The organism is Streptomyces sp. NPDC059443 (assembly GCF_042750105.1).
Classification (GTDB): Bacteria; Actinomycetota; Actinomycetes; order Streptomycetales; family Streptomycetaceae; genus Streptomyces.
Genome location: NZ_JBHYVM010000032.1, coordinates 19432 through 73760, shown reverse-complemented (window position 1 = coordinate 73760; position 54329 = coordinate 19432). Strand labels below are relative to the sequence as shown.

Here is a 54329-nt window from a genome sequence, read left to right as displayed (position 1 = left end):
CAAGCAGGCCCAGGTGGTCGACGATCTGGAGATCCGGGACCCCGGGCCGGGGGAGGTACTGGTCGCGATCGCGGCGGCCGGCCTGTGCCACAGCGACCTTTCGGTGATCGACGGGACGATCCCCTTCCCGCCGCCGGTGGTCCTCGGGCACGAGGGCGCGGGAGTGGTGGAGGCGGTCGGGTCCGGGGTCACGCACGTGGCGGCGGGGGACCACGTATCGCTGTCGACGCTCGCCAACTGCGGTGCGTGCGCGGACTGCGACCGGGGCCGCCCGACGATGTGCCGCAAGGCGATCGGGATGCCGGGGCAGCCGTTCTCGCGGGGCGGGAAGCCGCTCTACCAGTTCGCCTCGAACTCGGCCTTCGCCGAGCGGACCATCGTCAAGGCCGTGCAGGCGGTGAAGATACCCAAGGACATCCCGCTGACCTCGGCGGCGCTGATCGGCTGCGGGGTGCTCACGGGCGTGGGCGCCGTGCTGAACCGGGCCAAGGTGGACCGGGGCGAGACGGTGGTCGTCATCGGCACGGGCGGCATCGGGCTGAACGTCCTCCAGGGCGCGCGGATCGCGGGCGCGACCACCATCGTGGCCGTGGACGCGAACCCGGCGAAGGAGGCGGTGGCCCGGCAGTTCGGCGCCACGCACTTCATCGACGCCTCCTCGGTCCCCGACTCCTCGGCGGCGGTGAAGGAGATCCTGCCGACCGGTGCGGACCACGCCTTCGAGTGCGTGGGCAGCGTCAAGCTGATCCGCCAGGCCATCGACCTGCTGGACCGGCACGGACAGGCGATCCTGCTCGGCGTGCCCGGCTTCAAGGAGGAGGCCTCGTTCCAGGTCTCGTCCATGTACCTGGACAAGACGATCATGGGCTGCCGGTACGGGTCCTCGCGCCCGCAGCGGGACATCGCCCTCTACGCGGAGCTCTACCGGCAGGGCCGGCTGCTGCTGGACGAGCTGGTGACGGAGACCTACCCGGTCGAGGACTTCGCCAAGGCCGTGGACGACGCGCACCACGGACGGGTGGCGCGGGGGGTCCTCACCTTCTGACCCCGGAGCGGCCCGGCCGTCGGGCGCGGCGGGCCCGGCCGTCGGCCGCGGCGGCCCGGCTGCCGGCCGCGTCAGCTCTTCCGGGCCACCCAGGCCAGCGCCACCACCGGCGTCAGGCTCGCGAGGAGGGCGGGCAGGCGGCTGTAGCCGTGGACCTGGAATCCGAGGGCGACCGGCAGCAGCAGGACGAGGCCGACCAGCAGGACGGCGAGGGCCGGCAGGTGGACGCCGGGCCGGAAGCGGCGCAGGTCCCTCAGGTCGGACTCGTCCATGAACAACATCTTGGCGATGGAGCCCGCGATCACGAGGAAGGGCGCGACGAAGAACAGTACGAAGAGGTCGACCATCAGCCGGAGATGGCCCGTGGCGGCGTCTTCGGCCACGCCCTCCTCGGGGTGGGCCGGGGTGTTGAAGCCGGCGAACAGCACCATGAGGGCGGCGGCCACCGCGAACGGCACGCCGAAGGCGAAGATCCAGGGCAGGACGCGGTCACCGCGACGGCGGCGGGGTGTCCACGGCTCGTCCAGCGGTCCGGTCCGGGCCCGGTACGAGGCCACGACCCAGCAGCAGGCGAAGAAGGCGGATGCGCCCGCGAGGGACAGCGCGGCCGTCAGCGGGGGGTACCTGGACAGCGGGGTGAGCGCGCAGACGATCGCGCCGAGCGCGCTCGCCACCATCAGCCAGCCCGTGGCACCGGTCCACCGGCTGCGCCCCGGTACGTACGTTCTCGCCATGATCCCCCGCCCGTTCGAAGCCGCAGGATAGCGGCGGGCGGGGCGGGTTGTCGGGGTCGGTCGGGGTCAGTCGGTGAAGCGGCCGAAGCGGCCCTTGTGGAAGAGGAGCGGGTCGCCCTCGCCGGCCGCGCCCATGGCTTCGACCCGGCCCACGACGATGAGGTGGTCCCCGCCCGTGTGCACGGCGTGGATCCGGCAGTCGATCCACGCGGGCACGGCGTCGAGCTGGGGCGATCCGGTGGCGGGGGCGGGCGTGTGGGCCACCCCGGCGAACTTGTCGGCGCCGCTGACGGCGAACGACCGGCACAGCTCGCCCTGTTCGGCGCCGAGGATGTTGACGCAGAACACCCCGGCGCGCGCGATGCGGGGCCAGGTGGTCGACGTACGGGCCACCATGAAGGTGACCATCGGCGGGTCGAGCGAGAGCGAGGCGAAGGACTGGCAGGCGAAGCCTGCCGGACCGTCCTCGCCCTCGCCGGGCGGTGCGGTGATGATCGTGACCCCGCTGGCGAAGTTCCCCAGTACGGCCCGGAATTCGGCGGGGCTGACGGGCGCGCGTTCGTCCTCGCGCACGGCCCGGAGGTCGGGGCGCGGCAGCACCTCGACGGACTCGACGGACTCGGCCCCGGGCTCCGCGGCGGACGCGGAGGTGGGGGAGCCGACTGACCTGAGGTATCGGACGACGGTGGCCGCCATCCCTGCGTGTCCCATCACATGACCGATTGAAGCTGACGGTGCGTCAGATGGGAAGAGCGGTGTATGGTTCGCGTCAATTGAACGTGTTCAGTAAATCTCGGGGGGCTCGCCGTGTGGAACCGCATGCGCAGAACGGGGCAGGTGAGCCCCGGGGGGTCGCGATGGGCGAGCCCATCGGGCGGCTGGATCTCCCTCGCGCCCGGCGCCGAAGTGGCCTTCGCGGCGCAGTTCCTGTTCGGCGGGCTCTTTTGGACGCTCACCCTCGGCACGCACGACGACTACGACACGGGCAACGGCGGCGTGGGCGGCATGCTGGGGCTGCTCTGCGTGGGCGTGTTCGCTCCGCCCGTCCTGTACCTGTACGGATGGCTGCAAGCGTGGCTGTTCACGGTGCCGGTGATGATGCTGTCGAACGCCATCGGGGTACGCACCCGGGTCCCGGCGCCCTGGTGGGCCCTGCCGGCGCTGTTGGTGGTCTCCGCCGCGTACGCGGTGCCGCTGACCTTGGCGCTCGGAGGCCCGTACGTCATCACGTGCTGCGCGATCGCCATCGTCGGGGTGATCCCGGCCGGGCTGGCGGTGTGCGCGCGCATGCGGCAGTGGCCGAAGGCGAAGGTGCGCAAGTGGCTGCTGATCGTGACGGGGGCCGCGGTGCCGCTCACCATCGTCGGGGGCATCGTGGGCTACACGACGGGGCTGATACCCGCATACCGGCCGCCGGCCCTGGTGCGGGCCGACTTCGTCGGCGAATGGTCCGGCGAGGACGGGACCCGGCTGGTGCTCGGCGCGGGCGGAGAGGTGACGGCGCAGGGGCTGCCCGTGGAGCAGCCGACCGGCGACGCGGGTTCCTGCACCGGCAGCGGTACGTGGAAGGACACGGCCGCGATCGGCGACCACCGGGCCGGGGTCTCCCTCACCGTCCCCGACTGCAAGCGCGCGGAGCTGAGGTGGGCCGTGGCGGGGACGGCGGAGAGGCCGGAGCTGTTCGTCATGATCGGCGATGACGACGACGGCGTGCTGCGGATCCTGCGGAAGCGGTGACCGGTGAGCCGGATGGAAGGCGGGCTGGGCAGGGCCGAGGCCCCGGCCGAACCCCCCGGGAAGCTGCGCGAGTGGACCGCCGTCGCACCCGGCGCCGAAATGGTCGCCGCGGCGCAGTTCCTGCTCGCCGGGATGGCGTGGATCACCCACCTCGTCGCGCGCGACTACGACGGGGAGGTCTTCGGCGCCCTCGCGGGCCTGCTCTGCGCGTGCGTCTTCGCGCCGCCGGTCGTGTACGTGGTGGGCTGGCTGCACACGGTCCTGTTCACCATGCCGGTGATGGCGCTGTCGAACGCGGCGGGCGTACGGGGCCGGGTGCGCGGGCCCCTGTTCCTGTTCCTGTTCCTGCTCCTGTTCCTGCTCTGCGCCGTGTACGCCGTACCGCTGACCTGGCTGTTCGGAGCCCCGTACGCGGCCACGTACGCCGTCGCGTGGGGCTGGCTCGTGGCCGCCGGGGTGCTCCCGGTCATGCTGGCGGCGTGTGCGCGCAAGTGGGCGTGGCCGAGGGCCGCGATCCGGAAGTCGACGGCCGCCGTGGCCGGGCTCGCGCTGCCGCTCGTCCTCTCCGCCGGTGTCGGGGGTTACCTGGAGTGGGTGTTTCCCGATGACAGGCCGCCGGTCCTGGAACGGGCCGACCTCGTCGGGGAGTGGAGCGGCGCAGGCACCAGGCTGGTGCTCGGCGACGACGGCTCGGTCAAGGCGGTGGGGCTGCCCGTGCAGCACGACTCCCCGCGCGACACCGGCGCCTGCGAGGGGACCGGGACGTGGGAGGCGGCCGACGTGTCCAAGGCGGCCGGCCGCCACCGGGCGGGCGTGGCCCTCGTCGTCCCCGGCTGCGGGGAGGCGGAGCGGGGGTGGGAGATCAGGGGGACCGCGGCGGAACCCGAACTGTTCGTCTACATCGGGGACATGGACGAGGGGTATGCGGTGGTGCTGAAACGGAAGTAGGGCCCCGCTATCGGCCCAGGTACTTGGGGGTGCGGCGCTCGACGAAGCTCGCGACGCCCTCGTTCGCGTCGGCCGTGGTCATGTTGATCTCCTGGGCGGTGGCCTCGGCGGCGAACGCGGTCGCCCGGCCGCCGTCCAGGGAGGCGTTGACCAGCTGCTTCGTCATCGCGATGGCCCGGGTCGGGCCCTGCGCGAGCCGCTCGGCCCACTCCCGGGCGGTGTCCTCCAGCGCCTCCGCCGGAACCACCTTGTTGACCAGCCCGAGGCGTTCGGCCTCCGCCGCGGGGACGGCGTCGCCGAAGAACATCAGCTCCTTCGCCTTCTGCGGGCCGACCAGGCGGGGCAGCAGGTACGCGCCGCCGCCGTCCGGGACCAGGCCGCGGCGGACGAACACCTCGATGAAACGGGCCGGTTCGGCGGCGATGACGAGGTCGCAGGCGAGGGCGAGGTGGGCGCCGATGCCGGCGGCCGTGCCGTTGACGGCGGCGATGACCGGCTTCTCGCAGTCGAGCACGGCGGTGATCAGGCGCTGCGCGCCGAGCCGGATCATGCGGGCCACGTCGCCGGCGACCCGCTCCGTGGTGGCCGGCGCCCCGCGCAGATCCGCGCCGGCGCAGAACCCCTTGCCGGTGGCGGTGACGACCACCGCCCGCACGGCGGGGTCGGCGGAGGCCTCGGCGAGCAGGGCGATGACGCGCTCGCGCTGGTCCCAGGTGACGGCGTTCATCGCCTCGGGGCGGTTGAGGGTGATCCAGGAGACACCGTTGTCGAAGCGGTGGAGGACTTCGTCCTCGGGGGTGCGGGTCATGAGTTGAACTCCCGTTCGGGGATGGGGTGGTTGGGTACGGGTACGTGGCCGTGCGCGGCGCCGTCGCCGGGGACCAGCCCCCGGACCCCCGCGCCTCAAACGCCGGCGAGGCTGAAGGGTCGCCTCAAACGCCGGCGAGGCTGAAAGATCGCCTCAAGCGCCGGCGGGGCTGGAATTCGGCCGGCCTCAGCCTGCATGTGCGCCCTGCGGGCAACCAGCCCGCGAGGTCGAAAGATGCGCTGCGCGCGTGCAGGTTGGCGCCGGCCAAATCCAGCCCCGCCCGGGGGCCCGTCCCAGCGGTAGCTGGGGGAGCTTGAGGCGCGGGTTCCGGGGCGGAGCCCCAGGGGTCCGGGCGGAGCCCGGGACCCCTCCCAGTCCGTCCCGGGGGTACCTCCCAGCGGTAGCTGGGGGAGTTTGAAGCGCGGGGTCTGGGGGCGGAGCCCCAGGGGTTCGGGCGGAGCCCGGAGCCGACGGGTCTGGGCGGAGCCCAGGGAACGGTGGAAGGGTGGGGCGGGGACGGCTCCGCGCAGCGGGCACCCCGGGCCCCGGCAGCGGCCCTGGCACCGCCAGCGGCTCCGGCACCGGTACCGCCAGCGGCTCCGGCACCGGTACCGGTACCGGTACCGGTACCGCCAGCGGCTCCGGCTCCGGCTCCGGCTCCGGCACCGGTACCGGCACCGGCCCTGGCCACGGCAGCGGCCCCGGCCCTGGCACCGGGCCCCGGCCCCGGCAGCGGCCCCGGCCCCGGCAGCGGCACCGGCCCCGGCAGCGGCACCGGCACCGGCACCGGCACCGGCAGGGCACCGGTACCGGCAGGGGCGACCCGCCCGGTCAGTGACAAATGGCCAGCGCGTCCAGCGCGACCGCGCCCTGGCCCCTCGGGAGGACCATCAAGGGGTTGATGTCGAGCTCGGAGAGCTCGTCGCCCAGTTCCATCGCCATCCGCTGGACCCGGAGGATGACCTCCACCAGCGCGTCGACGTCGGCCGGGGGTGCCCCCCGTACGCCCTCCAGCAGCGGATGCCCGCGCAGCTCCCTCAGCATGGCCCGCGCCTGGTCCTCGCCGAACGGCGGCACCCGGACCGCCGCGTCGTGGAGGACCTCCACCAGGACACCGCCCAGCCCCACCGTCACCGTCGGGCCGAAGAGGTCGTCCTGGGTGACCCCGACGACCATCTCGACGCCGCGCTCCACCATCTGGCAGACGAGGATCCCGTCCAGCGGGACGTTCTCGTAGCGCGCGATGTCGGTCAGCTCCCGGTAGGCGTCGCGGATCTGGCTCGCCGAGGTGAGGCCGATCTTGACCAGGCCCAGCTCCGTCTTGTGCGCGAGCTGCGGGCCCGAGGCCTTCATGACCACCGGGTACCCGACCAGGCCCGCCGCCCGGACCGCGGCCGCCGCGCTCGTCACCAGCTGCTCCCGGGGCACCCGGATCCCGTAGGCCCGCAGGAGCTGCTTCGCCGAGTGCTCGCTGAGCTGCTGGCCGGGGCGCATGAGCGCCTGGGCCTTGCGGAAGGACGGGGACAGGGTGCGCGGGGCGTCCTCGAAGGGGGAGCGGTAGGCGGCGGTGAAGCGGTGGTGGCCGAGGTAGGCGCGGACGGCGGTGATGCAGTTGCCGAAGGTGCGGAAGGTCGCGACGCGGGAGGACCCGAGGAGGGTGGTCCGGTAGGCCTCTTCGGTGCCGACCGGGGAGCCCCAGATCACGCAGATCAGCTTGTCGGTCTGCTCGGCCGCGTCCACCAGGTCCTGCGCGAGCTTGTCGCTCATGGGCGGGAAGGGGCCGGTGATCGGGCAGATCAGGACGCCTACGGAGGGGTCGGCGAGGATCGCGTCGATGATCTTGCGGCCGCGCCAGTCGCCGACGGGGTGGCCGCCGTTGTCGATGGGGTTGGAGACGCCCAGGTACTCCGGGATCCACTGGTGCAGCTCGTCCTGCTTGGCCCGGGAGAGGGTGGGGAGGGTGAGGCCCGCCTCCGTCGCCAGGTCGGAGAAGTGGGCGCCGGTGCCGCCGGAGATGGAGTAGACGACGACCCCGTCGGCGAGCGGCTTGCGGGCCCGCGCGAGGAGGGCGGCGGTGTCCTGGAGCTCGTCGAGCCCGTCCACCCGTATGACGCCGAACTGGCGCATGGCGGCGTCGACGACGGTGTCCGCGCCGGTCAGCTTCCCGGTGTGGGAGGCGGCCATCCGGGCGCCGGTCTCGGTGCGGCCGACCTTGACGGCGACGACGGGTACGCCGTTGCGCGCCGCCCGGTCGGCGGCCAGGAGGAACTGGCGGCCGTCCCTGAGGCCCTCCACGTAGCAGGCGATGGCGCCGACCTCGGGCTGCTCGGCGAAGTAGGAGATGAAGTCGGAGGTTTCGAGGTCGGCCTCGTTGCCGGTCGGAGCCCAGTGGGAGAGGCGGATGCCCAGCTCCTGGAGGGTGTAGACGGGCCGGCCCTGGTGCCCGGACTGGGTGATCAGGGCGATGGCCGGGCCGTCGAGGTCATCGCGGAACTTCTCGAAGGCGTTGAGGTTCGTGTTCGGGCCGAGCAGACGCAGCCCCGAGCGCCGGACGGCCGCGCCGAGGCGGGCCTGTGCGGCGGCGCCCTCGTCACCGGTCTCGGCGAAGCCGGAGGCGAAGGCCACGGCGAACTTCACCTTGGCCTCGGCCAGTTGCTCGATCACGGGGAGCGGGTCGGCGATGAGGAGGACGGCGAGGTCCACCTGCTCGGGCAGGTCGGCCACGGAGGCGACGCACGGCAGCCCGAAGACGGTGGCGCGGGTGGGGTGGACGGGGTGGAGCCGGGCTCCGACGCGCTCCGCCCAGGCGATGAGCTGCCGGGTGATCCCGGTGTTCGGCCGCCCTTCGGCGTCCGAGGCCCCGATGACGGCCACGGACTCGGGCCGGAAGAACCGGTCCAGGTCGGGAGCGTCGGCGTGCAGGGGCCGACCGCTGACGTCCAGCGCGACCGTGTCCTCGGCGGAGGGGGCCGTCGTGGAGTGGACGGCCGTCCTGGGGCTCTCCCCGCAGGCCTCGACACGTGCGCGGAAGTCGGTGGTGAGGGTGCCGTGAGTAGATCCAAGCATCGTTCCGCCCGCCTCCTGCTCGATGAACCTCGATGAATCTCGACGAATCTCGAAGGGTCTCAATAACTGACGTGTAGTCAGATTACTGAACTGACGTGCCGTCAGGAACAGGGATGCGCAGGAAAGGTGGTGGAGGTGGTGTGTGGAACGGTCTCAGATCCCCCGGGGCCCGGTCCAGACCAGAATCCGGCCGAGGTCGGGCGGCCGTCCGCGTCGCGGATGTGCGGAGCGGCTTCACCGGGCACCGCGCCCTGCCGGGCCGGGGCGGGCCGCCGGGGCGTGACGGTGGCAGGGCCCGGCTCCGGCCCCGGCCCCGGGCCCCGCCGGGCCTACGCGCGGAGGTCGCGGGCCACGGCCTTCGCGATCTTCTCGGCGTCCAGGGCCAGTTCGCGGAACATGCCGCTGATGGGGTTGGTGAAACCGGTGAAGTAGAGCCCCGGGGCGTGCGGGGCCGTCCGGGAGCCGTGGGTGCGGGGGCGGCCGCGGTCGTCCAGTACGTCGAGGCCGCCGACCAGGCCCTCCAGGGCGCGGCGGTAGCCGGTGGCGGCGATCACCGCGTCCGGGGTGATGCGGGAGCCGTCCGCGAGGACCACCCCGTCGCCGTCGAAGGACTCGACGGCGGCCACGGGTTCCACCCGCCCGGCGCGGACCGCATCGACCAGGCCGACGTCCTGGACCGGGATCGAGCCCTGCTTGACCCTGCTGTACAGGCCGGTGGTGGGGCGCGGGAGCCCGTACGCGGACAGGTCCGGGACCGAGGCCTTGCCGACGATCGCACCGAGCCGGTCGACGAGCCCGACGGGGAGCCTCCGTACCAGGATCCCGGTGCGCTGGGCGGGCCAGCCGGCGGTGGAGCGGCGCAGGATGTGCGGGGCCGTGCGCACGGCGAGCCGGACCCGGGCGGCGCCGCCGTCGGCGAGGTCGACGGCTATCTCGGCGCCGGTGTTGCCGACGCCGACGACGAGGACGTCCCGGCCCGCGTAGGGAGCGGGGTTGCGGTAGTCGGCGGCGTGCGCGAGCACGCCCCCGTACGCCTCCCGGCCGGGCCAGTCCGGAATCACCGGCGTGTGGTTGAACCCGGTGGCGACCACGACGGCCCCGGCGGCCATGACCCGGCCGCCACTGGCGTGCAGGGTCCAGCCGGTCCCTTCGGGCCCGTCGGCGGCGGCGGGCTCTATGCGGGTCACCTCGACCCCGGTGACGAGCTCCAGGTCGTGGAACTCGGCGTACTTCTCCAGGTACCGCACGACGTTCTCGCGCGCGACCCAGCGTCCGAACCGGCGCGGCATGGCCAGGCCGGGCAGGGCGGAGAGGCGGCGCGTGGTGTGCAGGTGCAGCCGGTCGTAGTGCCGCCGCCAGGAGGCGCCGACCGACTCGGACTTCTCCACGATCACCACGCGGACCCCTCGGGCGCGCAGCGCGGCGGCGACGGCGAGGCCGCCGGGGCCGGCGCCGATCACGTAGACCGGGCGGGGCTGGGTGGACATGTCGGGTGCTGTGGGGACTCCGGGCATGAGGTGTGAGCGTATCGCCGTGCGGGGGCGGTGGGTCTCGGACGAGGAGGGAATCGATTGCGGATCGATCACGGGGGCCTTGTGGGATGGGGCGCGATCCGCTGAACTGACGGAGTGTCAGGTGTGGGGCGGGCGGCGCGTGCGCGCCCGGGGCCCCGTCGGGTGCGGTGCAGAGGAGCTGTTGTTGTGGGTACGGGTACGGGTACGGGTACTGCGGGTACCGCGGGTGGCGGCGCGCGCTACGACTTGCCGGAGATCGACGACTTCACCCGGCCCTACTGGGACGCGGCGGCGGAGGGCCGGCTCCTGCTGCGGCGCTGCGGGGAGTGCGGGAAGGCGCACCACTACCCGCGGGAGTTCTGCCCGGCCTGCTGGGCGGGCGAGGACCGGGTGACGTGGGAGACGGCGAGCGGCCGGGCCACCCTCTACACCTGGTCGGTGATCCACCGCAACGACCTGCCGCCCTTCGGGGAGCGGACGCCGTACGTGGCGGCGGTGGTGGATCTGGCGGAGGGCCCCCGGATGATGACCGAGGTCGTGGGCGCGGACGGGGCGGACCTGCGGGTGGGCATGGACCTGGAGGTGACCTTCCGCGAAGCGGCGGAGGGGGTCTGGGTGGCGGTGTTCGGGGTGGCCCTTTCCTGACGGGCCCTAACGGCCGGGGCCCGGGCCCCGGCCCCGGGCTAAGGCCAGAGCAGGTGGCGGGTCCAAGGGGAGCCGGACCCCGGGGTGCGGACGTAGCGCAGGCGGGTGTGGCGGCGGGCCGCGTCGCCCTGGAAGAACTCGACCTCGGTGGGGGACAGGACGTACCGGGTCCAGGTCGGGGCCGGGGCGTCCGGCTCCGCGCCCGCGCGGTCCCAGGCCGCCGCCGAGGCCACGGCCAGTTCCTCCGGGGAGGACAGCACCTCGCTCTGCCGGCCCGTCAGCGCCGCCGCCAGCGCCCCGCGCGAGCGGACCGCGAGGTCCGCGCGGCTCTCCGCCGCGTCGCACGCGGTGACCCGGCCCCGGATGCGGATCTGGCGGGCCACGGCGGGCCAGTAGAAGCCCAGTGCGGCCTCCGGCTGCCCGGCCAGCTGGCGTCCCTTGGCGCTGGTGGAGTGCGAGGCGAAGTGCCAGCCGCGCTCGTCGGCTTCGTGCAGCATCAGGGTGCGCACGTCCGGCCACCCGTCCGCGTCCACCGTCGCCAGGCTCATGGTGTGCGGCTCGGGCTGCCCCGCCCTCGCGGCGTGCGTGAACCACTCCCGGAAGAGCGCCACCGGCTCCTCCGGCGCGGCGGCCGCGTCGAAGACGGGCAGCGGGCCGTCCCAGACGCGCAGCGAGTGCAGCGTCGCGTGGAACTCGTCGGAAGGGCCGGAGCCTTCGGGATCGCCCGGTGGTGTGGTGGTCATGCCCCAATCGAACACCAAACGCGCGATCCGTTCCTATGCTGTGCGGTCCCTGTGCGTTTTCTGTGGGGACTTCGTGGGTGGGGAGTGACGGAATGAAGAGCAACGACATCAACATCGGCGTCATACGAAGAGCCGTGGTGGCCCTGGCGGTGGCCGGTCTCACGGTGGCCTGCGGACCCGTGGCGGGAAGCGGTGCTTCCCCGGCAACTCCGGCCGCCCCGTCCGTCCTGGCGAGTTCACCGGCGACCACCACCGCGCCGCCGAGTCCGTCGCCCACCCCGAGCCCGTCGGCCACCGCGACCCCGACTCCGACCCCGACGCTGACCCCGGCTCCGACTCCCACTCCGACTCCGAAGCCCGCCGATCCCAAGCCGGCCCCCGCCCCGAGCCGGAGCACCGCGAAGCCGCCGACGCCGGTCGCCACCGAGGTCCCGGAAGAGCCCGCGAGCGGCACCTGCGAGATCGTCTCCAACGCCGGGAACTGCTACAACGCCGGCCAGTTCTGCCGGAAGGCCGACCTCGGGAAGTCCACCCACGCCACCAACCGCCGGATGATCTACTGCCGTCTGGACGGCACGCAGCCCCGCTGGCAGTACTAGGCCCGCCGGGCCCGTCGGTTCCGGCGGCGGGTCCCTCAGTCGCGGCCCAGGATGACCGTGCCCGAGGAGCAGAACCAGCCGCCGGTGCCCGAGGCGAGGGCCACGCGGGGGAGGGCGCCGCCGGGTTTGCGGACCTGGCCCGCGCCCGCCTCGCCGCGGAGCTGGCGTACGGCCTCGACCAGCAGGAACAGGCCGCGCATGCCCGGGTGGCAGGCGGACAGGCCGCCGCCGTCGGTGTTGACCGGGAGTTCGCCGTCCCGGAGGAGGCGGCCCTTCTCGACGAAGGCGCCGCCTTCGCCCTTGGCGCAGAAGCCCAGGTCTTCCAGGGTCACCAGGGTCATGTAGGTGAAGGCGTCGTAGATCTCGGCCAGGTCGACGTCCGCCGGGGTGAGGCCGGCGCGGGCGAAGGCCCGGCGGCCGGAGACCGCCGCCGGGGAGACCGTGAAGTCCTCCCACTCCGACATCGTGGTGTGGGAGACGGAGGTTCCCGAGCCCAGGATCCAGACCGGCTCCTTCGCCGTGTCCGGTACGTAGTCCTCCGCGGCGAGCAGCACCGCGCAGCCCCCGTCCGAGCGGATGCAGCAGTTCAGCTTCGTGAAGGGGTCCGCGATCATTCCGGAGGACAGGACGTCCTCGACCGTGATGGGGTCGCGGAACATCGCGTCCGGGTTGGTGGCGGCGTTCGCCCGTGCCTGGACCGCCACTTCGGCGAGCTGCTCCAGCGTCGTGCCGTACTCGTGCATGTGGCGGCGCGCGGCCATCGCGTACTTGGAGACCAGCGTGTGCCCGTACGGCACCTCGAACTGCAGCGGTCCCCGCGCCCCGAAGGAGAGGTTCGAGGTGCGGCGGCGGGCCTTGATGTCGGCGCGCGCGGTGGATCCGTAGACGAGGAGGACCGCGTTGGCGTGGCCGGCCGCGATGGCGTCGGCGGCGTGCGCGGCCATGACCTCCCAGGTGGAGCCGCCGACCGAGGTGGAGTCGACCCAGGTGGGGCGCAGGCCGAGGTACTCGGCGACCTCGACCGGGGCGAGGATCCCGAGGCCCGCCGAGGCGACCCCGTCGATGACCGAGCGGTCGAGGCCGGAGTCGGCCAGGGCGCGGCGGGCGGCCTGCGCGTGCAGCGCGTACGGGGTCGGGCCGTCGACCCGCCCGCAGTCGGAGAGGGCGACGCCGACGACGGCGACCCGGCGGCGGGGAGCGGCGGTGGCGGATGCGGCGGCGGAGAGAGGTCCAGGCATGGCTCGACGGTACAACTGACGTACCGTCAGATGCTAGAGGGGCTTCGACCGTCCCGCCCCCTGTCCATCTGTCCCGGCGGCACCTAACATGACGGCCCGTCAGATACGGGGAGGAGCCCGACGATGGATGCCGCCTTCACCGCGGAGCAGGACGAGATGCGCCGTACCCTGCGCGAGATCCTGGGCAAACGCTGTGGCCCGGACGAGGTCAAGGCCGCCGTGCGCACCGCCGACGGATACGACCGCGAGCTGTGGCAGCAGCTCGCCCGGCAGCTCGGGCTGCCGGGGATCGCCGTGGCCGAGGAGTACGGGGGAGTCGGCTGCGGCCCCGCCGACCTGGCCCTGGCCTGCGAGGAGACCGGGCGGGTGCTGCTGCCCTCGCCGCTACTGGCCACCGCCGTGCTCGCCGCGCCGCTGGTCACCGCCCTGGGCGACGCCGCCCAGCGCTCCGCCCTGCTGCCGCCGCTCGCGGCCGGCGGGCTGACCGCCACCCTCGCCGTACCCGGCCCGGCCCTGGCCACCGCCCTCGCGCTCACGGGCGACAACGCCCGGGGCGAGTGGGCCGGCGGCGGCCGGGCCGGCGGGGTGCAGGCCCGTGCGGTGGAGGGCGGCTGGAGGCTGTACGGGGAGGTGGCCCAGGTGCTCGACGGGCACAGCGCCTCGCTGCTGCTGGTCGCCGCCCACGCGGGAGGGTTCGCCCGCAGCCGCACCCTGCTGTTCCTCGTACGGGAGGACGCGCCCGGGCTGGTGCGCTCGCGCCAGACCACCCTCGACGAGACCCGCCCGCAGGGGCGGATCCAACTGAGGGACGTCGAAGCCGAGTTGCTGGGAGAGGGAAACGCCGGGGCGGGGGACGGCGACGTGCTCGCCGCGCTCGCCGCCGCCGGGCGCGGCGCCGCCACCGTGCTGGCCGCCGAGGCGGTCGGCGCGGCCGGGCAGGCGCTGGCCCGCACCGTGGAGTACGTACAGCAGCGCGAGCAGTTCGGCCGGGCCATCGGCTCGTTCCAGGCGGTCAAACACCGCCTCGCCGACCTCTACGTACAGGTCCAGGCGGCCAGGTCCGCCGCCTACTACGCCGCCTGGGACCCGGCACAGGGCGGACTCGCCCTCGCGCAGGCCCTGGAGGCCCTGCGGACCACCGCGGGCGAGGCGATCCAGCTGCACGGCGGCATCGGCTTCACCTGGGAGCACGACGCCCACCTCTACTTCAAGCGGGCGGCCGCCGACGAGCTGCTCTTCGGCCCCGTCCACCGGCTGCGCGCCCACGCCGCGGACGCCGCCGGACTGTTCGCCCCCGCCCTCCGGAACGAAGAGAAGAAGGTGGCCGTCTGATGGCTGCGACTCCCGCGACTCCGACTCCCGGTGTCGGCGTCAAGCTGATGCAGAAGGTCTCCTCGACCATGCTGTTCGCCAAGATCGCACCGCACTTCATCCCCGCCATGGACAAGGCGGTGCACAAGCTGACCCGCGGCAAGGTCATCCTCAGCGCCCAGATGCTCCCCGGCGTGATCCTCACCGCCAAGGGAGCCAAGACGGGCGAGCCGCGCGTCACCCCGCTCGCGTGCATGCCCGAGCAGGACGGCGTGAGCTGGCTGCTGATCGGCTCGAACTTCGGGCGCCCCGGACACCCGGCATGGACCGGGAACCTGCTCAAGAATCCGGACGCGGACGTGAGCTGGAAGGGGCAGGACATTGCCGTACGCGCCCGCCTGCTGGCGGGTGAGGAGCGCGAGGCGGCATGGCGGGCGGCGCTCAAGTTCTGGCCGCCGTACGCGACTTATCAGGCGCGCATCGAGCGTGAGATCCGGTTGTTCCGCCTGGAGCGTCGCTGATCGCGGCGGAGGTCCGGTGAAGCGGTGGAACGGCGGGCCCTGTGGTTCAGGGTCCGCCGTTCACTTCGTCGGCTTCTTGCCCGTGATGCCGAGGTGGACCAGGAGGGCCAGGTTCGGCTTCAGTTCGGCCTGCTTGACGCCCCAGGTCTGGAAACCCTTCTGGTGCGAGGCGACCGCGGCCAGCATGGCCACCAGTGAACCGGCCATCGCGGCCGGGCTGACGTCCTTGTCGACCTTGCCCTTGGCCTGGAGCTCCTTCATCGACTCCGTGAGGGAGTTGGTGACGGAGTTGAGGATCTTCATGCGGATCTTGTAGAACCGCTTGTCGCCCTCGGCCGCGCCCAGGTCGACGACCCGCAGGATCGCGTCGTTGCGCCGCCAGAAGTCCAGGAACCCCTCGACGAGTTCCTCGGCCGCCGCCCAGCCCGCCTTGCCGACCCACGCCCGGCCCTCGACCAACGAGGTGAGCTGCGCACCCTCGTTGGCCATGCGCTCGGCGATCTCCAGGACGGCGCCCTCGACGTCCGGGAAGTACTGGTAGAAGGTCGCGGGGGAGGTACCGGCCTTGCGGGCGACGTCGATCACCTTGACGTCGCGGTACGGCGAGGAGCTGAGCATCTCGCTGAGGCAGTCGAGCAGCTTCTGCCTCGTCGCCTGACCGCGCCGGCCGGCAACGCGGCCGTCGACGGTACGTACTTGTCCTGTCATGCCGTCAGCTTACCGAGGGGTGATCGGCGCGCGATTCGGCCGCCTGCAAATGGGGTTACGGGGCACCTGGCCTGGGCGTACGCCCGTCATGCCCCGGCCCCGCGGTGGATTTCGGCCGGTCGGGCCCACCGGGCGCGGCGTCCGGCTTCGGGTCGTATCCCCCGAATAGTCTTATCAACAGGCTGTGGACAAGTTTTCGGGCACATCATGATCCGGAGGACATGGCTGGGCGAGTACGGCGGAGGGTACACACCCTCGCACAACGGAAGGAACCGGTCTCATGGCCGCATTCGCGGAAGGCGCACCGTGCTGGGTCGATGCCTCCCTGCCGGACGTCGAAGCCGGCAAACGCTTCTACGGTGAGCTCTTCGGGTGGACCTTCGCCGACAGCGCGGGAGCCGAGTACGGCCACTACACCCAGGCCTACAGCCGCGGCCGCAACGTCGCCGCCCTCGCGCCCAAGCCCGACGGCCGGATGCCGACCGTCTGGGGGGTCTACCTCTACACGACCGACGCGTACGCCTGCGCGCAGCGCATCCGCGCCGCCGGCGGCCAGATGGTGATGGACCCGATGCCGGTCGGGCCCTACGGGACCGCCGCGATGGCCGCCGACCCCGGCGGGGCCGTCTTCGGGCTGTGGCAGCCCGGCACCCACCACGGTTTCGAGGCCCAGCGGGAGCCGTACACGTACTGCTGGACCGAGGTCTACACCCGCGCCCGCGACGCCGTGGACGCCTTCTACGCCAAGGTCTTCGGCTACGTCCCGCAGGACGAGGACGGGGACGGGGGAGGCGGGTCCGGCGGCTCCGACTACCGCGTCTGGTCCCCGCCCGGCAGCCCGGCCGGCCCGGCCGGTGCGGTGCTGGGCCGCAGCCTCATCAGCGACGCCTTCCCCGCCGCCATGCCCGCGCACTTCCTCGCGTACTTCGCCGTCCCCGACTGCGACCAGTCCGTCGCCATGGTCCAGCGGCTGGGCGGCCGGGTCACCGCGGATCCCTTCGACACCCCGTACGGGCGGATCGCGGTCGTCGCGGACAACCAGGGGGCGGTCTTCGGCCTGCTGTCGGAGCCGCGGACCCGGCCGGGGGCGTAGGCGCTCTCCCCGATGCGGCTCGGCGGCGCGGGCGGCGCGCGCAGCCCCGTACGCGCCCCGTACCGCGCCCCGTAGGGGAACCCGCGCCCGTACCCGGGGCCGGACCAGGCTCGGGCCTGACAGAATCGGGGCGTGTGTTTGTTGTAGGAGCGGGGGCCCGGGAGGGAACCCGTACGGGGATGGGTGTGGAGGCGAGTGGTGGAGCAGCTGACGCAGCACGACCCGAGACGGATCGGCCCCTTCGAGGTGCTGGGACGGCTCGGCGCCGGCGGCATGGGGCTGGTCTATCTCGCCCGGTCGGCGTCCGGACGGCGGGTCGCGATCAAGACGGTGCGCACCGAGCTCGCCGAGGACCAGCTGTTCCGCGTGCGCTTCACCCGCGAGGTGGAGGCCGCCCGCGCCGTATCCGGCTTCTACACCGCGGCCGTGGTCGACGCAGACCCGCGCGCGGCGGTGCCGTGGCTGGCGACCGCGTACGTACCGGCGCCCTCGCTGGAGGAGATCATCCACGAGTGCGGGCCCATGCCCGCCCAGGCCGTACGGTGGCTCGCGGCCGGCATCGCCGAGGCGCTCCAGTCCATCCACGGGGCGGGGCTGGTCCACCGCGACCTGAAGCCGTCCAACGTGCTGGTGGTCGAGGACGGGCCGCGCGTGATCGACTTCGGCATCGCCAGCGGGGTCTCCAACACCCGCCTGACCATGACGAACGTCGCCGTCGGCACCCCCGCCTACATGTCGCCCGAGCAGGCCAAGGACTCGCGCAGCGTCAAGGGCGCCAGCGACGTCTTCTCGCTCGGCTCGACGCTGGTCTTCGCCGCCACCGGGCACCCGCCGTACCACGGGGCGAACCCGGTGGAGACGGTGTTCATGCTGCTGCGCGAGGGCCCCAACCTGGAGGGGCTGCCCGAAGAGCTGCGCCCGCTCATCGAGTCCTGCATGCAGATGGACGCGACCCTGCGGCCCACCCCGGCCGACCTCCAGGCGCAGCTGGCCCCGCACCTCTTCGAGGGCGGCGACGAGAGCGGCACCGCCTCGGCGTGGCTGCCCCCGCGGGCCGTCGCGATGATCGAGGCCCGCCGGGCGGGCCACCGCAACGCCGCGGCCGCCGCGGCGGCGGCAGCGGCAGCCGCTTCGGCGGCGTCCGCGGCATCCTCCGCGGTCTCCTCCGCACCGGTGGTGCCGGGCCCCGCCCAGGCCCCCGCCTTCGCGCCCGCCGCCGGCCCCGCCGCCGGGCCCGTCACGCACCGCCGCCAGCGCGGCGGCCTGGACGCCTGGACGGACCCGCGGACCGGCCAGGCCCTCCCGCAGCGGCCCGAGCACCCCCCGATGGCGGCCCCCGGCGAGTCCGTCCGCCTCGGAGGTTCCCCGGTGCCGATCGGCCCCGGCCCCCACGCCTCCGTCTCCGCGCCCGCCGCCCACGCCGCCGCCGCGGACTCGGCGACCGGCTGGATCCGCCCGCCGGGCGGCGGCTCGGTGGCCGGCCCGGCGCCGGTGCCGGCCCTGCCGTCGTCGGCGGGGTCCGCGGGATCCGCTTCGGCTTCGGTACCCGGTCCCGGACCGGCCCCGGACAGCGGCCGCTGGCGGCCCTGGCGGTTCCGCATGTCGAACGAGGTCTGGGGCACCCCGACCGTCGCGGGCGAGCTGCTCTACGTCACCTCCTTCGAGGTCCACGCCCTGGACGTGGCCAGCGGCCGCCGCCAGTTCAAGACCCGTGACGTCGCCTGGTCCATGGCCGTCGCCGACGGCCGCATCCACGCCTCCGACGGCCCCTCCCTCTACGCGCTCGACGCCGTCGACGGCTCCGAGCGGTGGCGGCTGTCCACCGACGCCTGGGTGTACGCGCTGCGCGCCGACCGGGGCACCGTCGTCACCGCCACGCGCGGGGGCGGCGTACAGGCCTGGGAGGCGTCCAGCGGGCAGAAGCTGTGGGAACTCACGGGCGCGCAGAGCGACTTCGAGACCACCGAGGCGGCCCCCGTCCTCCACGACGGCACGGTCTACGTGTGGCAGGACGCCCGGCTGCGCGCCCTGGACGCCCGCTCCGGCCGCGAATCCTGGTCCTACCCGATCGGGGACGCGGGCTCCTGCGGGAACGTGCCCGTACGGGTCACCCCGGCGCCCGACGGCAACGTCTACGTGGCCGCCGGCACCCGCGTCCTGTCCATCGACCGGGCCTCGGGCCGGGTCCGCTGGCACTTCGAGGCCCCCGCCGTCTTCCTGGCGCCCCCGGCCTTCGCCCCCGGCGCGGCGGTCACGGGCGGCGGCGTCTACCTCGCCGACTACCTGGGCACCGTCTACGCCCTCGACGCGGCCACCGGCACCGACCGCTGGCGCATCGCCACCGAGCCCCGCCAGTCGGCCGACCCGGTCCTGGTCGCCGCGGGCAACGTCCACCTGGGTGCGGGCAGCGCCCTGTACACGCTCGACGCGGTCACCGGCACCCCGAAGTGGCGGTTCGCGGCGGGCGGCGAGATCACCGGCGCCCCGGCGGTCGCGGACGGCCGGGTCCACTTCGGCTCCGCCGACCACTGCCTGTACACCCTGGACGCGGCGGGCGGCCAGCTCCGCTGGAAGCTGGCCACCGGCGGGGAGATCACCGGAGCCCCGGTGGCGGAGGCGGGAGTGGTCTACGCGTGCAGCAAGGACCGCTGCGTCTACGCCCTGGACGCCGCCAAGGGCACGGGCACCCGTACGGCCGGTTGAGCTGCGGAGGGGTCGTGTCAGGGCCCCTCCGGGTCGCGCACCGTACCGGGAGTGACAGGATGGACCCCATGAGCAACGTATTCTTCGACATCACCATCGACGGCGAGCCCGCCGGCCGCATCGTCTTCAACCTCTTCGACGAGGTCGTCCCGAAGACCGCCGACAACTTCCGCCAGCTGGCCACCGGCCAGAACGGCTTCGGCTACGCCGGCTCCGGCTTCCACCGCGTCATCCCGCAGTTCATGCTGCAGGGCGGTGACTTCACCAACCACAACGGCACGGGTGGCAAGAGCATCTACGGCGAGAAGTTCGCCGACGAGAACTTCCAGCTGAAGCACGACCGCCCGTTCCTGCTGTCGATGGCGAACGCCGGCCGCAACACCAACGGCTCGCAGTTCTTCATCACCACCGTCCTGACCCCGTGGCTCGACGGCAAGCACGTCGTCTTCGGCGAGGTCGTCGAGGGCACGGACCTGGTCCAGAAGATCGAGTCCCTGGGCAGCCAGTCCGGCGCCACCCGCGCCAAGATCGAGATCGCCGCTTCCGGCGTCGTCGAGGCCTGATCCACACCTCCACCTTCACCGGTCGGCCGGCCCCGCCCCCTTCCCGGGGGCCGGGGCCGCCGTCACGTCCGTGGCGTCATCGCCGGGACGTCACGCCTGGGCCGGGATCGCCGGGCCGGGGGCGCCGAGGGCCGCCGCGACCCGCCTGGCCATGTCCGACTGGACGCGGCCCCAGCTGAAGCGCCAGGGTGTGGGCGCCGTCATCCGGACTTCCATCGACACCGTGAGGAAGTGCTTGCGGAGCGGCCCGGCGCTGATGTGCGTCCTGGGGACGGCCGACACGACGTGCTTGCCCGGCCGGCCGTTGTTGTTGTCGATGAGGAACAGCCGCTGATCGGTCAGCACCAGGAAGTAGGCCTTCGGCTTCAGCGCGACCAGTACCGTGCCGCCCGAGGCGATGCCGACGGCCACCGTGGCGGCCAGCTGCCGCTTGGCCGAAACCTTGCCTATCTGCACCACCTCGATCAGCTCGGCGACCTCGCCCGGGGCGAAGAGCGGGCCGGCGACTTCCATGCAGCGCTGGGCAGACTTCTGGTTCACGGCCGGTCCTCGCAGGGCAGGGGCGGAGCTGACGGCGCTCATCGTAGGGGCGCTGCTGACCTGCGGCAATGGCGGATTTCGGGGAGGTCGGAATCATCCGTTCCGTCCCGTCCGGCCGGGTGATCCGGTCCTGCGGGTGGTGTTCCGGGTGGTGGTGTTACGAGTGGTCCTGCGGCGGGGCCGGGGGCCAGGCGGCGGTGGCCGGATCCTGTGGGCCGGCGACGAGGTCGCGGTCCCGGTCCCGGTCGCGGTCCCGGCGGCGGGGGCGGCCGCTCATGACGACCGCCGCCAGCAGGATGAGCGCACCCGCGCCGAAGGCGCTCGCGAGGCCGTCTCCGAGGCCGAGGCCGTCGCCGCCGACCGAGAGGCTGCCCGCGGCCTGGCCCTGGCGGACCATCCAGAGCACGGCGAAGCCGAGGACGACGATCCCGGCGAGGGCCATGAGCAGCCGCGAGCGCAGCAGGACCGCGCCGATGGTGAGCAGGGCGGCGAAGGCGAACGGCAGCAGGAGCGAGCCCAGCAGATCGGCCTTGGCGTCGGTGATCCCGGCGGCGGTGAAGAGCTCCTGGACGCGGTAGTCGCGTCCGTGGCGGCCGTCGTACCAAGCGCGGAAGGGGCTCCAGACGGCGACCGTCGCCCCGACCAGACCCATCAGCGAACCGAGTGCGTTGCGGATCATGCCCGGCCCTCCGGGGGAGTGGGTCTTGATCGGGATCTCGATCTGAATCTGGATCCCGACGCTACGCCCAGCCCCCGGAGCCCGCACGTCAGGCGCGGAACACCCGCTCCACCGGCGGCCCGGCCAGGAGCGACGCCGTGTGGGACAGCGCGTGGGCGAGGTGCGGGGAGGCCAGGTGGGCCCGCCAGGACGGCTCGTCCGCCCACTCCTCCAGGATCACCCAGGCACCCGGGGTGGCCGGGTCCTCGTACGCGCCGTAGGAGATGTTGCCCGGCTCCGCCCGGGTCGGGGCGACCATGGCGAGGGCCAGGGCCCGGACCGCCGCCTCCTGGCCCGGGAGGGCCCGGAGGGTGACGGCCGCCGTCAGGGCCGCCGCCGGTACCCCCGTAACCGGCGGCGTGGCCGTCGCGACGGTTCCGGTCGTCGGGCCGGTCAGCGGGCCGGTCATCGTGCCGCCACCTCGGCCTTCGCCTTGAGCGCGCCGAGCAGGTCCCGCACCAGGCCGATGGTGGTCTCGTCGGTCAGGTTTCCGTTCTCGTCGAAGCGCTCGTAGGAGCGGAACACCTGCACCTCGGGCTTGACGACCACGTCGCTGTCCGTCCACACGAACACCTGGCGCAGCGCCAGCTGCGCACGGACCGTGCCGAAGTTGGTCGGGGCGGCGCCCAGGATCGCGACGGGCTTGCGGTGCAGCGGCAGGCCCTCCTGCTTGGTCCAGTCGGTGCTGACCCAGTCGATGGCGTTCTTGAGGGTGCCGGGGATGGAGTAGTTGAACTCCGGGGTGGCGATCAGCAGGCCGTCGGCCTCGGTGATGAGCCGGCGCAGTTCGGTGACGGCGGCCGGGCGGTCCTGCGGGTTGTCGAGGTCCTGGTCGTAGGGCGGGATCTCGCGCAGGCCCTCGTAGATCTCGATGTCGAGCCCGCCGGGCTGGTGCTTGCGGGCGGCGTGCAGCAGGGCGGTGTTGTGCGAGTCGGCGCGGAGGCTGCCGGAGATGGCCAGGATCTTGAAGTTAGCGGTTTCCGCAGACATGGGGTCCCCCCTCGGGACGTGGTGCCGGCCGCCGCCCGGTGCGGCTTCCGACAGGCATCACACTAAACCGTGTAGTTCAGTCTCCGCAACTACACCGTTTGGTTTAGTTGCGGGATAGGGTGGTCCGCATGTCCACCCCGGCCCCCACCCCGGCCCCCACTCCGGCCCCTCCCAAGCGGCGCGCCATCGCCGACGCCGCCTACGCCGAGTTCCTCGTCGGCGGCTACTGCGCCGCCTCCGTGGACGCCATCGCCGCCCGCGCGTGCGTCTCCAAGCCCACCGTGTACAAGCACTTCGGCAGCAAGGAGCGGCTCTTCCTGGAGGTCGTCGGCGGGGTGCTCGGGGCTGCCTACGCCGAGCTGGAACCCTGCCCCGCGACCCTCGTCGCCGCCCCCGACCTGCGCGCAGCCCTGGTGGAGGTGCAGTACCGCTGGGCGCGCCGGCTGGTCTCCGCCGAGCTGATGTCGCTGCGCCGCCTCGTCATCGGCGAGGCCGAGCGCTTTCCGCAGCTCGGCCGGCTCTGGTACGAGCGCAGCCGCGCGGCCATCGACACCCCGCTCGCGGCGGCCGTCGAGGCGCTCGGGGCGCGCGGAGCGCTCCTCGTGCCGGACGTGGAACTCGCCGTACGGCAGCTCGTCGCGCTGACCGTGTCGGTGCCGCAGCTCACCCAGACCTTCGACCCCGGCCACGTGCCCACGGAGGCGGGATTGCGGGCCGTCGTGGCCGGGGGAGTCGAGGTGTTCCTCGCCCGCTACGGCGTCCTGATGCAGCCCTGATAACGTGCCGCAGTTGTTCCAGGGGAGGGAGTGGCCATGCGCGTCACGGCGCGGCGGGTCCGGTTCACGGCGGTACTGGCGGGCGCGGTGCTCGCGCTGACCGGGTTCTCGTCTTCGGGTGGTGGCCACGGTAAGAGCAACAGCGGTGGCGGGGGCGGTTGTTCCAGCTCGAAGTCGGACGGCAACCGCACCACGCGGACGAACTACGGCAGCACCGGCGGTACTACCGGCGGCGGCAGCGGCGGCAGCACCGCGACGCCGACCGCCACCCCATCCCCGACCCCGACGGCCGTGCCCACCCGCGGCTAGGGCCGCTGCGAGCCCGGGCCGCTCGCCAGGGCGCGGGCGGGCGGCCCGTCCACCCGCCCCTACGGGAACTCACCGCACCCGCGGCTCCGCCGCCGTCCCCCGGCGCCCCGCGAACAGCTCCGCCTGCCGCTCCGGGCTCAGGTTCCCCAGCGTGATCAGCCCCGGGGCCTGGGACAGGGCCTGGTGCAGGGCCGCCTGCTTCGCCGACCACAGGGCGCGGACCGTGCCCTGCACGGCCTCCGTCGGGAAGCCGGCCAGGGTCTCGGCCGCGCGCAGGGCCGTCGGGAGGAGGGCGTCCGGCTCGGCGAGCTCCGAGACCAGCCCGATCTCGTACGCCCGCCGCGCGGAGAGCCGTTCCGCCGTGCCCATCAGGGACATCCGGGCGGCCTCGCCGAAGGGCATGCGCTGGGCCATGTAGACGGCCTCGTAGGCGCTGACCATGCCGTAGCTGGTGTGCGGGTCGAAGTACGTCGCGGAGTCCGAGGAGATGATGAACTCCGACTCGCCCAGCAGGTAGAACGCCCCGCCGCACGCCATGCCGTTGACGGCGGCGACCACCGGTTTCCACAGGTCGTTCGCCTTCGGGCCGATGGCGACGAGCGGGTCGTCCACCGAGTACGGGGAGGACGGCTGCGGCACCGAGACGCTCCGGTCGATGCCCGTGCAGAAGGCCGCCCGCCCGGCGCCCGTGAGCACGATCGCCCGTACCTCGTCCTCGTAGCGGAACTCCCGCCACACCGCCGCCAGTTCTGCGGCGGTCTCCAGATCGATCGCGTTGTGCTTGCGCTCCCGGTCGAGGGTGACGACCGCGACCCCGGTGGCGCCGTCGATGGACCGCTCCACCCGCAGGGTCATGACTTCTCCAGCACCCAGCGCGGCACGGACACCCCGCCCGTCTCGGTGAACACCACCTGGACCCGCGCCCCGATGCGCAGCCGCGCCGGGTCCACGGAGTCCAGCGGGGCGTCGGCCGAGGTCACGAGGTTCCCGACGAGCCGGATGTGGGGGGCGTCGACGAGCTCCACGAGGATCACGTTGTACGGGGCCTGCGCGGCGTACGCGGGAAGCAGCGGCGGGTGCGGCCGCACGTACGACCAGATCCGGCCCCGGCCGCTCACCGGGAGCCACTCGGAGTCGAAGGACCGGCAGTGCGGGCAGCAGGGGCGGGGCGGGAAGCGGAGCTTGCCGCAGGCGGGCTCGGCGCAGGCCTGGATGCGGAGTTCGCCCTGGGCGGCGTACTCCCAGAAGGGGGCTCCGTCCTCGTCGGGGACGGGGAGGAGCAGTTCGTCGGCGGTGGCCGGGGCGGCCGGGGCCGTGGGGGTGGCCGTGGTGGCCGGGGTCGTCGTCATGGTGGCTCGCTCCTCAGGCTCGCAGCAGGATCGCGGACGTCGGGACGCCCTCGCCCGCCGTCACCAGGCAGGTCGAGGCGTCGGGCACCTGGGCGGTGGAGATGCCGCGCAGCTGCTTGACCCCCTCGTTGATCAGGTTGAAGCCGTGGACGTAGGCCTCGCTGAGGCCGCCGCCGCCCGTGTTGATGGGCAGCCGGCCGCCCATCTCCAGGGCTCCGCCCTCGGTGAAGGCGGCGCCCTCGCCGCGCCCGCAGAAGCCGTAGCCCTCCAGGGAGAGCGGGATCAGGGGGGTGAAGGCGTCGTAGATCTGGGCGACGTCCACGTCCTGCGGCCCGAAGTCGGCCTGCTTCCAGAGGTGCCGGGCGGCGGTCCACGCGGGCCCCGACAGCGGGTCGTCGTTCCAGTAGTTGACCATGCCGTGGTGCTGGGAGGGCAGGCCCTGGGCGACGGAGTGGACGTACACGGGCTTCTGGCGGCAGTCGCGGGCGCGCTCGGCGCTGACGATGACGCAGGCCAGCGCCCCGTCCGTCTCCAGGCAGTTGTCGAAGAGGCAGAGCGGGTCGCTGATCATGCGCGAGGTCATGTACATCTCGCGGGTCAGCGGCCGGTCGTACATCATCGCGGCCGGGTTCTCGTTGGCCCGGTTGCGGCAGGCCATCGCGACGTTGAAGAGGTGGTCGCGGGTGGCCCCGTACTCGTGCATGTAGCGGCGGGCCAGCATCCCGATCTCGTCGGCGGGGCGCAGCAGCCCGAAGGGGCGCGTCCACTGGCCGGGGGTGGGGAGCTGGACGGCCGTGTTCTTCCACGGGCGGGGGCCGGAGCCGCGCTTGCGGGAGCGCCAGGCGACGCCGACGCTCGCCTGCCCGGTGGCGACGGCCGCGGCCAGGTGGCCGACGGTGGCGCAGGAGCCGCCGCCGCCGTAGCCGATCTTGGAGAAGAAGGTGACGTCGCCCGCGCCGATGGCTTTGGCGACCTCGACCTCGTCGGTCTCCTCCATCGTGTACGAGGAGAAGGCGTCGACCTCGGACGGGTCTATGCCCGCGTCGGCAAGCGCCGCGAGTATGGCCCGGCAGGCCAATTCCTTTTCGGACTGCGGCAGTTGTTTGGCAAAGGCGGTCTGCCCGATGCCGACTATCGCCGTAGCGTCCTTGAGCGTTGCCGCCATCGCCACCTCCGGGGTGCACCAGTACTGACAGCCGCGAAGGCTACAGCTAATCTGACGGATAGTCAGCTACTGGTGTTGCAGGGAGGGGCGGGCGATGGGTGAGGTCGAGGTCGAGGGCGTGAGCGGCATGGACGCGGAGTCGGGCGGAGGCGGCCGGGGCGCGCCTTCGTGGACCAGCATCGGCGGTCTCGTACGCGATGCCGCCGTCCGCTACGCCACCCGCGAAGCCGTGGTCGACGGCCGCGTCCGGATCGACTACGCGCAGCTCGGCGAGCGCGTCGAGCGGGCCGCCGCCGCCTGCATGGCCGCCGGGATCGAACCGGGGGACCGGGTCGCCGTCTGGGCGCCCAACACCCTCGAATGGATCGTCTCCGCCCTCGGCGCGGTCTCCGCGGGGGCCGTGCTCGTCCCCCTCAACACGCGTTTCAAGGGCGCCGAAGCCGCGTACGTCCTCCAGCGCAGCCGCGCCCGGCTCCTCTTCGTCACCGGCACCTTCCTCGGCACCTCCTACGTCGCCTCCCTGCGCCGCGCCGCCGCCGAAGGACCCGGCTCCGGGCCGCTGCCCGGCCTGCCCCACCTGGAGCAGGTCGTCGTCCTGTCCGACGACGCCCCGGACTCCTTCCGCACCTGGAAGGAGTTCCTGACCGGCGGGGACTCCGTACCGGCCGAGGCGGTCAGCGCCCGCGTCGAGGCCGTCCCCGCGTCCGCCCCCTCGGACATCATCTTCACCTCGGGCACCACCGGCAGCCCCAAGGGCGCCGTGATCACCCACGCCCAGTCCCTGCGCTGCTACGACGTGTGGAGCGAGCTCGCCGGACTGCGCGAGGGCGACCGCTACCTGATCGTGAACCCCTTCTTCCACACCTTCGGCTACAAGGCCGGCATCATCGCCTGCCTGATGCGCGGGGCCACGATGGTCCCCCAGCCCGTCTTCAACGTCGACACCGTCCTCGCCAACGTCGCCGCCGAGCGGATCTCCGTACTCCCCGGCCCGCCCACCCTCCACCAGTCCCTCCTGGACCACCCCCAGCGCGACCACCACGACCTCTCCGCCCTGCGCCTGGTCGTCACCGGCGCCGCCGTGGTCCCGCTCCAGCTCGTCGAGCGCCTCCGCAGCGAGCTCCACATCTCGACCGTGCTCACCGCGTACGGGCTCTCCGAGGCCAGCGGGGTCGTCACCATGTGCCGCCGCGGCGACCCGGCGGAGGTCATCTCGGCCACCTCCGGGCGGGCCATCCCCGGCACGGAGCTCCGCATCGCCGGGACCGACGGAGAAGCCCTGCCCACGGGCCGGGCCGGCGAGGTGTGGGTGCGCGGCTACAACGTCATGCAGGGCTACTTCGAGGACGAGGCCGAGACCGCCGAGACCATCACCCCCGAGGGCTGGCTCCGCACGGGCGACGTCGGGGTCCTCGACCCCGCCGGGAACCTGCGCATCACCGACCGGATCAAGGACATGTTCATCGTCGGCGGCTTCAACGCCTACCCCGCCGAGATCGAGCAACTCATCGGCCTCCACCCGGACATCGCCGACATCGCGGTCGTGGGCATCCCGGACGCCCGCCTCGGCGAGGTCGGCAAGGCCTACGCGGTCCGCCGGCCCGGCGCGGTCCTCACGGCCGACGACCTGATCGCGTGGTCCCGCCGCGAGATGGCCAACTACAAGGTCCCGCGAGAGGTGGAGTTCGTCACCGAACTCCCGCGCAACGCGAGCGGCAAGATCCTCAAACGCGAACTCCGGGCACGCTGAAACCTGCCGGAACCTGCCGGAACCCGGAAGCGAGGACCCGCCCACAGTTGCCGGACCTCGCGATCGCCCGCTCGGCCGCGGCTGGCGGAAGCTGGGGAGTGAGGTGGCATGGCGCCTCATGCGGCGGGGCGGGGGAGTCCGGTGGGGGTGCGGGGGAAGTCATATCAGGGGAGCGGCAGACCGGCGGTGCCCGAGGCGGGGGGCCGGCGGTCCGGGGGGTGGCGGTCGAGAGTCCTGGCGACCGTGCTGGGGCTGGTCGCGGCGGTGTGCTGCTGGTTCGTGTTCACCGCGTGGCTGCCGGCCGACGTCCAGCGGTACGCGGACTACGCGGCGGCCCGGCCGTGCGCCGACGGCGGGACGCACATGGACGAGGAGCGGGCGGAGTGTCTGGCTTCCGTCCCGTTCGCCGTCCAGAGCACGGTCATCCAGAACGGTAAGAGCCCCAACTACCAGGCGACCGTGTTCGATGGGTCCATCACGCCTCGGGTGGTGTCGTTCGGCGATCCGGGGCCGCTGCTCAGCCGGCTCCGGTCGGGGGACGTCGTGACCGTCACCATCTGGCGGGGCGAGATCGTGGTCCTGGAGAAGGGAGGTGTGCGGCAGAGCACCAGCGACGCACCTCGCGACGAGGCCCAGGTGACGGCCGCGCTCGGCACCTTCGCCGGGCTGATGGCGGCTCTCGGGCTGGCCGTGGGGCTGGGCGTGGGGCCGCCCGAGCACCGCCGGAGCCGGTTCTCCGTCTGGCACGCCGCCGCCAAGCCGCTGGCCCTGATGGCGATGCTGATCTGCGCGGCCGCCGCGACCGTCACCCTGCTGCTGGGCGTCCCGTGGTGGGTCGTGCCCGCCACCGCCGCGCCGGTCACGGTGGCCGGGGCCCTGGCCGTGGCGCGCTACCGGTAGCCGACTACCGGTGGTCGGCCGCCGCCGCGTAGCAGCGCACGGTGACCGTCCGGTCGGGGCTCCACCGGTGCTCGACCGTGGCCAGCAACTCCCAGCCCAGACGCTCGTACAGCGCGGCTGCCGCGGTGTCCTCGATGCCCACGCCCTCGCGACCGCTCCACAGGGCGGATGCCGCATCCCCGAGCCGCTGCGGCGGGACTCTCTCGATTCACCGGAGCATGGAAGCACAGCGCCCCGCCTCGCCCCGCCGCGCCAGGACCAGGCGCCAGCGGGGGGTGCCGTCCGGGCGGTGGCCGAAGTGGGGGAGCGGGACGGTCTCCACCGTGAAGCCGGCCGTCCGCAGGTCGGTGCGGACCCCGCCCAGCGGGAAGGTCCGGTAGTACATGACGAACGGCGGCCGCCAGACGGCGTTGCGCACCCGCATCGCCGCGTCGAAGCCCGTCACCGCCCACCAGGCCGGGTGGCCGGGCGGGATCGGGGCGCCGATGGGGAAGGCGAAGACGCCGCCGGGGCGCAGGGACCGGTGGATCCCGGAGAACAGGTCCGGCCGCTCGGCCGGGAGGAAGTGGCCGAAGGCGCCGAAGCTGACCGCCAGGTCGTACGAGTCCCCGAGCGCGGCCGGGAGCGCCCGCGCGTCGGCCCGTAGGAAGTCGACCCGGTCGTCGGCGTGGGCCCGGCCGGCCTCCGCCAGCATCCCGGCGCTCAGGTCCACCCCGGTCACCCGGTCCCGGCACAGCCGCCGCAGCATCCCGATGCCGGCGCCCGTGCCGCAGCACACGTCGAGTCCGGCGCCGAAGGCGCCTTCGCGGTCCGCGAGGGTCTCCTCGACCGCGTCGAGCATCCGGTCGGGGGTCCGGAACGGGGTCCGGTCGAACTTGGGCGCCAGCAGGTCGTAGCCCCGCTCGATCGAGGACAGGGCCTGCACGGCCAGTTCGCGGAGGGTCGGGCCCTGGGAGGTGAACACACGGCCAGCCTAGTGACGGGGAGGGGTCGCGGCGGGCATTTCGGGACCTTCGTCCCCGGGCAAAACGGGCATCACGTGACGTAAGCTTCCATGAAACGCTTTGCCGACCCTTGGGGATTTCGTGACGAGTGCCATACGGAGCGAGGTGCCGCTCCAGCGCGTGGGCCGGAGCTCGGCGGCCGGCAGCGCACTGGAGAAGACCTTGCGGATCACGGAGGCGCTGACCGCCTCCGGCGGGCCCCACCGGCTCGCCGAGCTGGCCGCGGCCTCCGGAGTACCCAAGTCCAGCACCTACCGGATCCTGGTCTCCCTCGTCGAGCAGGGCTACGCCGTCACCGACGGCGAGGGCAGCTACGGCATCGGCCTGCGCCTGCGCACCCTCGCCTCCCAGATCTCCTCCGACCGGCCCGAGGGCATCGTCGAACTGCTGGAGTTCCTCCAGAAGTGCACCGGCCAGGCCGTCCACCTGGCACTGCGCAGCGGCAACGCGCTCACGTACATCCGCAAGGTGGAGAGCGAGCAGCCCTTCCGGACCTCCTCGCGCGTCGGCATGCGCGTCCCCCTGCACGCCACCGCCGTCGGCAAGGCCGTCCTCGCCCACCTCCCGCCGCAGGAGGCCGAGGGGATCGTCGGCGCCACCGGCATGCCCCCGCTGACCCGGCGGACGCTCACCGAGCGGGCGCGCCTCGCGGAGGAACTGCGGAGGGTCCGGGAGCGCGGCTACGCCGTCGACGACGAGGAGAGCGAGTCCTCCGTCCGCTGCCTCGGCGTGGCCGTCTTCGACCGGGACGGGGTGCCGGTGGGCGGGGTGAGCCTGAGCACCGTCACGTTCCTGACCTCGCGGGAGGAGCTGGAGCGGTTCGCACCGGCGCTGTTGGAGGCCGCGCGGGGCGTGGAGCGGCTGCTCCGGCTGGGGTGATCCGCCTGGGCTGAGCCGCGGGCGTACGGAGCCACCCGCATCCGGCTGGGCTGATTCAGACGTGGGTATGCGACGGCCGCGGTGGTCCCCCTCCTGGCCACCGCGGCCGCCGTCCCCCGTACCCCCCGTTGGGTCCCCCGGTACCCCCGTACCCCCCGTGGGTTCCCCCGTGGTCGTGTGCCGCCGTTAAGGCAGCGTGCCCGTCGCGTGGTTGTCGAGCGTCACGATCTGCTCATCCGCCAAGGAGACCGACGCGTCCGATGCCACCGCGAGCGGTTCGCCCGTGGCGTGGTTGTCCAGCGGCTTCATTTCGATGCCGGTGGCGTGGTTGTCCATCGGCTTGAGGTCGCCGTCGTTCGGCAGGATGTTCTCGTTCGTCGTCATCACGCACTCCTGAAGATGGATTGGACCCGTTCGGCGATTCCCCCGCGGACCGCCGAACGGGCGGTCCAGCCGACCCGCTTCCCCCCCCGGTGTGACGAGTCGATGTACTTACTTTGACCCGACACGATAAACGAACGATGAACGCCTCGTTCAGCGGGCGGCCGGGGGCGGCCGGCGCCTGGTCAGGCCGCGATCTCGGCCGCCAGCAGCGCCCGTACCTCGGCCAGTTCGGACGAGCCCAGCTGCGCGAAGACCGCCTCCGCGTCCCGCCAGCACACCCGCGCCCGGTCCCGCTGCCCCAGCCGCCGCAGCGCCCGGCCCAGGACCATCAGGACGCACGCCCGCCGCCACTCGCCGCCCATCACGCGCAGCGCCACGGCCTGTTCGGCGTGCGCGGCCGCCAGCGTGGCCCGGCCGGCCGACAGCTGGACCTCCGCCAGCCTGAAGTGGGTGATGCCCTCCCACAGCGGCTGGCGGTTGTCGTGGAACAGCGCCAGCGCGGCCGTCAGCTGTACGAGCGCCTCGGTGGTCCGGCCGGCCTGGGTGAGGGCGATGCCCAGCGCGTAGCGGCCGTTGGCCAGGCGCAGGGTGAGCCCCATCCGGTCGTAGATGGCGATGCCCTGCTGGGCGAGGTCGATGGCGCTGGTGAGCCGGCCCAGCTCCACGTGGATGCGGGAGAGGTTGCACAGGGCGCTGGCCTCGCCCACGTGGTTGTCGTCGGCCCGGAAGTTGGCGATGGCCTCCAGCAGGTAGCGCTCGCCGTCCTTGTAGCGGCCCTCGTAGAGGGCGATGATCCCGCGGTCGTTGGGCGCCCAGCAGCTGGGCAGCGGGTCCCCGGCGGCGCGGGCGAGCAGCGTGGCCTGGCGGGCCTCGTCGTCGGCCTCGGCGAACCGGCCCGCGATCAGGTGGGTGTTGGTGAGGGTGGTACGGGCGCGGCCCTCGGCGTGCGGGTCCTTCGCGGCGTGCGCGGCTTCGCACAGGGCGCTGGCGGCCCACTCGTACTGCTTGGAGTTGGCCCCCGACTCGGCGAGGTCCTTGGCGGCCCACAGCAGGTCCACGGCCCGGCGCAGCACGTCCGCCTGGCCGGTGGTGCGCACGGCGGCCTGCCGGACGCACGCGAGCAGCGGGTCGGCTTCGGCGTACAGCCAGTCCTGGGCGGCGTGCGGCTCGGTGAAGACCAGCCCGGGGTAGCGGGTGGCGGACAGGTGGGCGACGAGCCGGTCGCCGGGGCGCTCCAGGCCGTACACCCCGCCGGCGGTGGCGAGGTAGAAGTCGAGCAGCCGGTCGAGGGCGGCCTCGCGCTCGCTCGGGGGCTGCTCGTCGCGCTCGGCGCACGCACGCGCGTAGAGGCGTACGAGGTCGTGGAAGCGGTAGCGGCCGGGCGCGGCCGATTCGAGCAGGGAGCAGTCGACGAGGGCTTCGAGGAGGTCCTCGGTCGCGTGCTCCGGCAGGCCCATGACGGCGGCGGCCGCCGCGAGGGAGATGTCCGGCCCGTCGGCGAGGCCCAGGAGGCGGAAGGCGCGCTGCTGCGCGGGCTCCAGCTGCCCGTAGCCGAGCTCGAAGGTGGCCTTGACGGCGAGGTCGCCGGCCTGGAGCTCGTCCAGACGGCGGCGCTCGTCGGCCAGCTTGGCGGCGAGGACGGAGACCGTCCAGGTGCGGCGGGCGGCGAGGCGGGAGGCGGCGATGCGGATCGCGAGCGGCAGGAAGCCGCAGGCGCCGACCACGTCGAAGGCGGCCTGGCGCTCGGCGCCGACCCGCTCGGCCCCGACGATCCGGGTGAACAGCTGGAGGGCCTCCTCCGGGCTCATCACGTCGAGGTCGACGAGATGGGCGCCGGCCAGGCCGGCCATGCGGACCCGGCTGGTGACGAGGGCGGCGCAGCCGGCGGTGCCGGGCAGCAGCGGGCGGACCTGGGCGGCGTCGCGGGCGTTGTCGAGGAGGACCAGGACGCGGCGGCCGTCGAGGGTGGAGCGGTAGAGCGCGGCCCGTTCGGCGGGGGAGTCGGGGATCGCGGTGTCGGGGGTGCCGAGCGCCCGCAGGAAGGAGCCGAGGACGGCCTCGGGCTCGGCGGGGCGGGCCTCGGTGCCCTGGAGGTCGACGTAGAGCTGCCCGTCGGGGAAGTGCGGACGCGCGGCGTGCGCGACGTGCACGGCGAGGGTGGTCTTGCCGACGCCGCCGATGCCGGCGAGCGCGGAGACGGCCATGACCTGGCCTTCGATGCTGGAGAGGATCTCGCCGAGTTCGTGGACGAAGCTGGCGCGGCCGGTAAAGTCGGCGACGGTGGCAGGCAGTTGGGCGGGCCTTACGTGTACGGGTGCGGATGCCGGGGCCGGGTCCTCGGCATGGGCGAGTTCGGCGTCGGCGCGCAGGATGCGCTGCTGGAGGGCGGAGAGTTCGGGGCGCGGGTCGACGCCGAGCTCGTCGGCGAGGAGCCGGCGGGTGTCGGCGTAGACGGCGAGGGCCTCGGCCTGGCGGCCGCTGCGGTAGAGGGCGAGCATCAGCAGCTCGCGCAGCCGCTCCCGCAGGGGGTGGGCGGCGGTGAGGGCGGTGAGCTCGGAGACGGCCTCGGCGTGGTGGCCGAGCTCCAGGTCGAGGTCGAGGCGGGTCTCCAGCAGCTGGAGGCGCCACTCGGCGAGCCGGGTGCGCTCGGTGTCGGCGTGCGGTCCGGGTACGCCGGCCAGCGGTTCCCCGTCCCACAGGTTCAGCGCGCGGGCCAGCAGCGTACGGGCGAGCGCGCGGTCCCCCTTCTCGCCGCGCGCGGCCTCGGCGTCGGCGGCCAGCGCGCGGGCGATGCCGAGGTCGAGGGCCTCGGGGTGGGGCAGGCGGACGGCGTAGCCGCCGGCGTCGCTGACGAGGAGCCCGGGGTCGAGGATCTTGCGCAGGCGGGAGGCGTACGTACGGATGGTGGCGAGCGCCTGCTGCGGCGGGTCCTCGCCCCAGATGGCGTCGATCAGCTCGGGCGCGGTGGCGGTCCGCCCGTCCCGGAGCAGCAGCACGGCGAGCAGCGCCCGCTGCTGGGGGGTCCCGGAGGGCAGCACCTCGGGCCCGCGCCAGGCGCGGATGGGCCCGAGGACGGCGAAGCGGTTGCCCCCGGGTGCGGGGGCTTCGGCGGTGGCTCCGGTTCCGGCCTCGGCTCCGGTTCCGGCCTCAGCTCCGGTTCCGGCCTCGACTCCCGTTCCCGCGGCTGCGGTTCCGGCCCCGGGGTGGTTCCGCTGGTGCGGGATGGCCGGTATGCCGTCCATCTGGCGTCCCCCCTGCCTTCCGTAGGTGTAATGGTCAGTCTGCCCTGTGTTGCGCGTACACGTCAGTCCGAAGCGGACCCAGTCCGCTCGGATCCGGAACCCCGGCCCGGCCGGATCCGGAACCCGGTGCCGCGTCAGGCGACGTTCGCCGCGTCCAAAGAGCTGACGGTTCGTCAGATTGGCGCTACCGTGAGGGCATGGAGACCTTCCCGAAGATCATCTCGGTGGACGACCACACGGTTGAGCCCCCCAACGTCTGGCGGGACCGGCTCCCGTCCAAGTACCACGACGTCGGCCCCCGCGTCGTCCGTGCCCCCTTGAAGGAAATGACCTTCCTCGGCGGCAAGTTCGCACCCGTCATGGGCGCCAAGGGCGACGACGGCCCCATAGGCGACTGGTGGGTGTACGAGGACCTGCACCGACCCCTCACCCGCCTCGACACGGCCGTCGGCTACGACCGCGACGAGATCAAACTCGAAGTCATCACGTACGAGCAGATGCGCCCGGGATCCTTCTCGGTTCCCGACCGGCTCGCCGACATGGACGTCAACCACGTCCAGTCGGCCTTGTGCTTCCCGACCTTCCCGCGCTTCTGCGGCCAGACCTTCACGGAGGCCAAGGACCGCGAGCTCGGGCTGCTCGGTGTGCGCGCGTACAACGACTGGATGGTGGAGGAGTGGTGCGGCCCCGACGCCGCCGGCCGCCTCATCCCCCTCACCCTGATCCCCCTCTGGGACGCCCGCCTCGCCGCCGCCGAGGTCCGCCGCAACGCTGCGCGCGGCGTGCGCGCGGTCGCCTTCTCGGAGATCCCGCCCCACCTGGGCCTCCCCTCCATCCACACGGACGAGTGGGACCCCTTCCTGGAGGCGTGCAACGAGACCGGCACGGTCATCGCCATGCACATCGGCTCCTCCTCGCGCATGCCGTCCACCTCGGCCGACGCCCCGCCGGCCGTCGGCTCCACCATCACCTTCGCCAACTGCTGCTTCTCGATGGTGGACTGGCTGATGAGCGGCAAGTTCGAGCGCTTCCCGAACCTCAAGATCATGTACGCGGAGGGTCAGATCGGCTGGATCCCGTACATCCTGGAACGGGCGAACGTGGTCTGGGAGGAGAACCGCGGCTGGGGCGGCGTGGCGGACAAGGTCCTGCGCCCGCCCTCCGAACTGTTCGCGGAGCACGTCTTCGGCTGCTTCTTCGACGACGCCTTCGGCCTGAAGAACCTGGACTCGATCGGCGTGGCCAACGTCCTCTACGAGACCGACTACCCCCACTCGGACTCCACGTGGCCCAAGTCCCGCGAGGTCGGCGAGTCCCAAATGGGCCACCTGGCCCCGGACGTGGTGGACCGCATCGTGCGCGGCAACGCGATCGACCTGCTGGGCCTGACCCCGGAAGGGCTCTGGCCGGGGGCGTAGCGGTGTGACGGGACGTGCGCGGGCCCCGGAGGCGCGATGGGAGCGCCTCCGGGGCGGGGACGGCCGGGATGCACCTTGCGGTGGCCGCCGTGCGCAGGGCATGCTTCGCCACAGCAAAGTGGGGAGGGTGTCTGTGGTGGACAAGCGGACCGTGGTGACCGCGGTGTTGTGCGCTGTGGCGGCGCTGGGTGCGTCCGCGGCGATGACGAAGGTGGTGCCCGCGGCGGACGGCAAGGCCTCCGCGCACGCGAAAGCTGCGCCCCCGACGACGTCCTCCACCGCCCGCCCGTCGCAATCGCAATCATCCAAAAAGCCTCAGCTGTCCGCCGGCCCCAGCCCCCGCCCGACCGGGTCCCTCACCAAGCCCGGCGGGTCCGTGCCCTTCGCCGGGGCGCTGTTCGAGGGCGAGGTGACCGGGAATCACTTCTGCACGGCGACCGTCGTGCACAGCCCCGGGCGGAATCTGATCGTCACCGCGGGCCACTGCCTGTCCTCGGGCCGGGTCAGCGGAGCGGGTGCGATCTTCGCACCCGCGTACGCGGACGGGCGCGCCCCGTACGGCACCTGGAAGCTAGAGGAGGTCTTCGAGGACACCCACTGGTCCGACGGCACGAACGAAGACTTCGACCTCGCCTTCGCCCGCCTCGCCCCCGACGCCTCGGGCCGCAACATCGAGGACGTCACCGGCGCCGCCGTCCTCGACACCACGGGCCGCTCCGGCGAGGAGGTCACGGTGACGGGCTACCCGGCGGACCGCAAGGTCGCGCGCACCTGCACGTCCCGCGCGATCCGCGACACCCCGACGGAACAGCGCTTCGACTGCGCGGACTTCCCGGGCGGCACGAGCGGGAGTGCGTGGATCGCCGCCGACGGGAAGATCATCGGCATCCTGACGGGCGGCGACACGGACGACGTCTCGACGAGCACGATCCTGAACGACTACGCGGCGAAGCTGTACGCGCGGGCGACGGGCGCCGGGTCAGGCCAGTAGCCCCAAGTGCACTGGCTCGGCGGGCGCTTCATCGAGCAGCTCCGCGAGCCGCGGGGGCCACAGGGGCTCGCCCAGCGTGGCGAGGTTCCGCCGCGAGAGCCACCGCCAGTGGGCCTCGGGGTACTCCGGGACGGGGTCGCGCAGCGGCCCGGCGGTGACGTAGATGTGCTCGTGCTGGCGGACGGGAACGCCCTGGTACGTGAAGTCGTGCTCCCAGGTGCACAACAACCGCTGCGGTTCCAGATCGGTCCACCCGGTCTCTTCCCGCAACTCCCGCCGCACGCACTCCTCGGGCGTCTCCCCGGGATCGATCCCCCCGCCCGGCGGCAACCAGTGGATGCCGACCTCTACGTTGTTCTCCCGGAACAGAAACACCGAACCGGCGGGATCGACGACGACAATTCTTGCGGCCTGCCGTGGAGTTCGCATCAGACCAGCGTACGACGGCGCCTGCGGCGACGGCAGTGCTTTGACGGGCACACGGGGCGGGGGCTGCGGGGGCGGGGCGATGGCTTCGAGGGTCCCTGGGTGCGTCCCTCCAGCCCAGTGCCACCTTTTCGTCATCGACGGGCGGTTAGGGTTGCGCCGTGGGGCTTGAGCTGCGGGAACGGTGGGACGGATAGCCGTTGCGGGCGAGATGGCGGACCTTCGGGCCACGGCCGTGAGGGTAGATGAAAGGGTTCTGATGCCGGAGAAGTCCTCTCCGCTGTGGTGGCTGTTCGCCACGATCAGTGTGGCTTCGTATCTCGCCGCGATGTTCCCCGGGATGGTGAACCGGCGGCAGAAGATCTGGGTGTCATGCGGTCCGGCGGCAGGGTTCCTGGTGATCACGGCTGCCAGCGCCAACCACGACTGGTCTCTGAACGAGATGCTTCCCGCCTACTGTGGGGTAATCCTGGGCATCGCCCTGGGGGTCGTGGGCCACTGGAAGGCGATGCGCGACTTCATGACGTGGCGTGCGGAGAACCCGGGTAAGCCTGATGACGAGGGGCCGGGTGTTCCCTGGATGCTGCAGATGGCGTTCACTCTTCCGATCTTCCTCGGTGGCGCGATCTGGTACATGAACGCCTACTGACCGCAGCGGTTGAGCGACCACTGCCGTCCCTCCGCATCACACCCCCCGACCCCCCACCCCCCTACCCCGCCTGCAACGCCAACGTCGGCGACAGCCTGGCCGCGCGGACCGCCGGATAAAGGCCTGCCACCGTGCCGATGGCCAGGGTGGCGGCGAAGCCGCCCGTTACGGCCCAGAGGGGGACCACCCAGGGGAGGTCGCCGGCTTGGGCGTAGACCGCCGTGGCCGCGCCGCCCAGTGCGATTCCGGCCAGGCCGCCGAGGCCGGACAGGAGGAGGGACTCCGTGACGAACTGGATGCGGATCTGACCCTTGGTCGCGCCGAGGGAACGGCGCAGGCCGATCTCGTGGCGGCGTTCCAGGACCGAGATGATCATCGTGTTGGCCACTCCGACCCCGCCCACCAGGAGCGCGATGCCGCCCAGGCCGAGCAGGAGGGTGCTGAAGGCGCCCTCCGTGGCGGCCTTGGCCTGGAGCGCCGCCGACGGGTCCGTCACCGAGACCGTGCTCGGGGTCTGGGGGTTGGCCGTCTGGGCGATGAGGCTGCGGACCGCCTGCACGCGGTCGTCGGCCGAACGCTCGTAGACGGACGTGGGGTGCCCGTCGAAGCCCAGGAGGTTCTGCGCGGCCTCCCATCCGATCAGCGCCGAGCGCTCGATCTCCGGGGCCAGTGGGATCGGGTCCAGGATGCCGATGACCGTGAAGTACTGCCCGCCGATGAAGACCTGTCCGCCCGGCTCCGTGATGCCGAGCCGTTCGGCGGAGACGTGCCCGAGGACCACGGACGGGTAGCGGCCCGTCGCGTCGTTGAGCCAGGTTCCGCTGCGCATCTGTGCGCGCAGGGTCTTCAGCAGCTCGCCCCGGGCGGCCTTGAGGGCGATGCCGCTGGTCTCCGCTTTGGGGATCTTCTCGGAGCGGCGCACCGACTCCTTCACGTCCCCCGTCGCGCCGACCGATTCGACTCCGTCGATCCGGCCGATCATGCCCGGGGCGTCCTTAGGCAGCTTGGTGTCCTGCCCCGAGAACATGGACTGGCCCGGCGTCGCGACCAGCATGTTCGTGCCGAGCTTGTCGAGTTCCTGGAGCAGCTTGGCCTGGCTGGACGAGGAGATCCCGACCACCGCGATCATCGTCGCGATGCCGATCGCGATCCCGAGCGCCGACAGGAACACCCGCATGGGGCGCGAGCGCAACCCGGCCGAGCCCACGTGGAACACGTCCCGGGGGGTGAGCCGGGGCGGGGCCGGCTTGCCGGCGGCGCGCAGCTTCGTACGCGTACGAGTACGAGAGCCCATCAGACCGCCCCCGCCGTGTTCCCGGCTGTGTAACCGGGGGTGTTCCCCGCCGGGTTCCACACGTCCGCCACGATCTCGCCGTCGCGGATGCGGACCTGGCGGGGCAGGGCGGCCGCGATCTCGGTGTCGTGGGTGATCACGGCGATGGTGGCCCCGTCCTGGTTGAGCTCGTGCAGCAGTTCCATCACCGACGCGCCGGACGCCGTGTCCAGCGCGCCCGTGGGCTCGTCGGCGAGCAGCAGGTCCGGTTCGCCCGCGACCGCGCGGGCGATCGCCACGCGCTGCTTCTGCCCGCCGGACAGCTCGTGCGGACGGTGCTCCGTGCGGTCGCCGAGGCCGACCCGTTCCAGGGCCCGCTCCGCCCGGCGGCCGCGCTCGGCGCGGGAGAGGCCGGAGTAGAGCAGGCCCTCGGCGACGTTCGCCCGGGCGCTGATGCCCGGTACGAGGTGGAAGGACTGGAAGACGAAGCCGACGTGGCGGGAGCGCAGGGCCGACAGGGCGCGGTCGGAGAGGCTCGCGATGTCGTACCCGGCGATGGCCACGCGGCCGGCGGTCGGGCGGTCCAGGGTTCCGACGATGTGCAGCAGGGTGGACTTTCCCGAGCCCGACGGGCCGACGATGGCCAGGAGTTCGCCGTTCATGACGGTGAGGTCCACGCCGCGCAGGGCCGCGACTCCGCCGGGGTACTCCTTGGTGACGCCGGTCAACTCGACCACCGGGTGGGCGTGCCGGGCGTCCGGGGGCTCGTGGAGTCCCTGCCGCACCGGGAACTGCTCGGTATCGCTCATGACTTGGGGACCCCCACGTGCATGCCTTCCTTGAGGACGTCCCCCTTCACCTCGACCCGGCCGTTGCCGAACATGCCGAGCTCGACCTTCACCTCGCGCACCTTGCCGTCCTCGACGACCTGTACGCCGAACCCGCCGCCGGCCAGCGCGAGGAGCGCGTTGACCGGTACGGAGAGCACGCCCTTGCGGGTCTCGCCCGTCAGGTTCACCGAGACCGGGGACTGGTCCGGGCCCTTGGCCTCGGCGGCGTTGTCGAGGGTGACCTCGATCTCGACCTTCGGCTTCTTGCCGTCGCCGCCTCCGCCCCCACCCCCGCCGCCGCCCGAGGAGGGGTCGTCCGGGTTGGCCGTACTGCCCACCGACGCGATCTTTCCCTTGGCGGCGGCGCCGCCCGGCAGGCTCACGGTCACCGGGTCACCGGTCTTGACGGTGCCCGCCTTGGCCACGTCCAGCTGGAAGCGGACCGTGCGCTCGGTGCCGGTCAGGGTCAGTACGGGCTTTCCCGCGGCCGCCTCGTCGCCGACCGCCATGTCGTTCTTCTGCACCCGCTGGGGTCCGGAGGCGAAGGCGATGTCCTCCTTGCCGATCTCGCCGGTCTCCTTCATCTTGTGGGACTTCTGCCACCGCTTGACGCCGGTGGCGGTGCCCTCGGTGAAGGTGCCGTCGGAGTCGTCCAGGCCGACGCCGAAGCCGAGGGCCTGGAGGTTGCGCTTGAGCTGCTTGACGTCCTCGCCCTTGTCCCCGGACTTCATGGTCCGGTACACGGGGGTGGTGCCGTACATCAGGCGCACCGGCTTGCCGTTGACCTCGTAGAGCTTGCCGTCGCGCTCGACGGAGGAGCCCGAGGGGGCGACCCAGGTCAGGGTCGCGGAGCCTCCGCCGGGACCCGCCCCCGCGCCCGCCGCGTTGAGCTTGCGCTCCTTCGCGTAGCCGAGGGTTCCGTCCACCCTCAGTCCGGAGCTCAGGTCGCCGCGCGTGACCGGCGCCGTCGCGTCCGGGAGGCCGCCCGGGCGCTGTGGTCCGGAGTCCTTCCCGCCGTCCGTCCCGGCCTGCGCGATGACCGCGTACCCGCCGCCGGTGACGGCGAGTACGGCGGCCAGCGAGCTCAGGAGCCATTTCCCGCGCTTGCTCACTGGCCCGCGCTGCACTTGTTCAGCTGATCCATGAACTTGTCCTTGTCGACGCCCTCGGGTATCGACGTCGCGCTGCGCATGCTCCCGTTGAATTCCGGGTCCGGGACGTCGAAACCGTGGTCGCGCATGCACTTGGCCGACTTCAGGGCCGCGTCCTTGTCCGCCTGCGAGACCTCGCCGCCGGAGCCAGGCCCCTTCATCCCGCACTTGTCCATGGCCTTCTTCAGCACCTCCTGGTCCGCGCCGGCGCCCAGGGTCATGCCGCGCGGGTCCTCGCCGGGCTTCGGGTCGGGGGCGTCCACGCCGTTGTCGCGCAGGCATTTGCGCATCTTGAGGGCGTTGTCGGCGTCCGCACCACTGTTGCCGCCGCCGCTGCCGTTGCTGCCCGCCGAGTTCGAGGAGTCCTTCTTCTCGTCCTTCTTTCCGTCCGAGCCGCCGACACCGCCCGTGCACGCGGTGACGAAGAGGGTCAGGCCGGTGAGGAGCGCGGCCGTGGTCATGGTCGTGGATCGCTTCATGCGCCAGAGCCTGCGCGAGAAGGGGATTTCGGTTCTCTAAACCTCCGCGCTTATGACGAGGAAATGTCCCTCTCCGGTAAAGAGGACGGCATGCGAGTTCTGGTGGTGGAGGACGAGGAATTCCTCCGGGAGATGATCGCCGAGGGGCTGCGCCGCGACGCGCTGGCCGTCGACGAGGCGAGCGACGGCCTGGAGGCCTTGCAGCGCCTGCGCCTGGGCGCCTACGACGTCCTCGTCCTCGACCGCGATCTGCCCGGCCTGCACGGGGACGAGGTCTGCCGCCAGGTCGTGCGCGAGCGGCTGCTGACCCGCGTCCTGATGCTGACCGCGTCCGGGTCCGTACGGGAGCGGGTGGAGGGCCTGGGCCTCGGCGCCGACGACTACCTCACCAAGCCCTTCGCCTACGACGAGCTCCTCGCCCGTGTCCTGGCGCTGGGGCGGCGCGCCCAGCCGGCCCTGCCGCCCGTCCTGGAGGGGGCCGGGGTGGCCGTGGACACGGCGCGGCGCAGCGCGACCCGGGACGGGCGGCGGCTCGCGCTCTCGCGCAAGGAGTTCGCGGTGCTGGAGGCGCTGCTGCGGGCGGAGGGCGCGGTGCTGAGCAGCGACGACCTGATCGAGCAGGTGTGGGAGGAGGACACCTCGTACAGCACCAACGCGGTGCGGGTGACGCTCAGCAAGCTGCGCGCCAAGCTGGGCGAGCCGGCGCTGATCGAGACGGTGCCGGGGGCCGGATACCGGATCGGCCGGAGCGGGAGCGGTGGTCTGCGATGAGAGCGGTGCTCCACTTCGAGAGCGGCCGGAGCTGGAGCCGGAGCGGGAGCCGGAGCGGGAGCGGTGATCTGCGATGAGAGCAGTGCTCCATTCCGAGCGCGCCCGTCTCACCGTCCTCTACGGCTCGCTGCTCCTCCTGGCCGGCGGAGGCCTCATCACCCTCATCAACATCCTCCTCCGCAGGGGCCTCTACCCCCGCATCACCGGCGCCGTCACGACCACCGTCCTCAGCCCGAACGACACCGTGGTCGAGGGCGAGAAGGTGGCCGTCCCCGCCCTGCCGGTCCCCGCCGAGAGCGGCGCCGCGACTCCCGAGCAGGTCGCCCGGTGGAAGGCCACCAGGCAGCTCTCCTCCGCCGTCCAACAGGCCACGTACCACGAACTGCTCACCGTCTCCCTCATCGCCCTCGCCGTCTTCGCCGTCCTCTCCATGTGGCTGGCCTGGTGGATGGCGGGCCGCGTCCTGCGCCCCGTCAGCGTGATCACCGAGACCGCCCGCCGCCTCTCCGGCGCCAACCTCCACGAGCGCATCGGCCTCAAGGCCCCGCCCGGCGAACTCAAGCGGCTCGCCGACACCTTCGACGGGATGCTCGACCGGATGGAGGGCCTGGTCGGGGCGCAGCGCCGGTTCGCCGCCAACGCCGCCCACGAGCTGCGCACCCCGCTCGCCGTCCAGCGGGCCGCCGCCGAGATCGGGCTGGCCGGGGACCCGCCGCCGGAGAAGGTGGCCCGGATCCGCGACAAGCTCATCGGCGTCGCGGAGTCCAGCGAGCACCTCATCGAGTCCCTGCTCCTGCTCGCCGTCTCGGAGGAGGGCCTGGAGACGGCGGAACCGGTGGACCTGGCGGAGCTGGCGGCCGCCGAGGCTTCCGCCGCCGAAGCGTCCGTGGCCGAAGCGTCCCCGCTCGAAGCGGACGGTCCCGCCCCGGCCCTCGCCCCGGCCGCCGCGCTGACTCTCGTACGGGAGCTCGCGCCGCTGACCGTCACCGGCGACCGGACCCTGCTGGGACACCTGGTGCGGAACCTGCTCGCCAATGCCGTACGTCACAACCGCGCGGGCGGCAGCCTGCTCGTGGCCACCTCCGCGGACCGGGTGCTGACGGTGTCGAACACCGGCCCGGTGATCGATCCGGGGGACGTTCCGCGGCTGCTGGAGCCGTTCCGGCGGCGGGCGGAACGGCTCCACACGGCAGGCGAGGGCGCCGGGTTGGGGCTTTCGATCGTCGCGTCGATCGCGCGGGCGCACGGCGCGGAGCTGCTGGCGGAGGCCAATCCGGGGCCGGGCGGCGGGCTGACGGTCCGGGTCCGGTTCCCCGAGGTGTTCCGGGCCGGGGAAACGCCCGGGAGTCCGGCCAGGCGATCAAAGTGAAGATCGGCTGTGTACGGTCGGGGAAATGAGCAAGCACGCCCGAGCCCGCTCCCATTCGCCCCGACAGGACGGCGAGGACCGCCAGGACCGGCCGACCCGCGCCGTCGGACGGTCGCGTCCCACCGGTACGCGTCGCGCCCCCAGGGGCTCCCGCGCCTCCGGCGGCTCCCGCGCCGCCCGCTCCCCGCGCCCCCTCGCGGCGATGGCCGCGCTCGGCCTGCTCGGCTTCGGCGCCGGCTGGGTGTACGTCGCCCACGAGCCCCCGGCCAACGCCGCTGCCCGGGTCGGCGCCGCCGACGCCCGCCCGCCGGGCGACGAACGCGCGGCGCGCGGAGCCGAGCGCGAGGGCCTCCAGGGCCTGCCCGGGATCAGCGAGCAGACCCGGGCGAAGATCCCCGCCGACGCCCGCCAGCTCATCCTCGTCACGGGCAGGGCGAAGGACTCCTCGGAATCCACCGCGGCCCTGTACACGCGTCCGGCGGCCGGGGCCGACTGGGCGAAGAGCGCGAGCTGGCCCGCGCGCAACGGGGCCAAGGGCTGGTCCACGGAGCGTACGTACGGGGACCTGACCTCCCCCGAGGGGGTGTTCGCGCTGACCGACGCGGGCGGGCTGCTGCCGAAGCCGCCGGGCACGAAGTTCCCGTACGACCAGGACGCCTCGTTCGTGGCGACGGGCCGCGGGGTGAACGGCGAGTCCCTCCGGGGTTCCTTCGACTATGTCGTCGCCGTCGACTTCAACCGCAAGACGGGGGTGACCCCGCTCGACCCGACGAAGCCGGAGGGCGAGGAGAAGGGCGGCAACATCTGGCTCCACGTGGACCACGACGGCCCCTCGCAGGGCTGCGTGGGCATCCCGAAGGACGCGATGAAGAAGGTCCTGGAGACCCTCGACCCGGCGGCGAAGCCGGTCATCGTCATGGGCCCGCAGGGCTTCTAACGCTGGGGTCGGTGTTCGTGGCCACTGGGCCCGCCCGGCCCGCCGGGTCGCGGCCCAGCAGGGCGACGTACGCGACGTCGAAGACGGCGCACAGCATGCCCAGGCCGAAGATGAACGGCGCGGCCTCCAGGACCCCGAAGAGGACGGTCGGCGCGAGCGTGCCGAGCCACTTGGCGACGGCGATGACCAGGGACTGTCCGCGCCGGCCGCGCCGGCCCGCGTAGAAGGCGATGAACAGCCCGGACATCAGCAGGTTCTGCAGGAACGCCGAGTAGCGGGACGCTCCGTGCGAGCCGAAGTGGGCGAGGAACAGCCACTGCACGGCGAACGCGCTCGCGAAGACGAGCAGGCTCCAGGCGGCGAACAGCGGCCGGGTCACGAAGCCGGGCAGCTCGGCGCGCCCGTAGCGCAGGTATGTGTAGACGATGACGAGGTCGGCGAGGGCCCACACCACGTTGACGACGCCCTGCGCCGTGACCGCGCCGCCGTCGAACTCGCGGACGGCGTAGGTCGACTCCCACGCGAAGTTCAGCGCGAGCGCCGCGACCGGCATCGCGTACGTCCGGTCCCGCAGCCCCACCCGGATCGCCTCGACGTACACGACGGTCCACGCCACCCCGCTGACCAGGGTCAAGAAGAGATCCACGCCCGGCACCCTAGGCCCTCGCGGCGTGCCTCCACCAGCCTGCGCGCGCCGAAGCTCCCGCCGTCAGATCCGGACGACCCGGACCCGGTTCCCGCACAGTGCGGACACGTCCTCGGGGTCCGACGTCAGCAAGGTGACGGGTGCGGGCTGGTCGAGGGCGGTCGCCGCCACGATGGCGTCCAGCGCGTACTTGTGCCCGGGAAGTCCGGCAGCGGCGAGCAACTTGCTCGCGTGTCGGGCGATGGCCTCGCTCGGCGGGAGTACGTTCACACGGGAGACCGCGTAGTCGAACCGGGCCTGCTCCACCCGGGGGTCACGCGCCTCGACCAGGGTCACCGAGCTGATCATCACCCGGATGTCCTCGCTCTCGGCGGCGGTCAGCCACTCAAGCATGCCCTGGTCCTGGCGCACGAGCCGGGATAGTCCCTCGCAGCCGAGAACCAGGGTCCCACTCATGCGGCGTCCGACGAGGCTGCCGTCTCGCCGCGCAAGATCGCTCGCTTCGCCTCGACGGCTGCCGGGTCGGCGGGCCCGTTCGCGGACTCGGAGTCCTCGATCAGCTCGCGGAGCCGGTCACGCTCCAGCTGCCGCTGAACAAGCGATTCGATGTACGCGGACATGCCGCGCCTTCCGGTGCGCGCTTTGAGCGCGGCGATCGTTCCCTCGTGGAGCGAGACGGACACGGGCCGGGTCGGGCCCTCGCCGGGTGCGGGCTGGTCGGTCATGGAGTCATCGTAACAAAACTAATGTTATTCGCCGCCTCCGATCCGCGGCTCGACGGTCCGGGCTCCGCCCCACCCCTTGCCTGACGACCCGTCAGCTACGACGATGGCCCCCGGCACCGGTATGACGAATCGGCAGACGAGGACGAGGCGGGTACGGCCCATGGCGCGCGTGTTTCCGGAGGGACGGCTGGTCTACGGGATGCAGCTCCCGATCCAGTCGCAGAGCACCATCTACGCCGAGCCCTGGGAGGCGACCGCCGGGGCGGCCGATCTCGCGGCGGTCGCGCGGGCGGCCGACCGGGCCGGCTTCGGCTACGTCGCCACCTGCGACCACGTCGCGATCCCGCGGCGCATGGCCGGCCCCATGAGCACCATCTGGTACGACCCGGTGGCCACGCTCTCCTTCCTGGCCGGGATCACCGAGAACGTGCGGCTGCTGAGCCACGTCGCGATCCTGGGCCTCCGCCACCCGCTGCTCAGCGCCAAGCAGTACGCCACCGTCGACCACCTCTCCGGCGGCCGGCTGATCCTCGGCGTCGGCGCGGGCCACGTGCAGGAGGAGTTCGAGGTCCTCGGCGTGGACTTCGCGCGCCGCGGGGCCGTGCTCGACGAGACCCTCGACGCCCTGCGCGCGGCCCTCGGGCCGGAGGAGTACCCGCAGTTCGAGGGCGAGCTGTTCTCCTTCAAGGACCTCGGCCAGCTGCCCCGCCCCGCCCAGGCCCGGATCCCCGTCTGGGTCGGCGGCTCCTCGCCCGCCGCCGTCCGCCGGGCCGCGCAGCGCGGCGACGGCTGGCTCCCGCAGGGGGACCCGCGGGACAAGCTCCCGGCGCAGATCGCCCGCATCAAGGAGCTCCGCGCCGAGGCCGGGGTCTCCGACCCCATCGAGTTCGGCGCGATCACCGAGGCGCTCTACGTCGGCGAGCCCGGCTGGGACATCGGCCGCCGGACCCTCACCGGCAAGGCGGAGGCGCTCGCCGAGTCGCTGCGCGAGTACAAGGCGCTCGGCATCGACCAGATCCAGGTGCGCTTCCGCAACCGCGACCGGGCCGAACTCATCGACCAGATCACCGCTTTCGGGTCCGAAGTGGCCCCCCTCCTCAACGACTAGGAGCTACGAGTATGGGCAAGCCGGGCAAGCTGGACGGGCGCGTCGTCATCATCACCGGTGCGGCGCGCGGCCAGGGCGAGCAGGAGGCCCGTCTCTTCGCCGCCGAGGGCGCCAAGGTGCTCCTCGGCGACGTGCTGGACGAGCAGGGCACGGCGGTCGCCAAGGACATCGGCGAGGACCGGGCCCGGTACGTCCGGATGGACGTGAGCCGGGAAGAGGACTGGGCGGCCGCGATAGCCGCGGCGAAGGAGGCCTTCGGCCCGGTCGACGGCCTGGTCAACAACGCGGGCATCCTGCGCTTCAACGAGCTGACCGCGACCCCGCTGGAGGAGTTCCAGCACGTGGTCCAGGTCAACCAGGTCGGCGCCTTCCTCGGCATCAAGTCGGTGGCCCCCGAGATCGAGGCGGCCGGCGGCGGCACCATCGTCAACACCTCCTCGTACACGGGCCTGACGGGCATGGCGTACGTGGGCACGTACGCGGCGACCAAGGCGGCGATCCTGGGCCTGACCCGGGTGGCGGCGCTGGAGCTGGCGGCGAAGAACATCCGGGTCAACGCGATGTGCCCGGGGGCCGTGGACACCGCGATGGCCACTCCCGGGAACACGAATCCGGCGGACCTGCCCCAGGAGGCCCGGGACGCCATGGCGGAGCTCTACAAGCGCGTCGTGCCGATGGGCCGGGTGGGGCAGCCGGAGGAGATCGCGAAGCTGGCGCTGTTCCTGACCAGCGAGGACTCCTCGTACATCACCGGTCAGCCCTTCGTGATCGACGGCGGCTGGATGGCCGGCGTCAGCATCCTCTAGCCGGCCTCCGCCATATCTGATGGAGCGTCAGGTATTGACGCTCCCGCCCCCGCGATGGAACAGTCGTGACATCGAATCTGACGCAACGTCAGAAACAGAAGGACGGTGAATCCCCTTGGAATTCGGGCTCTTTGTGCAGGGATACGTGCCTGAGGCGCGGTCCAAGGTCGACCCCGAGGCAGAGCACAAGGCGCTGATCGAGGAGACCGAGTACGTCATTCAGGCGGACAAGTCCAACTTCAAGTACGCCTGGGCCTCCGAGCACCACTTCCTGGAGGAGTACTCGCACCTTTCGGCGAACGAGGTGTTCCTCGGGTACCTCGCTCACGCCACCGAGCGCATCCACCTCGGCTCCGGCATCTTCAACCCCCTCGCCCCGGTCAACCACCCGGTCAAGGTGGCCGAGAAGGTCGCCATGCTCGACCACCTCTCCAAGGGGCGCTTCGAGTTCGGCACCGGCCGCGGCGCCGGCAGCCACGAGATCCTCGGCTTCCTTCCCGGCATCGAGGACATGAACGGCACCAAGGAGATCTGGGAAGAGACCATCGCCGAGTTCCCCAAGATGTTCCTCCAGGAGGAGTACGAGGGGTTCCAGGGCAAGCACTGGTCGCTCCCGCCGCGGAAGATCTTCCCCAAGCCGTACGGCAAGGCCCACCCGGCCATGTGGTACGCCGCCGGCTCCCCGGCCTCGTACGCCATGGCGGCCAAGAAGGGCCTGGGCGTCCTCGGCTTCAGCGTCCAGAAGGTCTCCGACATGGCCTGGGTGCTGGACCAGTACAAGACCGCGATCCAGGAGGCGAAGGCCATCGGCGCCTTCGTCAACGACAACGTCATGGTCACCTCGACCGCGATCTGCGCCGAGACCCACGACAAGGCCGTCGAGATCGCCGTCAACGCCAACATGAACCGCTTCCAGTCGCTGGTCTTCCGCTACCACGACACCTTCCCGCGGCCCGAGATCATCCCCGAGTGGCCCGAGATCCTCCCCGAGTACAACGCGGAGATCGTCGAGCTCCTGATCGAGGAAGAGCTCCTCATCTGCGGCGACCCCTCCGAGGTCCGCCAGCAGTGCAAGCGCTGGGAGGAGGCCGGCGCCGACCAGCTCTCCTTCGGCCTGCCGACCGGGGTCTCGTACGAGGACACGATGACCACCATCAAGCTCATCGGCGAACATGTGATCCCTCACATCGACACGGACCCGGTGCACCGCACGACGCGTTTCCGTGAGGCCTCGGGCTCCTGAGGAACGGGGGCGGCACCTTCCCGGACCGCCGCCCCGAACCGGCCCCGGCCGGAGGTCGAACGGAGGGCCGCGGCCGGCCCTAAGACCCCCGACTGGGGCCCTCCGCGGTCCCCCGCGGCGCCGTTGCCGGGGACCAGCCCCCGGACCCCCGCGCCTCAAACGCCGGCGAGGCTGGATTTGGCCGGCGTCAGCCCTCCGGGCTCGCGCACGGGCCAGGGCACACGCGCAAGGCACGCGGACGGCTGACGCCAGCCAAAACCCAGCCCCTCCGGCGTTTGAGGAGCGGGGTCTGGGGCGGAGCCCCAGGACGCGGACCGCGAGACGAATCACCGGCAGAAGGGACGTCATGCTCGACCACCTGATCAAGGGCGCCACCGTCGTGGACGGCACCGGCGCCCCGGCCCGCGTGGCCGACGTCGGGACACGCGACGGCCGCATCGCCGTCATCGCCGAGCCCGGCACCGTGACCGAACCCGCGGCGACCAGCGAGGACGCCACCGGCCTCGTACTGACCCCCGGGTTCATCGACCCCCACACCCACTACGACGCCCAACTGTTCTGGGACCCGTACGCGACCCCCTCCATGAACCACGGCGTGACCACGGTCGCGGGCGGCAACTGCGGTTTCACCCTGGCCCCCCTCAACCCGGCCCGCCCCGAGGACGCCGACTACACCCGCCGCATGATGAGCAAGGTCGAGGGCATGGCCCTCAAGGCGCTGGAGGAAGGCGTCGACTGGACCTGGTCCACCTTCGGCGAGTACCTCGACGCGCTCGACGGCCGCATCGCCGTCAACGCCGGGTTCATGGTCGGCCACTGCGCCCTGCGCCGGCACGTGATGGGCGAGGACGCCGTCGGCGGCCGGCCGACCGAAGAGCAGATGCGGCAGATGCTCGACCTCTTCCACGACGCCATGAACGCCGGCGCCTGGGGCCTGTCGACCACCCAGTCCTCCACCCACTCCGACGGCGCCGGCGCCCCCGTGGCCTCCCGGCACGCCGAGCCCGCCGAGCTCCTGGCCCTCTCCAAGGCGGTCTCCGAGCACGAGGGCACCCAGCTCGAAGCCATCGTCGCGGGCTGCCTCGACCAGTTCTCCGACGAGGAGATCGACCTCTTCGTCGAGATGAGCGCGGCCGCCGGCCGGCCCCTCAACTGGAACGTGCTCACCATCGACGCCGCCGTCCCCGAACGCGTGCCGCGCCAACTCGTCCCGAGCGAGCGCGCCCGTAAGGCGGGCGGCCGCATCGTCGCGCTGACCATGCCGATCCTGACGCCCATGAACATGTCGCTGGGCACGTTCTGCGCGCTCAACCTCATCCCCGGCTGGGGCGACGTCCTCGGACTGCCCGTCCCGGAGCGGATCGCGAAGCTGCGCGACGCCGACGTACGGGCCGAGATGCTGCGCCGCGCCGACAGCAAGGAGGCCGGGGTCTTCCGGCGCCTCGCCAACTTCGGGCGCTACGTCATCGGCGACACCTACAGCGAGGCGAACGAGGGCCTGTCGGGCCGCGTGGTCAACGACATCGCGGCCGAGCGCGGCCAGGACGCCTTCCACTGCCTGGTCGAGATCTGCGCCAACGACGACCTGCGCACGGTGCTCTGGCCCATGCCCACCGACAACGACCCGGCCAGCTGGGAGCTGCGCGCCGAGACCTGGCAGCACGAGGACGTCATGCTCGGCGGCTCCGACGCGGGCGCGCACCTGGACCGCATGTGCGGGGCCCCGTACACGACCCGCTTCCTCGGGGACTGCCTGCGCGGCCGCAAGCTGGTGCCGCTGGAACAGGCGGTACGGATGCTCACGGACGACCCCGCCCAGCTGTTCGGGCTGCGCGAGCGCGGCCGGATCACCGAAGGGTTCCACGCGGACCTGGTGCTCTTCGACCCGGAGCGGATCGAGGCCGGGCCGGCGACGCTCGTGCACGACCTGCCCGGGGACAGCCCGCGGCTGGACGCGCGGGCGATCGGCATGGTGTCCGTACGCGTCAACGGCGTGGAGACCATCCGCGACGACGAGATCACGGGGGCGATCCCCGGGATCGTGCTCCGTTCGGGCCGTGACACGAGGACGGTGAGCACCCGATGACCCCGCAGGACGCTCCGCAGAAGCCCCACGCCCAGAAACTCTTCATCGGCGGCGAGTGGGTCGAGCCGGCCGGCGGGCACTACGAGGTGGTCAACCCGGCCGACGAGTCCGTCGTCGGCCTGGCCCCCGAGGCCACGCGCGGCCAGGTCGAGGACGCGGCGCGCGCCGCGGCACAGGCCTTCGAGAGCTGGTCCCGTACGAAGCCGGAGGAGCGGGCCGCGATCCTGGACCGGGCCGCCGACATCATCCAGCGGGAGTACGAGCCGTGGGCGGCCCTCGCCCAGGCCGAGACGGGCGCCCCGACCGGGATCGCCCGCGGCATGCAGGTCGGCGTCGGGGTGACCCGTTTCCGGCGGTACGCGAGGGGCGCGCTGGAGCCGGTGGAGCGCGGGCTGCCGCCCCAGGTCACCGAAGCGGGCCCGATGGGCGCGGCGAGCGTGCTGGGTGCGCTGGAGATCCGCCAGCCGGTCGGGGTCGTCACCTGCATCACCTCGTACAACAACCCGTGGGCGAACCCGGCGGGCAAGGTGGCTCCGGCGCTGGCCATGGGCAACACGGTGGTGGTCAAGCCGGCCCCGCAGGACCCGCTGTCGGTGTTCCGGATGGCCGAGGCCCTGCACGAGGCCGGGGTCCCGGCGGGCGTGGTGAACGTGGTCTCCGGCACCTCGGTGGAGGTCGGCGAGGCGGCCGTGGACTCACCCGAAGTGGACATGGTGTCCTTCACCGGCTCCACGGGCGTCGGGCAGCGCATCGCCGAGGTCTGCGGTCGGACGATGAAACGGCAGCTGATGGAGCTCGGCGGCAAGGGCGCGGCGATCGTCCTCGCGGACGCCGACCTGGACGCGGCGGTGATGGGGATCGGCACCACCTTCTCCTTCTACTCCGGGCAGATCTGCACGGCTCCGACCCGGGTGATCGTGCACCGTTCGGTGTACGAGCAGCTGGTGGAGAAGCTGACGGGCTACCTGGCCTTCATGAAGGTCGGCGACCCGGCGGTGCGGGGCACGGTGGTCGGGCCCGTCATCTCGGCGGCGCACCGGGACCGCGTGGAGTCGTACATCGAGCTGGGGAAGAAGGAGGGCGCGCGGATCGCCTTCGGCGGCGAGCGCCCGGTGGTGGGGGAGGGAGCCTCGGCGGGCAAGGGCTTCTACGTGGCTCCGACCCTCCTGGTCGACTGCACGAACGACATGCGGGTGGTCCGCGAGGAGATCTTCGGCCCGGTCGTCGTGGTCGTCCCCTTCGACGGGGATGAGGACGAGGCGGTGGCGCTGGCCAACGACAGCGACTTCGGGCTGCTGAGCTACGTGTGGTCCGGGGACGCGGCGCGCGCCTTCCGGGTGGCGCGGCGGCTGCGGGCGGGCGGGGTCGGCGTGAACACCATCGGCCGGAACATGGAGGCGCCGTTCGGCGGCTTCAAGCGGTCGGGGGTGGGGCGGGACGTGGGATCGTACGCCCTGCACGCCTACAGCGAAATCCAGTCGATCGTATGGACTTGACCAAATGTTGACCTGGAAAGTTTGAACCCGGGCAAAAGGGACAGTGCTGCGGTTTCCGCATGGTGAAAGAAAAGCTCCAGGCCTGTCGAAACGATGATCGACAGGCCTGTAGCCCTTTCATTGATCCCTCGTGAAGTATCTTCACATCGAGATTCAAAGGTCATCGCGGGCCGCACGAACCGGACTTAAGTCCTCCAGATGTGGAAAACGCACCGTCTAACGTCCTGACTCATGACACAGCTGGACGTTCGGCCCGAAGTCGGAGACTCGGTAAGCGGTTCGACCCCCGAGGGCGAGATCCGCGGAAAGGGCCTGGGCAAGGGCTCCGTCGGCCTGATGGGAAGCGCCGTCATCGGCATCTCCACCGTCGCTCCCGTCTACTGCCTGACCTCGACCCTCGGCTCCACCGCCGGGCAGGTCGGCGTCCAGATGCCGGCCGTCTTCCTGGCCGGCTTCCTGCCGATGCTGCTGGTCGCCTTCGCGTACCGCGAGCTCAACAAGGCCGTGCCCGACTGCGGCACCTCGTTCACCTGGACCGTGAAGGCCTTCGGCCCGCGGATCGGCTGGATGTGCGGCTGGGGCCTGGTGATCGCCACGATCATCGTGCTCTCCAACCTGGCGGGCGTGGCCACCTCCTACTTCTGGCTGCTGGCCGGCGAGATCACGTCCGATCCGTCGATCGCCGCCCTGGACGGCAACAAGCTCGTCCACATCGCCACCTGCCTGACGCTGATCGCCGCCGCGACCGCCATCAGCTACCGCGGCATGACGGCCACCAAGGGCGTCCAGTACACGCTGGTCGGCCTCCAGCTCGCCGTCCTCGCGATCTTCGTGGCCATGGCCGTCCAGAAGGCCTCCGCCGGCACCTTCGACACCGGCCTGGACTTCTCCTGGCAGTGGATGAACCCCTTCGCGGTCGGATCCATGGCGGCCTTCACCGCCGGGCTCTCGCTCTCGATCTTCATGTACTGGGGCTGGGACACCTGCCTGACCGCCAACGAGGAGACCATCGGCTCCGCCAAGACCCCCGGCCGCGCCTCGCTCATCGCGATGGTCGTCCTGGTCGGCTCGTACCTGGCCACCGGCATCGCCGCCCAGATGGCCGTCGGCTCCGGTACGGCCGGCCTCGGCCTCGGCAACCCGGAGACCTCCGGCAACGTCTTCGCCGCACTCGCCGGCCCGGTGATGGGCCCGATGCTCGGCATCCTGCTCTTCGTCGCCGTCCTCGCCTCGGCCACGGCCTCCCTCCAGACCACCTTCATCCCGGTGGCCCGCACGGTCCTGGCCATGTCCACCTACGAGGCCCTGCCGGCCTCGTACGCGAAGGTCCACCCGAAGTTCAAGACCCCCGGCCGGGCCACCGTCATGGCGGGCGTCGCCACCGGCGGCTTCTACACCGTGATGACCCTGGTCAGCGAGAACGTCCTGACCGACACGATCTTCGCGCTCGGCCTGATGATCTGCTTCTACTACTCGCTGACGGCCTTCGCCTGCGCCTGGTTCTTCCGCGGCGACCTGCGCAAGTCCACCCGCGACCTGTTCTTCAAGGGCGTCTTCCCCGTCCTGGGCGGCCTGCTCCTGGCCTCGGTCTTCTTCAAGACCCTCCACGACGCCTGGGACCCCGCCTACGGGTCCGGCTCCACCATCCCCGGCCTCGGCGTCGGCAGCGTCTTCGTCATCGGCGTCGGCCTCCTCGCCCTCGGCGTGGTCGTCATGTTCGTCACCGAACGCCGCAGCCCGGCCTTCTTCCGCGGCGAGACCCTGACGAAGTCCACCCCGGCCCTGGTGGTCGAGGACTGACCCCACCCGGGCTCCACGCCCCCTGCCGTGTCATCCCCGCGGGGGGGGGGCGGGCGCCCCCCCCCGCGCGGGGGGGGGGGGCGGGGGGGGGGGGGGGGGGGGGGGGGGCGGTGGGTGTGAGACTAGGGGCGGGTGTGGGTGAG

54 protein-coding genes (1 of these 54 running past the window's edge) are annotated in these 54329 nt (G+C 72.6%); 27 read left to right on the top strand and 27 right to left on the bottom strand.

Annotated features, from left to right (window positions below; all coding sequences use genetic code 11):
* On the top strand, nt 1-1045 hold the 3' portion of the coding sequence (locus tag ACFXDJ_RS27300) for a Zn-dependent alcohol dehydrogenase (protein WP_384656709.1). The gene continues 23 nt to the left of window position 1, outside the view; the window shows 1045 of its 1068 coding nt (coding positions 24-1068); its start codon lies beyond the left edge, outside the window; it ends in the stop codon at nt 1043-1045.
* Between the two features lie 71 nt (nt 1046-1116).
* Here the strand turns inward: ACFXDJ_RS27300 and ACFXDJ_RS27295 are convergent, their stop codons facing one another.
* Both ACFXDJ_RS27295 and ACFXDJ_RS27290 read right to left on the bottom strand, forming a co-directional pair.
* Nucleotides 1117-1779, bottom strand: coding sequence for a hypothetical protein (locus ACFXDJ_RS27295; RefSeq protein WP_384656711.1), 663 nt, complete (start codon nt 1777-1779; stop codon nt 1117-1119).
* Between the two features lie 66 nt (nt 1780-1845).
* Entirely contained in the window at nt 1846-2475 is a 630-nt protein-coding gene (locus tag ACFXDJ_RS27290) for a flavin reductase family protein (RefSeq protein WP_384656731.1), read from the bottom strand.
* A 141-nt stretch (nt 2476-2616) separates the two neighbouring features.
* Here ACFXDJ_RS27290 and ACFXDJ_RS27285 point away from each other — a divergent pair, with 141 nt between their 5' ends.
* The gene (locus ACFXDJ_RS27285) at nt 2617-3516 is read left to right on the top strand and encodes a hypothetical protein (RefSeq protein ID WP_384850613.1); all 900 of its coding nucleotides are present in this window, start codon (nt 2617-2619) and stop codon (nt 3514-3516) included.
* Between the two features lie 3 nt (nt 3517-3519).
* Complete coding sequence (locus tag ACFXDJ_RS27280) at nt 3520-4464, top strand: hypothetical protein (RefSeq protein ID WP_384656716.1); 945 nt, start codon at nt 3520-3522, stop codon at nt 4462-4464.
* 7 nt (nt 4465-4471) lie between these two features.
* Here ACFXDJ_RS27280 and ACFXDJ_RS27275 read toward each other — a convergent pair whose 3' ends face one another.
* The 3 genes from ACFXDJ_RS27275 to ACFXDJ_RS27265 all read right to left on the bottom strand — a co-directional run bounded on the left by ACFXDJ_RS27275 (nt 4472) and on the right by ACFXDJ_RS27265 (nt 9825).
* Nucleotides 4472-5272, bottom strand: a complete 801-nt coding sequence (locus ACFXDJ_RS27275; RefSeq protein WP_384850610.1) for an enoyl-CoA hydratase/isomerase family protein — start codon at nt 5270-5272, stop codon at nt 4472-4474.
* A gap of 831 nt (nt 5273-6103) precedes the next feature.
* On the bottom strand, nt 6104-8338 hold the full coding sequence (locus tag ACFXDJ_RS27270) for an acetate--CoA ligase family protein (RefSeq protein WP_384850607.1): 2235 nt from the start codon (nt 8336-8338) through the stop codon (nt 6104-6106).
* Nucleotides 8339-8667: 329 nt separating this feature from the next.
* The gene (locus ACFXDJ_RS27265) at nt 8668-9825 is read right to left on the bottom strand and encodes a flavin-containing monooxygenase (protein ID WP_384850604.1); all 1158 of its coding nucleotides are present in this window, start codon (nt 9823-9825) and stop codon (nt 8668-8670) included.
* A 213-nt stretch (nt 9826-10038) separates the two neighbouring features.
* Here ACFXDJ_RS27265 and ACFXDJ_RS27260 point away from each other — a divergent pair, with 213 nt between their 5' ends.
* Nucleotides 10039-10497, top strand: coding sequence for a Zn-ribbon domain-containing OB-fold protein (locus tag ACFXDJ_RS27260; protein WP_384850601.1), 459 nt, complete (start codon nt 10039-10041; stop codon nt 10495-10497).
* Between the two features lie 38 nt (nt 10498-10535).
* On the opposite strand, the gene ACFXDJ_RS27255 is transcribed toward ACFXDJ_RS27260, so the two are convergent.
* Complete coding sequence (locus ACFXDJ_RS27255; RefSeq protein WP_384850599.1) at nt 10536-11240, bottom strand: pyridoxal 5'-phosphate synthase; 705 nt, start codon at nt 11238-11240, stop codon at nt 10536-10538.
* Nucleotides 11241-11332: 92 nt separating this feature from the next.
* Between ACFXDJ_RS27255 and ACFXDJ_RS27250 the strand changes: the two genes are divergently transcribed.
* A complete protein-coding gene (locus tag ACFXDJ_RS27250; RefSeq protein WP_384850596.1) occupies nt 11333-11839 on the top strand; it encodes a hypothetical protein in 507 nt (168 codons plus the stop codon).
* Between the two features lie 35 nt (nt 11840-11874).
* Here the strand turns inward: ACFXDJ_RS27250 and ACFXDJ_RS27245 are convergent, their stop codons facing one another.
* Nucleotides 11875-13077, bottom strand: coding sequence for an acetyl-CoA acetyltransferase (locus ACFXDJ_RS27245; protein WP_384850593.1), 1203 nt, complete (start codon nt 13075-13077; stop codon nt 11875-11877).
* A 123-nt stretch (nt 13078-13200) separates the two neighbouring features.
* Between ACFXDJ_RS27245 and ACFXDJ_RS27240 the strand changes: the two genes are divergently transcribed.
* Both ACFXDJ_RS27240 and ACFXDJ_RS27235 read left to right on the top strand, forming a co-directional pair.
* Nucleotides 13201-14409 carry an acyl-CoA dehydrogenase family protein gene (locus tag ACFXDJ_RS27240; protein WP_384658046.1) on the top strand — a complete coding sequence of 403 codons (1209 nt, stop codon included), beginning with the start codon at nt 13201-13203 and terminating at the stop codon, nt 14407-14409.
* Nucleotides 14409-14909 carry a nitroreductase family deazaflavin-dependent oxidoreductase gene (locus ACFXDJ_RS27235; RefSeq protein ID WP_384850590.1) on the top strand — a complete coding sequence of 167 codons (501 nt, stop codon included), beginning with the start codon at nt 14409-14411 and terminating at the stop codon, nt 14907-14909. The genes ACFXDJ_RS27240 and ACFXDJ_RS27235 overlap by 1 nt, the downstream gene beginning before the upstream one ends.
* Nucleotides 14910-14969: 60 nt before the next feature.
* Here ACFXDJ_RS27235 and ACFXDJ_RS27230 read toward each other — a convergent pair whose 3' ends face one another.
* Nucleotides 14970-15617: a TetR family transcriptional regulator gene (locus ACFXDJ_RS27230; protein WP_214947757.1), complete on the bottom strand. Its 648-nt coding sequence runs from the start codon at nt 15615-15617 to the stop codon at nt 14970-14972.
* A 280-nt stretch (nt 15618-15897) separates the two neighbouring features.
* Here ACFXDJ_RS27230 and ACFXDJ_RS27225 point away from each other — a divergent pair, with 280 nt between their 5' ends.
* The 3 genes from ACFXDJ_RS27225 (at nt 15898) to ACFXDJ_RS27215 (ending at nt 19976) form a co-directional block, all read left to right on the top strand.
* Entirely contained in the window at nt 15898-16710 is an 813-nt protein-coding gene (locus ACFXDJ_RS27225) for a VOC family protein (protein ID WP_384850587.1), read from the top strand.
* Nucleotides 16711-16908: 198 nt separating this feature from the next.
* Nucleotides 16909-19413 (top strand): serine/threonine-protein kinase, encoded by a 2505-nt coding sequence (locus ACFXDJ_RS27220; protein WP_384850583.1) that lies wholly within the window; start codon nt 16909-16911, stop codon nt 19411-19413.
* Between the two features lie 68 nt (nt 19414-19481).
* Nucleotides 19482-19976 (top strand): peptidylprolyl isomerase, encoded by a 495-nt coding sequence (locus tag ACFXDJ_RS27215; RefSeq protein WP_384660556.1) that lies wholly within the window; start codon nt 19482-19484, stop codon nt 19974-19976.
* Between the two features lie 90 nt (nt 19977-20066).
* Here the strand turns inward: ACFXDJ_RS27215 and ACFXDJ_RS27210 are convergent, their stop codons facing one another.
* From ACFXDJ_RS27210 to ACFXDJ_RS27195, 4 genes are all read right to left on the bottom strand, one after another.
* Entirely contained in the window at nt 20067-20516 is a 450-nt protein-coding gene (locus tag ACFXDJ_RS27210; protein ID WP_384660553.1) for a hypothetical protein, read from the bottom strand.
* A 157-nt stretch (nt 20517-20673) separates the two neighbouring features.
* The gene (locus ACFXDJ_RS27205; protein ID WP_384850580.1) at nt 20674-21195 is read right to left on the bottom strand and encodes a hypothetical protein; all 522 of its coding nucleotides are present in this window, start codon (nt 21193-21195) and stop codon (nt 20674-20676) included.
* Nucleotides 21196-21283: 88 nt separating this feature from the next.
* Entirely contained in the window at nt 21284-21643 is a 360-nt protein-coding gene (locus tag ACFXDJ_RS27200) for a putative quinol monooxygenase (protein WP_384850577.1), read from the bottom strand.
* A complete protein-coding gene (locus tag ACFXDJ_RS27195) occupies nt 21640-22224 on the bottom strand; it encodes an NADPH-dependent FMN reductase (protein ID WP_384660545.1) in 585 nt (194 codons plus the stop codon). Before ACFXDJ_RS27195 ends, ACFXDJ_RS27200 begins: the two co-directional genes overlap by 4 nt.
* Before the next feature lie 128 nt (nt 22225-22352).
* Here ACFXDJ_RS27195 and ACFXDJ_RS27190 point away from each other — a divergent pair, with 128 nt between their 5' ends.
* On the top strand, nt 22353-23000 hold the full coding sequence (locus ACFXDJ_RS27190; RefSeq protein ID WP_384660542.1) for a TetR/AcrR family transcriptional regulator: 648 nt from the start codon (nt 22353-22355) through the stop codon (nt 22998-23000).
* A gap of 36 nt (nt 23001-23036) precedes the next feature.
* Complete coding sequence (locus ACFXDJ_RS27185; RefSeq protein WP_384660539.1) at nt 23037-23309, top strand: hypothetical protein; 273 nt, start codon at nt 23037-23039, stop codon at nt 23307-23309.
* Nucleotides 23310-23378: 69 nt separating this feature from the next.
* Here the strand turns inward: ACFXDJ_RS27185 and ACFXDJ_RS27180 are convergent, their stop codons facing one another.
* The 3 genes from ACFXDJ_RS27180 to ACFXDJ_RS27170 are packed head-to-tail and all read right to left on the bottom strand — an operon-like array spanning nt 23379 to nt 25823.
* Entirely contained in the window at nt 23379-24164 is a 786-nt protein-coding gene (locus ACFXDJ_RS27180; protein WP_384660536.1) for an enoyl-CoA hydratase/isomerase family protein, read from the bottom strand.
* The gene (locus tag ACFXDJ_RS27175) at nt 24161-24658 is read right to left on the bottom strand and encodes a Zn-ribbon domain-containing OB-fold protein (protein ID WP_384850574.1); all 498 of its coding nucleotides are present in this window, start codon (nt 24656-24658) and stop codon (nt 24161-24163) included. The genes ACFXDJ_RS27180 and ACFXDJ_RS27175 overlap by 4 nt, the downstream gene beginning before the upstream one ends.
* 13 nt (nt 24659-24671) lie before the next feature.
* Nucleotides 24672-25823, bottom strand: coding sequence for a lipid-transfer protein (locus tag ACFXDJ_RS27170; protein ID WP_384850571.1), 1152 nt, complete (start codon nt 25821-25823; stop codon nt 24672-24674).
* 127 nt (nt 25824-25950) lie between these two features.
* Here ACFXDJ_RS27170 and ACFXDJ_RS27165 point away from each other — a divergent pair, with 127 nt between their 5' ends.
* Complete coding sequence (locus ACFXDJ_RS27165) at nt 25951-27573, top strand: FadD3 family acyl-CoA ligase (RefSeq protein WP_384660561.1); 1623 nt, start codon at nt 25951-25953, stop codon at nt 27571-27573.
* A gap of 243 nt (nt 27574-27816) precedes the next feature.
* Complete coding sequence (locus tag ACFXDJ_RS27160) at nt 27817-28473, top strand: hypothetical protein (RefSeq protein WP_384660527.1); 657 nt, start codon at nt 27817-27819, stop codon at nt 28471-28473.
* Between the two features lie 4 nt (nt 28474-28477).
* Here ACFXDJ_RS27160 and ACFXDJ_RS27155 read toward each other — a convergent pair whose 3' ends face one another.
* Both ACFXDJ_RS27155 and ACFXDJ_RS27150 read right to left on the bottom strand, forming a co-directional pair.
* A complete protein-coding gene (locus ACFXDJ_RS27155) occupies nt 28478-28615 on the bottom strand; it encodes a hypothetical protein (RefSeq protein WP_384660524.1) in 138 nt (45 codons plus the stop codon).
* A gap of 66 nt (nt 28616-28681) precedes the next feature.
* Nucleotides 28682-29437, bottom strand: a complete 756-nt coding sequence (locus tag ACFXDJ_RS27150) for a class I SAM-dependent methyltransferase (protein ID WP_384850568.1) — start codon at nt 29435-29437, stop codon at nt 28682-28684.
* Nucleotides 29438-29558: 121 nt separating this feature from the next.
* On the opposite strand from ACFXDJ_RS27150, the gene ACFXDJ_RS27145 reads away from it, so the two are divergent.
* A complete protein-coding gene (locus tag ACFXDJ_RS27145; RefSeq protein ID WP_384658756.1) occupies nt 29559-30356 on the top strand; it encodes an IclR family transcriptional regulator in 798 nt (265 codons plus the stop codon).
* 186 nt (nt 30357-30542) lie between these two features.
* Here the strand turns inward: ACFXDJ_RS27145 and ACFXDJ_RS27140 are convergent, their stop codons facing one another.
* Complete coding sequence (locus ACFXDJ_RS27140) at nt 30543-30740, bottom strand: hypothetical protein (protein WP_384658758.1); 198 nt, start codon at nt 30738-30740, stop codon at nt 30543-30545.
* A gap of 182 nt (nt 30741-30922) precedes the next feature.
* The gene (locus ACFXDJ_RS27135; protein ID WP_384658761.1) at nt 30923-33982 is read right to left on the bottom strand and encodes a BTAD domain-containing putative transcriptional regulator; all 3060 of its coding nucleotides are present in this window, start codon (nt 33980-33982) and stop codon (nt 30923-30925) included.
* 197 nt (nt 33983-34179) lie between these two features.
* On the opposite strand from ACFXDJ_RS27135, the gene ACFXDJ_RS27130 reads away from it, so the two are divergent.
* Together ACFXDJ_RS27130 and ACFXDJ_RS27125 are read left to right on the top strand one after the other, a co-directional pair.
* Complete coding sequence (locus ACFXDJ_RS27130) at nt 34180-35400, top strand: amidohydrolase family protein (RefSeq protein WP_356515637.1); 1221 nt, start codon at nt 34180-34182, stop codon at nt 35398-35400.
* 127 nt (nt 35401-35527) lie between these two features.
* Nucleotides 35528-36391, top strand: a complete 864-nt coding sequence (locus ACFXDJ_RS27125) for a trypsin-like serine peptidase (RefSeq protein ID WP_384658764.1) — start codon at nt 35528-35530, stop codon at nt 36389-36391.
* Here ACFXDJ_RS27125 and ACFXDJ_RS27120 read toward each other — a convergent pair.
* The gene (locus ACFXDJ_RS27120) at nt 36380-36820 is read right to left on the bottom strand and encodes an NUDIX hydrolase (RefSeq protein WP_384658767.1); all 441 of its coding nucleotides are present in this window, start codon (nt 36818-36820) and stop codon (nt 36380-36382) included. The two genes, ACFXDJ_RS27125 and ACFXDJ_RS27120, sit on opposite strands and share 12 nt — an antisense overlap.
* A 256-nt stretch (nt 36821-37076) precedes the next feature.
* On the opposite strand from ACFXDJ_RS27120, the gene ACFXDJ_RS27115 reads away from it, so the two are divergent.
* Complete coding sequence (locus ACFXDJ_RS27115) at nt 37077-37466, top strand: hypothetical protein (protein WP_384658769.1); 390 nt, start codon at nt 37077-37079, stop codon at nt 37464-37466.
* Between the two features lie 61 nt (nt 37467-37527).
* Here the strand turns inward: ACFXDJ_RS27115 and ACFXDJ_RS27110 are convergent, their stop codons facing one another.
* The 4 genes from ACFXDJ_RS27110 to ACFXDJ_RS27095 all read right to left on the bottom strand — a co-directional run bounded on the left by ACFXDJ_RS27110 (nt 37528) and on the right by ACFXDJ_RS27095 (nt 41199).
* Nucleotides 37528-38760 carry an ABC transporter permease gene (locus ACFXDJ_RS27110; RefSeq protein ID WP_384658772.1) on the bottom strand — a complete coding sequence of 411 codons (1233 nt, stop codon included), beginning with the start codon at nt 38758-38760 and terminating at the stop codon, nt 37528-37530.
* On the bottom strand, nt 38760-39476 hold the full coding sequence (locus ACFXDJ_RS27105) for an ABC transporter ATP-binding protein (RefSeq protein ID WP_384658785.1): 717 nt from the start codon (nt 39474-39476) through the stop codon (nt 38760-38762). The genes ACFXDJ_RS27110 and ACFXDJ_RS27105 overlap by 1 nt, the downstream gene beginning before the upstream one ends.
* A 68-nt stretch (nt 39477-39544) precedes the next feature.
* Complete coding sequence (locus ACFXDJ_RS27100) at nt 39545-40681, bottom strand: peptidoglycan-binding protein (protein WP_384658774.1); 1137 nt, start codon at nt 40679-40681, stop codon at nt 39545-39547.
* Nucleotides 40678-41199, bottom strand: coding sequence for a hypothetical protein (locus ACFXDJ_RS27095; RefSeq protein ID WP_384658777.1), 522 nt, complete (start codon nt 41197-41199; stop codon nt 40678-40680). Before ACFXDJ_RS27095 ends, ACFXDJ_RS27100 begins: the two co-directional genes overlap by 4 nt.
* Nucleotides 41200-41289: 90 nt before the next feature.
* Between ACFXDJ_RS27095 and ACFXDJ_RS27090 the strand changes: the two genes are divergently transcribed.
* The 3 genes from ACFXDJ_RS27090 (at nt 41290) to ACFXDJ_RS27080 (ending at nt 44276) form a co-directional block, all read left to right on the top strand.
* Nucleotides 41290-41970 carry a response regulator transcription factor gene (locus ACFXDJ_RS27090; RefSeq protein ID WP_384658780.1) on the top strand — a complete coding sequence of 227 codons (681 nt, stop codon included), beginning with the start codon at nt 41290-41292 and terminating at the stop codon, nt 41968-41970.
* A gap of 73 nt (nt 41971-42043) precedes the next feature.
* Entirely contained in the window at nt 42044-43339 is a 1296-nt protein-coding gene (locus ACFXDJ_RS27085; RefSeq protein ID WP_384850564.1) for a sensor histidine kinase, read from the top strand.
* 25 nt (nt 43340-43364) lie between these two features.
* Nucleotides 43365-44276 carry a hypothetical protein gene (locus ACFXDJ_RS27080; RefSeq protein WP_384663308.1) on the top strand — a complete coding sequence of 304 codons (912 nt, stop codon included), beginning with the start codon at nt 43365-43367 and terminating at the stop codon, nt 44274-44276.
* Here the strand turns inward: ACFXDJ_RS27080 and ACFXDJ_RS27075 are convergent.
* The 3 genes from ACFXDJ_RS27075 to ACFXDJ_RS27065 form a co-directional block, all read right to left on the bottom strand.
* The gene (locus ACFXDJ_RS27075; RefSeq protein WP_384663309.1) at nt 44254-44922 is read right to left on the bottom strand and encodes a hypothetical protein; all 669 of its coding nucleotides are present in this window, start codon (nt 44920-44922) and stop codon (nt 44254-44256) included. The two genes, ACFXDJ_RS27080 and ACFXDJ_RS27075, sit on opposite strands and share 23 nt — an antisense overlap.
* 63 nt (nt 44923-44985) lie before the next feature.
* Entirely contained in the window at nt 44986-45378 is a 393-nt protein-coding gene (locus ACFXDJ_RS27070) for a type II toxin-antitoxin system VapC family toxin (protein WP_384663311.1), read from the bottom strand.
* On the bottom strand, nt 45375-45647 hold the full coding sequence (locus ACFXDJ_RS27065) for a hypothetical protein (protein ID WP_384663312.1): 273 nt from the start codon (nt 45645-45647) through the stop codon (nt 45375-45377). The genes ACFXDJ_RS27070 and ACFXDJ_RS27065 overlap by 4 nt, the downstream gene beginning before the upstream one ends.
* 160 nt (nt 45648-45807) lie before the next feature.
* On the opposite strand from ACFXDJ_RS27065, the gene ACFXDJ_RS27060 reads away from it, so the two are divergent.
* From ACFXDJ_RS27060 to ACFXDJ_RS27035, 6 genes are all read left to right on the top strand, one after another.
* Nucleotides 45808-46755: an LLM class F420-dependent oxidoreductase gene (locus tag ACFXDJ_RS27060; RefSeq protein WP_384663314.1), complete on the top strand. Its 948-nt coding sequence runs from the start codon at nt 45808-45810 to the stop codon at nt 46753-46755.
* Nucleotides 46756-46766: 11 nt separating this feature from the next.
* Nucleotides 46767-47561, top strand: a complete 795-nt coding sequence (locus ACFXDJ_RS27055; protein WP_384663315.1) for an SDR family NAD(P)-dependent oxidoreductase — start codon at nt 46767-46769, stop codon at nt 47559-47561.
* Between the two features lie 115 nt (nt 47562-47676).
* Complete coding sequence (locus tag ACFXDJ_RS27050) at nt 47677-48804, top strand: LLM class flavin-dependent oxidoreductase (RefSeq protein WP_384850561.1); 1128 nt, start codon at nt 47677-47679, stop codon at nt 48802-48804.
* 346 nt (nt 48805-49150) lie between these two features.
* On the top strand, nt 49151-50890 hold the full coding sequence (locus ACFXDJ_RS27045; protein WP_384850559.1) for an amidohydrolase family protein: 1740 nt from the start codon (nt 49151-49153) through the stop codon (nt 50888-50890).
* On the top strand, nt 50887-52386 hold the full coding sequence (locus tag ACFXDJ_RS27040) for an aldehyde dehydrogenase family protein (protein ID WP_384850556.1): 1500 nt from the start codon (nt 50887-50889) through the stop codon (nt 52384-52386). Before ACFXDJ_RS27045 ends, ACFXDJ_RS27040 begins: the two co-directional genes overlap by 4 nt.
* Nucleotides 52387-52617: 231 nt before the next feature.
* The gene (locus ACFXDJ_RS27035) at nt 52618-54186 is read left to right on the top strand and encodes an APC family permease (RefSeq protein ID WP_384850553.1); all 1569 of its coding nucleotides are present in this window, start codon (nt 52618-52620) and stop codon (nt 54184-54186) included.
* The last annotated feature ends 143 nt before the right edge of the window (nt 54187-54329 follow it).

Excerpts from the sequence above, each read along its gene's own strand:
- ACFXDJ_RS27255 (WP_384850599.1), bottom strand. The coding sequence starts at position 11,240 with ATGACCACCACACCACCGGGCGATCCCGAAGGCTCCGGCCCTTCCGAC.
- ACFXDJ_RS27275 (WP_384850610.1), bottom strand. The coding sequence starts at position 5,272 with ATGACCCGCACCCCCGAGGACGAAGTCCTCCACCGCTTCGACAACGGT.
- ACFXDJ_RS27270 (WP_384850607.1), bottom strand. The coding sequence starts at position 8,338 with ATGCTTGGATCTACTCACGGCACCCTCACCACCGACTTCCGCGCACGT.
- ACFXDJ_RS27290 (WP_384656731.1), bottom strand. The coding sequence starts at position 2,475 with ATGGCGGCCACCGTCGTCCGATACCTCAGGTCAGTCGGCTCCCCCACC.
- ACFXDJ_RS27060 (WP_384663314.1), top strand. The coding sequence starts at position 45,808 with ATGGCGCGCGTGTTTCCGGAGGGACGGCTGGTCTACGGGATGCAGCTC.
- ACFXDJ_RS27070 (WP_384663311.1), bottom strand. The coding sequence starts at position 45,378 with ATGAGTGGGACCCTGGTTCTCGGCTGCGAGGGACTATCCCGGCTCGTG.
- ACFXDJ_RS27295 (WP_384656711.1), bottom strand. The coding sequence starts at position 1,779 with ATGGCGAGAACGTACGTACCGGGGCGCAGCCGGTGGACCGGTGCCACG.
- ACFXDJ_RS27090 (WP_384658780.1), top strand. The coding sequence starts at position 41,290 with ATGCGAGTTCTGGTGGTGGAGGACGAGGAATTCCTCCGGGAGATGATC.
- ACFXDJ_RS27165 (WP_384660561.1), top strand. The coding sequence starts at position 25,951 with ATGGACGCGGAGTCGGGCGGAGGCGGCCGGGGCGCGCCTTCGTGGACC.
- ACFXDJ_RS27055 (WP_384663315.1), top strand. The coding sequence starts at position 46,767 with ATGGGCAAGCCGGGCAAGCTGGACGGGCGCGTCGTCATCATCACCGGT.
- ACFXDJ_RS27175 (WP_384850574.1), bottom strand. The coding sequence starts at position 24,658 with ATGACGACGACCCCGGCCACCACGGCCACCCCCACGGCCCCGGCCGCC.
- ACFXDJ_RS27185 (WP_384660539.1), top strand. The coding sequence starts at position 23,037 with ATGCGCGTCACGGCGCGGCGGGTCCGGTTCACGGCGGTACTGGCGGGC.
- ACFXDJ_RS27205 (WP_384850580.1), bottom strand. The coding sequence starts at position 21,195 with ATGATCCGCAACGCACTCGGTTCGCTGATGGGTCTGGTCGGGGCGACG.
- ACFXDJ_RS27110 (WP_384658772.1), bottom strand. The coding sequence starts at position 38,760 with ATGGGCTCTCGTACTCGTACGCGTACGAAGCTGCGCGCCGCCGGCAAG.
- ACFXDJ_RS27135 (WP_384658761.1), bottom strand. The coding sequence starts at position 33,982 with ATGGACGGCATACCGGCCATCCCGCACCAGCGGAACCACCCCGGGGCC.
- ACFXDJ_RS27115 (WP_384658769.1), top strand. The coding sequence starts at position 37,077 with ATGCCGGAGAAGTCCTCTCCGCTGTGGTGGCTGTTCGCCACGATCAGT.
- ACFXDJ_RS27065 (WP_384663312.1), bottom strand. The coding sequence starts at position 45,647 with ATGACCGACCAGCCCGCACCCGGCGAGGGCCCGACCCGGCCCGTGTCC.
- ACFXDJ_RS27130 (WP_356515637.1), top strand. The coding sequence starts at position 34,180 with ATGGAGACCTTCCCGAAGATCATCTCGGTGGACGACCACACGGTTGAG.
- ACFXDJ_RS27195 (WP_384660545.1), bottom strand. The coding sequence starts at position 22,224 with ATGTCTGCGGAAACCGCTAACTTCAAGATCCTGGCCATCTCCGGCAGC.
- ACFXDJ_RS27035 (WP_384850553.1), top strand. The coding sequence starts at position 52,618 with ATGACACAGCTGGACGTTCGGCCCGAAGTCGGAGACTCGGTAAGCGGT.
- ACFXDJ_RS27215 (WP_384660556.1), top strand. The coding sequence starts at position 19,482 with ATGAGCAACGTATTCTTCGACATCACCATCGACGGCGAGCCCGCCGGC.
- ACFXDJ_RS27080 (WP_384663308.1), top strand. The coding sequence starts at position 43,365 with ATGAGCAAGCACGCCCGAGCCCGCTCCCATTCGCCCCGACAGGACGGC.
- ACFXDJ_RS27040 (WP_384850556.1), top strand. The coding sequence starts at position 50,887 with ATGACCCCGCAGGACGCTCCGCAGAAGCCCCACGCCCAGAAACTCTTC.
- ACFXDJ_RS27225 (WP_384850587.1), top strand. The coding sequence starts at position 15,898 with ATGGCCGCATTCGCGGAAGGCGCACCGTGCTGGGTCGATGCCTCCCTG.
- ACFXDJ_RS27085 (WP_384850564.1), top strand. The coding sequence starts at position 42,044 with ATGAGAGCAGTGCTCCATTCCGAGCGCGCCCGTCTCACCGTCCTCTAC.
- ACFXDJ_RS27140 (WP_384658758.1), bottom strand. The coding sequence starts at position 30,740 with ATGACGACGAACGAGAACATCCTGCCGAACGACGGCGACCTCAAGCCG.
- ACFXDJ_RS27170 (WP_384850571.1), bottom strand. The coding sequence starts at position 25,823 with ATGGCGGCAACGCTCAAGGACGCTACGGCGATAGTCGGCATCGGGCAG.
- ACFXDJ_RS27045 (WP_384850559.1), top strand. The coding sequence starts at position 49,151 with ATGCTCGACCACCTGATCAAGGGCGCCACCGTCGTGGACGGCACCGGC.
- ACFXDJ_RS27200 (WP_384850577.1), bottom strand. The coding sequence starts at position 21,643 with ATGACCGGCCCGCTGACCGGCCCGACGACCGGAACCGTCGCGACGGCC.
- ACFXDJ_RS27245 (WP_384850593.1), bottom strand. The coding sequence starts at position 13,077 with ATGCCTGGACCTCTCTCCGCCGCCGCATCCGCCACCGCCGCTCCCCGC.
- ACFXDJ_RS27190 (WP_384660542.1), top strand. The coding sequence starts at position 22,353 with ATGTCCACCCCGGCCCCCACCCCGGCCCCCACTCCGGCCCCTCCCAAG.
- ACFXDJ_RS27230 (WP_214947757.1), bottom strand. The coding sequence starts at position 15,617 with ATGACAGGACAAGTACGTACCGTCGACGGCCGCGTTGCCGGCCGGCGC.
- ACFXDJ_RS27095 (WP_384658777.1), bottom strand. The coding sequence starts at position 41,199 with ATGAAGCGATCCACGACCATGACCACGGCCGCGCTCCTCACCGGCCTG.
- ACFXDJ_RS27180 (WP_384660536.1), bottom strand. The coding sequence starts at position 24,164 with ATGACCCTGCGGGTGGAGCGGTCCATCGACGGCGCCACCGGGGTCGCG.
- ACFXDJ_RS27250 (WP_384850596.1), top strand. The coding sequence starts at position 11,333 with ATGAAGAGCAACGACATCAACATCGGCGTCATACGAAGAGCCGTGGTG.
- ACFXDJ_RS27265 (WP_384850604.1), bottom strand. The coding sequence starts at position 9,825 with ATGTCCACCCAGCCCCGCCCGGTCTACGTGATCGGCGCCGGCCCCGGC.
- ACFXDJ_RS27235 (WP_384850590.1), top strand. The coding sequence starts at position 14,409 with ATGGCTGCGACTCCCGCGACTCCGACTCCCGGTGTCGGCGTCAAGCTG.
- ACFXDJ_RS27240 (WP_384658046.1), top strand. The coding sequence starts at position 13,201 with ATGGATGCCGCCTTCACCGCGGAGCAGGACGAGATGCGCCGTACCCTG.
- ACFXDJ_RS27120 (WP_384658767.1), bottom strand. The coding sequence starts at position 36,820 with ATGCGAACTCCACGGCAGGCCGCAAGAATTGTCGTCGTCGATCCCGCC.